Source organism: Klebsiella sp. C360 (assembly GCF_048822415.1).
In the GTDB taxonomy this organism is placed as follows: Bacteria; Pseudomonadota; Gammaproteobacteria; order Enterobacterales; family Enterobacteriaceae; genus Klebsiella; species Klebsiella quasipneumoniae.
In genome coordinates this window covers 1-56,881 of record NZ_JBMEZZ010000010.1, presented here as the reverse complement: position 1 = coordinate 56,881, position 56,881 = coordinate 1, and the positions used below count along the sequence as shown (strand labels likewise).

Genomic DNA, 56,881 nt, shown 5'->3' with positions numbered 1-56,881 from the left:
CTTCTCTTTAAACAGATACGACGTCCCCTGATCGGCGTCGGACTCATCGCGGCACGGCCACATGACGTAGCCAAGCTCACCCATTTTCTCGTAGGTGGCGCCGTAGAAGTCCGGGCACAGATGCCGCAACTCGTCCCAGATCTCCTGGGTGTTGTTATAGTGCATCGGATAACCCATCCGGGTGGCGATTTCGCTGATGATCTGCCAGTCGGTTTTCAGGTCCCACTTCGGCTCTACCGCTTTAAAGAAGCGCTGGAAGCCGCGATCCGCTGCGGTGTACACGCCTTCGTGCTCGCCCCACGAGGTGGACGGCAGGATGACGTCGGCCGCGGAGGCGGTTTTGGTCATGAAAATGTCCTGGACGATAACCAGCTCCAGATCGTCGAACGCTTTGCGCACCGCCGAGAGTTCGGCATCGGTCTGCAGCGGATCTTCACCCATAATGTACGCCGCCCGCACTTCGCCGTGCGCCGCGCGGTGCGGCAGCTCGCTGATGCGATAGCCGGTATGTGCCGGCAGGCTGTCGACGCCCCAGGCTTTGGCGAACTTCTCGCGGTTTTCCGGGAACTTAACGTACTGATAGCCCGGATAGGTATCCGGCAGCGCCCCCATATCGCAGGCGCCCTGGACGTTGTTCTGGCCACGCACCGGGTTGACGCCGACGCTCGGTTTGCCGAGGTTGCCGGTGAGGATCGCCAGGCTGGTCAGCGAACGCACGGTCTCCACGCCCTGGTAGAACTGGGTCACGCCCATGCCCCACAGAATGGCGGCGGATTTGGCGCTGGCGTACATCCGGGCGCAGGCGCGGATCTCCTGGGCGCTGACCCCGGTGATCTCCTCCACCGACTCCGGCGTATAGCCTTCAACGATTTTGCGATACTCCTCGAAGCCTTCGGAACGGCTGGCGACGAAGGATTTATCGTACAGATCCTCTTCAATAATCACGTGGCCAATGGCGTTGAGCAGCGCGATATTCGAGCCGTTCTTCAGCGCAATGTGCATATCGGCGATGCGCGCGGTTTCAATTTTGCGCGGGTCGCAGACGATAATTTTCGCCCCGTTGCGTTTAGCGTTAATGACGTGATTCGCCACGATAGGGTGGGAATCCGCCGGGTTGTAACCGAAGATAAACACCAGATCGGTGTTATCAATCTCCGTGATGGCATTACTCATGGCGCCATTACCGACCGACTGGTGCAGACCTGCAACCGAAGGGCCGTGTCAGACGCGAGCGCAGCAGTCGACGTTATTGGTACCAATAACGGCGCGCGCGAATTTTTGCATCACATAGTTGGTTTCATTACCGGTACCGCGGGAGGAGCCGGTGGTTTGGATCGCATCCGGGCCATATTTGGCTTTAATGGCGCTGAGGCGAGTGGCGACGTAATCCAGCGCCTCATCCCAGGAGACAGCTTCCAGCTTGCCGCCGCGTTGACGACGGATCATGGGGGTTTTCAGGCGCGGCGTCAGGATCTGGGTATCGTTAATAAAGTCCCAGCCATAATAGCCCTTCAGGCACAGGGTTCCCTGGTTGGTTTTCCCCTGCGCCGCTTCAGCCCGAACGATTTTGCCGTTATCGACCACCAGGTTGATTTTGCAACCTGATGCGCAATACGGGCAAACCGTGACGACTTTTTTCATCGGTCTTGCTCCAGTTATTCAATGGGCGCGTTTGCGCTATCGCGCCGTCACTATGCATCTTCTATGCCATATTTTCATTGTGGGTATTCCTTGATGATACGTGGCTTTTTTGGGCGAAATGCTGACGAAAAACAGCCTGTCGACAGATTTGACGTGTCGATACCCTGGAGATGTGACGGCGCTTGAAAAAATGTCACCGGAAGAGGAATTTGTCGGCGCAGCCTTGCAGAATCGATCAGACTGACACTAACTCCCCGCGGGCAGAGGCAAAGATGAAACCGGTCATTTTAGTGGTTGATGACGACATAGCGATGGGCGAGCTGCTCAGCGATGTGCTCGGCGCGCACGCGTTTGAGGTGCTGGTCTGCCAGACCGGCGGCGACGCGCTGGCGACGGTGGCGCAGCGGGCGGACATCGCGCTGGTTTTGCTGGATATGATCCTGCCGGATACCCATGGTTTGCAGGTGCTCCAGCAGCTGCAGCGCACACGGCCTGAGCTGCCGGTGGTGATGCTCTCCGGCCTGGGCAGCGAGTCCGATGTGGTGGTGGGCCTGGAGATGGGCGCCGATGATTACATCGCCAAACCGTTCAGTTCGCGGGTGGTGGTCGCCCGGGTGAAGGCGGTGCTGCGGCGCAGCGGGGCGCTGGCCAGCGAGGCGCCGGGCGGCGTCGCTGGCCTGACGTTCAACGGCTGGCGGCTGGATACCACCCGCTGTGAGCTGTATAACCCACAGCAGCAGGCGATCCCGCTGACCCAGGGAGAATACGGTTTGCTGCTGGCGCTGGCGCAGAACGCCCGCCGGGTGCTGAACCGTGAACAGCTGCTGGCGCTAACCCATACCGAAAGCACCGAGGTGTTCGATCGCACCATCGATGTGCTTATCATGCGCCTGCGGCGCAAAATCGAATTGAACCCGCATCAGCCGACGCTGATTAAAACGCTGCGCGGCCTGGGCTATGTCTTTTCCGCCGACGTGACCCACAGCGAGAAGGCGGCGTAGGGCGGGGGCTGTCTAACCGGCCTGCCCATTGCTGGCGGTGTTAACCCCTCTCACTATTCTGCAACTGAATAAACGCCTGCAGCTCAGAGAGCGTTTTGGCGCCGTCGATCGCATTGGCGGCCTGCAGGCTGGCGCGGGCGCAGGCATGAGCCAGCTGCAGACTGTCGGTTAACGGCCAGCGTTCGTGGCTGCCGTACAGCAGGCCGGCGCAGAAGGCATCTCCGGCGCCGACGCTGCCGACAATCTCCTCCGGCGGCAGCCGCCATGACGGTACCCAGCGCCCGGCTTCGGTACGGGAGACGCCCCATGCCCCCTCCGGACAGTGGATCACCACCCGCTGGCGCACGCCTGCGTCAAGCAATGCGCTGGCGGCGCGGGCGATATGGGCGACGTGCGGCTCGCCGTTGGGTAGACGAATCTCCAGCCCGCTAAACTCGCTGGCTTCCAGCTCATTGATGGTCAGGTAGTCAAGATGCGCCAGCGCCGGCAGGACCAGCGGGCGGTAGCGCGGGTCGCCCTTGCGCGACACCAGATCGAGGGAAACCTCATAGCCTCGCTCGCGCATCTGCGCCAGCAACCGCGCGCTGCGGGTGCCGTACTCTTCGTCGGGGCGATCGAGACTTTCAAGCAGCAGCAGATAGCCGAGATGGAAAATTTTCAGCGGCGCATCCAGCGGCTCAAAGGCCGGAAGGTCAAGCAGGCGGTTGGCGCCGGGAGAGTGAAAGAAGGTGCGCTGGCCTTCGGCGTCGGTCATCACCTGAGTCATCGAGGTGGGGGCGGAGCTGGTGCGCTGCACAAGCTGGCGATTGATATGGTACTGATCGAGCATGGCGGTAATGTAGTCGCCATCGTTATCCTCGCCAATCAGGCCGACCGCCTGCAGCGGCAGTCCGGCGTGCATTTTGGCCAGGGTCAGCAGGACATTCAGCGGCGCGCCGCCGGTGGCGCGTTCGCTGTGAATAATTTCCACCAGCCAGCCGCGCTCCGGCCACTGTCTGATCTGGTGGACATGATCGACCAGCATGTTGCCTGCGGCAATAATCCCTTTACGTTCCATGATCGCTACTCCGCGCCGTCATACTCGTTAAGCGTAGCGCACAATCGGCGGAACGATTGTGCGCCGGGTTGCGCTTATTTCACGGTCCAGCCTTTGTAGGAACTGACGTTGTTTTTGTCGATCATGGTCACCGGGATCAGCACCGGCGCGGTTGGGGCCGGTTTGCCCTGCAGGATGTCGTAGCCAATCTCCACCGCCTTCGCCGCCATCACCTGCGGATCCTGCGCCGGCGTCGCGACGAACAGCGAGTTCTTACGCTTCAGCGCCTCTTCGCCGTCCGGGCTGCCGTCGACGCCGACGATGAAGAACTCGCTGCGCTGCGCCTGTTTCGCCGCCAGATCGGCGCCAATCGCCGTCGGATCGTTGATCGCGAACACGCCGTCAATCTTCGGATTGGCCGCCAGCAGGGAGGTCATCACCTCCAGTCCGCCTTCCCGGCTGCCTTTCGCGTTCTGGTTGGAGGACAAAATTTTAATATCCGGGTGTTTTTTGAACTCCGTTTCGCAGCCTTCGACGCGGTTTTGTACGGCGGAGACCGGCGGCCCGTTGATGATCACCACGTTGCCTTTGTTGTTCAGACGGTCGCTAATGTATTTACAGGCCAGCTCGCCCGCCTGGGTGTTATCGGAGGTGATGGTGGCGTCGGCCCCTTCGGCGGCAACGTCAACCGCCACCACCACGATCCCGGCCTCTTTGGCCCGCTTCACCGCCGGGCCAATGCCTTTCGAATCGGCGGCGTTGAGGATAATCATATCGACCCTGGCGGCGATAAAGTTGTCGATCTGCGCCACCTGCTGGCCCAGGTCGTAGCCGCTGGAGACCAGCGTCACTTTGACGTTATCCCCCGCCAGCTTGCGGGCTTCCAGCTCCGCGCCCTTGGTGATCTGCACAAAAAACGGGTTGGCAAGGTCGCCCACTGTCACGCCTATCGCTTTCAGCTCTTTGGCCGACGCAAAGGGGGAGGCGGCCAGCAGCGCGCCAGCACACAGCGCGGTGACTATCGGTTTTAAACGCATTCGCTTTTCCTCGCAGGTAAGATGGTGTTGTTATGCACTTTGATGGTGTCGGGTACGGTATTTGTCGATCAGCACCGCAATGATGATCACCGCCCCTTTGATCACCAGTTGCCAGAAGTAGGAGACCCCCATCAGGGTCATACCGTTATTGAGGGTGGCGATAATCAGCGCCCCCACCAGCGTACCGGTGATGGTGCCGATGCCGCCGACGAAGCTGGTGCCGCCGAGAATGACCGCGGCGATGGCGTCCAGCTCGTAGCCGATCCCGAGGTTGCCGTTGGCGCTGTACAGCCGGGAGGCGCTCATCACCCCGCCAAGGCCGGAGAGCAGGCCGCTCATGCCATAGACAAACAGCAGCACCAGCCAGACTTTGATGCCGGTCAGCCGCGCCGCCTGCATGTTGCCGCCCACCGCGTAGATATGCACCCCAAGGGTGGTTCGGCGCAGGATAAACCAGCACACCGCGATAACCGCCAGGGCGATGACCACCAGCCACGGTACCGGGCCGAGGTAGTCATTGCCGATCCACTCGAAGCTGATATCGGAGTTGATTACCGTGGTGCCGTCGGCCAGCAGATAGGCGGCGCCGCGCAGCGCCGTATAGGTGCCGAGGGTGACGATAAACGGCGGTAGCCCGGCGAAGGCCACCAGCGCGCCGTTGAACAGCCCAAGCAGCAGGCCGAGCATCAGCGCCGCCGGAATCGACAGCAACGCCAACTCCGGGATCAGCGAGACCACCATTGCCGCCACCGCGGTGGTGCCGAGAATGGAGCCGACGGAGAGGTCAATGCCGCCGGTGAGGATGATGAAGGTCATTCCCGCCGCCAGCACAATGTTGATCGAGGCCTGGCGGGTGATATTCAGCAGATTGCTTTCCGTGAAGAAGTTGGGGGCGATAAAGCCGAAAACGGCGACGATCAGGATGAGGATCGGCAGAATGCCGACGGTCTGCATCAGGTCGCCCATCAGCATTTTTTTCGCCGAAGCGGATGTCGCGACCGGCGCGGAGGTCTCTTTCGGTATGCTCATAGTTGCCCTGCCTTAAGGTGAGAATCGTTCACGCCGGTGGCCAGCGTCATGATCTGTTCCTGGCTGATATCGCCGGACTGCAGCTCGCCGGCGATAGTCCCTTCGCGCATCACATAGACCCGGTCGCTCATGCCCACCACTTCAGGCAGTTCGCTGGAGATCATCAGAATAGCGACGCCCTGGCGCGCCATGTCGTTCATGATGCGGTAAATCTCGCTTTTTGCGCCGACGTCGACGCCGCGGGTGGGTTCATCGAGGATCAGAATGCGTGGGCCAATCGCCACCCAGCGCGAAATTAACAGCTTCTGCTGGTTGCCGCCGGACAATCCGCCGGCGCGCACCTGGGCGTGCGGCACGCGGATGTTCAGCAGCTGGATGGCGTCATCGGAAATAGTTTGCGCCTTACGGCGATTGAGCATCCCCCAGGTCGCGTCGCGCTCCAGCGTCGCCATGGTGATGTTTTCCTGGGCCGCCAGTTCGAGAAACAGGCCCTGCTCTTTGCGATTTTCGGTCAGAAAGCCGATTCCATGGTCGATGGCTTCGCGCGGCGAGTGGATCACCACCGGCTCGCCGTCGATCTCGATCACCCCGCCGGTGGCTTTGCGCACGCCAAAGATCAGCTGCGCCAGCTCGGAGCGTCCGGCGCCGACCAGCCCGGCGAGGCCGACGATTTCGCCAGCATGCACCACCAGGCTGCTGGGCTTAACCTTGCCGCCATCGGTCAGATCCTCGACCCGCAGGCGCGGCTGGCCGCGGGGAATATCGCGCTCTTTATTGAACAGATCGCTGAGCGGACGGCCGACCATCATGCGCACCAGCTCCGGCGCATTGAGCTTGTCGCGCACCAGGCTGCCGACATACTGCCCATCGCGCAGGACGCTGACCCGATCGGAGAGCTCATACACTTCCGCCATACGGTGGCTGATATAGATGATCGCCATGCCCTCGTCACGCAGGCGCAGGATGAGGTCGAACAGGCGCTGGGTTTCCCGCGAGGAGAGGGCGGCGGTGGGTTCATCCATCACCAGAATGCGGCTTTGACGGTGCAGAGCGCGGGCGATCTCCACCTGCTGCTGTTCGGCGATGGTCAGGGTCATCACCCGGTCGCTGGCCTTGAACTGGGCGCCGAGACGGTCGATCACCGCCTGCGCCTGGCTGAGCATCGCTTTGCGCTGCACCAGGCCACCGCGCGCCAGCTCGCTGCCGAGGAAGATGTTTTCCGCGACGGTCAGGTTCGGCGCCAGCTGCATCTCCTGGTAGATCAACGTGATCCCGGCGGCCAGCGCGTCCTTGGGGCCGCGGATCGTTTGCGGTTTCCCGTCGATCAGGATCTCGCCGCTGGTGGCGGTATAGGCGCCGGCGAGGATCTTCATCAGCGTGCTTTTTCCGGCGCCGTTTTCCCCCATCAGGGCATGGATCTCGCCGGGCCAGACCGTCAGGTCGACGCCCTTCAGCGCGTAGAATTTGCCAAAAGCTTTGGCGATATGGCGCATTTCCAGTACCGGGGTGGCGGTCATCACGGCGCTCCTGTCTGCGAGAACAATAGCTGCAGTCCACCACCGGAAAATAAATGCAGGATGTCAGAATCCATTCATATTTGTCATAGTGATAAATAGTTAACCGCGATCACAGTTACGCGGCGTCATTTTCTGCACCGTCACGCTTATCTGCCGACCGTTCCTTCACCGGAGTTGCTATGACCGCTCGCCGACACCCGTTTTTCACCAGCGCCCGTGGCCGCCTGCTCTCCTTTAATCTGCTGATGGTGGTCGTCACCCTGCTGGTGAGCGGCGTGGCGGTGTTCGGCTTTCACCACGCCAGCCAGCTGCAGGAGCAGGTGCAGCGCCAGACCCTCAACGATATGCGCGGCAGTATGGATCTGGCGCGGGACACGGCGAATGTCGCCACGGCGGCGGTGCGCCTGTCGCAGGTGGTGGGCGCGCTGGAGTACAAAAGCGAAGCGGAACGGCTGCTGGCGACGCAGCAGGCGCTGAAGCACTCGCTGGCCCAGCTGGCGGCGGCCCCGCTGGCGCAGCAGGAGCAGGCGCTGGTGGCCAGTATTATTCGCCGCAGCAACGCGCTGCAGCAGAGCGTGGCGGAGATGCTGGAGCGCGGCCAGCGCCGCCATCTGCAGCGCAATGCGCTGCTGAGTTCGCTTTACCAGAATCAGAGCAACCTGCGCCATCTCGCCGATCTTAACGATCGCGGCGGGGAGCGGGCGATCGATCCTCGCCGGCTGGCCGAGATGGACCGGCTGATCGTCGCCTCGATCCATACCGTCACGCCGCGGTCGATCGTCCTGCAGCTCGACCAGCTGCGCGGCGACCTGCCGGCCCATAGCGCCGATCCCGCGCTGGCGTTTGTTCTCCCCGACGTCACCCGGGAGCTGGCGAAGCTGGCCCCGCTGTCGGCCCAGCTGGAGGAGAGCGACCTGACGATCAGCTGGTACATGTACCACATCAAAGCGCTGGTCGCGCTGCTTAACGACGACATCAATCAGTACGTGACCCGGGTGGCGGAAGCCTCCGAACAGCGGGCGGCGCAGAGCCATCGGGAGCTGCGCTCCATCAGCATGTTTATTCTGCTTTCCGCGCTGCTGGCGCTGGCGATCACCGGCTGCGCCGGGTGGTACATCTACCGTAACCTGGGCTCTAACCTGACCGCTATCTCGCGGGCGATGTCGCGGCTGGCTCAGGGAGAGCCGAACGTCTCGGTGCCGGCCCTGCAGCGGCGCGACGAGCTGGGCGAACTGGCGCGCGCCTTTAACGTTTTCGCCCGCAATACGGCGTCGCTGGAGCATACCACCCGGCTGCTGAAAGAGAAGACCACCCAGATGGAGATCGATCGGATTAAGCGCCAGGAGCTGGAGGAGGCGTTGCTGCACAGCCAGAAGATGAAGGCCGTCGGCCAGCTGACCGGAGGCCTGGCGCATGATTTTAACAACCTGCTGGCGGTGATCATCGGCAGCCTTGAGCTGGTGGAGCCGAATGCGCAGGATGCGCCGCGCCTCACCAGGGCGCTGAAGGCGGCGGAACGCGGGGCGCTGCTGACCCAGCGGCTGCTGGCCTTTTCGCGCAAGCAGGCGCTGCATCCCCAGGCGGTGGCGATGGCGCCGCTGCTGGAGAACCTCAGCGAGCTGATGCGCCACTCCCTGCCGGCGACCTTGAGCCTGGAGATTGAGGCGCAGTCGCCGGCATGGCCGGCATGGATAGACGTCGGCCAGCTGGAAAACGCCCTGATCAACCTGGTGATGAACGCCCGCGACGCCATGGCCGGGCGCACGGGCGTCATTAAAATTCGCACCTGGAATCAGCGGGTCACTCGCAGCAGCGGCCAGCGGCAGGATATGGTGGCCCTGGAGGTGATCGATCACGGCAGCGGCATGTCTCAGGCGGTGAAAGCCCGGGTGTTTGAACCCTTCTTCACCACCAAAGCCACCGGCAGCGGCAGCGGCCTGGGGCTGTCGATGGTGTATGGCTTTGTGCGCCAGTCGGGCGGCCGGGTGGCGCTGGAGAGCGCGCCGGGACAGGGGACGACGGTGCGGCTGCAGCTGCCCCGGGCGATGACCGAGGTCGTGAAGGCGGTGGCGCCGGTGGAAGACGAACCCATCCCGGCGGGAGAGCGGCTGGCGCTGGTGCTGGAGGATGAAGAGGATGTTCGCCAGACGCTGTGCGAGCAGCTGCATCAGCTGGGCTGGTTGACGCTGGAAACCGCCAGCGGGGAAGAGGCGCTGCAACTGCTGGAGGCCTCGCCGGATATCGCCCTGTTGATCAGCGATTTGATGCTGCCCGGCGCGCTGAGCGGCGCCGATGTGATCCATACCGCCCGACGCCGCTTTCCGGCGCTGCCGGTACTGCTGATCAGCGGTCAGGATTTGCGCCCGGCGCAGAACCCGGCCCTGCCGGAGGTGGAGTGGCTGCGTAAGCCCTTTACCCGCGCCCAGCTGGCGCAGGCGCTAAGCGCGGCGTACGCGAGGATTTGAGATTCCTCCGCTACCCGGGCGGCATGCCGTTGATTAAGGTAGCGGCAGGACTCTGATGAGATTGGCCCCGATGAAACGTTACGCAACCGCACTGCTCTTTTGCACTCTGTCGCTGACCAGCCTGGCCGCTCGCGCCGATATTATCGATGACGCGATCGGCAATATTCAGCAAGCCATTAACGACGCCTATAACCCGGGCAGTAGCCGTTCCAGTGACGACGACGACAGAGACAACGACAGAGACAACGACGATGGCCGTTATGATGACGGGCGCTATCAAGGGAGCCGCCAGCAGAGTCGTGACAGCCAGCGTCAGTATGACGATCGGCAACGCCAGCTGGACGATCGCCGCCGTCAGCTGGATGAACGCCAGCGCCAGCTCGATCGCGATCGCCGCCAGTTAGAAAGCGATCAGCGTCGTCTGGACGATGACTATTGATCGCCCCGCTGCAGACCGACGCTTAATCCAGTACTATTTCCATCCCGTCATAGCCCGCTTCGAAACCTTCCGGTAGCGGGTTATCCATCATCCAGACGTCAAACTGATGGCTGATATGGGTGAGGATCACCCGCGGACAGCCTATCGCCTGGTTAAGGGCGTGAACGGTAGTGAAATCGTTGTGGTTACGCGGGGTCTGCGCGCGCGGCTCATGGCTGCAGTCGATGATCATCGCCTGCGGGCGATTGTTGAGTAAAAACTTCAGCGTCTTGTCCGGCAGCCCGGCGGTATCCGAGAGCCAGGCCACCCGACTGTGGGCCGACTCCAGCAGATAACCGAAGGTGAGCTTCGAATGGTTGAGCGGCAGGGGCGTCACCCGCAGGCCCTGCAGCTCAAACACCACAAACGGCGTGACGGTATGGCTGAAGTCGAGCAGGCCGGGGTGCTTGAGCAGATCGTCGCAGCCGGCGTCGTCCGGCGGGCCATAGACCGGGATCGGCCCGCCCACGCCCCAGCGCAGCGGAAACAGCCCCTGCACATGATCCAGGTGATAGTGGGTTAGCAGCACTTGCTGAAAGCTGCCGGCGGGATGATGTTCCATCAGATCCGGCCTGCCGGCGTCCAGCAGCGTCACTGCGCTGTTGAACGTCACCACCCCGCTGCAGGGGCGGCGGCGATGGCTTTCCTCACGGCGGGCGCGGCGGCAGGCCGCGCAATCGCAGCCGAAGACCGGCACCAGCTGAGCGCCGCCGGTGCCGGTTAAGCGGAGGGTCAGGCTCATCGTGCCACCTTGTGTTTATACCAGCGGATCCGCTTCGCGCACCGCGTGGCTGCGCAGCAGGCGGAAAAATTCATCGACCGATTGTCGGAGACTGCCGTCGTTATTCAGCGTCAGGCAATCGTCCGGCTTATAGCGCGCGGCGCGGTCCAGACGCTGGGCGATGTCCACCGCATTTTCCCGGCCGCGCTGCTCCAGCCGCTGGCGCAGCACCGGCGGCGAGACGGCGAGACAGATCGGCACCAGCACCTCGCCGTAGCGTTCCCGCGCCAGCGCCAGATGGGCGCGGGAGCCATTGGCCACCACGTCGAAGCCGGCGTGCAGCCAGAGGTCGATCTCCACGCCAATGCCATAGTAAGTATGGTTGGCGTGCCAGCTGAGGGCAAAGAGATGCTGCTCGGCGCGGGTAAAAAATTCATGTTCGCTGAGGGCGATATGGTTTTCGTTACCGGCGTTAAAGGGCCGGGTAATGTAACGATGCGCCACCAGCAGCTGCGGGTGCTCGCGCTGGCGCAGCGCCGCCAGCAGGCTGTCTTTACCGGAGCCGGAGGGCCCCACCAGCCAAATCAGTTTCCCCGGCATTAAAATACCCTCCTTCCCTGGCGCCAGACATGGTCGATGTGGACATGCTCGCCGCGACGGTGCGCCAGCACCAGGTCGGCGCGTTTCCCCTCGGCGATGACGCCGCGATCGTCAAGGCCCAGCGCCTGCGCCGGATGTTTGCTGACCAGACGGATCGCCTGCGCCAGGGTGAAGGCGTTATCCTCGGCGTCGGCGATGCGGAATGCGGCATCCAGCAGGCTGGCGGGGTAGTAGTCGGAAGAGAGAATGTCGAGCAAACCGTGGTTCGCCAGCTGGTGGGCGGCGACGTTGCCGGAGTGGGAACCGCCGCGCACGATATTCGGCGCCCCCATCAGGACGTGCATCCCGTGCTGACGTGAAGCCTGCGCCGCGGCCAGGGTGGTAGGAAACTCGGCGATCACGCTACCCAACTGGTGGGATTCAGCCACATGCGCCTCGGTGGCGTCGTCGTGGCTGGCGAGGGCGATACGGCGGGCGCGGCACATGGCGGCAATGGTCTGGCGATTGGGCTGCGACCAGGTGGCGGCTAGGGCCATCTGCTCGGCTTCAAACCGATCCATCTCGTCATGCGTCAGATGGTACTTTCCCTGATAGTAATCGCGGTACTTGCTGCGATCGGCATACTGGCGCTGGCCCGGGGAGTGATCCATCAGCGAGACCATGCTCACTGACTCGCGGTCAATGAGCTTTTCAAACAGCGGCAGCGTGGTGTGATGCGGCAGCTCGCAGCGCAGGTGCAGGCGGTGCTCGGCGCGGTTAAGACCACGCTTTTGCGTCTCTTCCACCGCATTGACCATCTTCTCCAGATTCTCAAGACGATCGCCGCCATCGCGCACGTCGCCAATCGCCACGGCGTCGAGCACGGTGGTGATGCCGCTGGCGACCATCATTGCATCGTGGCTACTCATCGCCGAGTGGGCTGGCCAGTCCACCTTCGGTCGCGGGGTAAAGAATTTGTCGAGGTTATCGGTATGCAGTTCGATAAGGCCCGGCAGCAGCCAGCCGCCTTCGCCATCCAGCGCCTGCGGCAGCCGGCTCTGGCTTTCCGCGAAGGCGAGAATGCGACCGCCCTGGACTTCCAGCGAACCGTGTACCACGTCGTCGTCGAGAACCAGATTTACGTTATTGATAATCATGCTGTCATTCCCATGGGGTGCAGCCGGTCGGCGACCTGGCGGCGTACCCCTTCGTCATGGAAAATCCCGACGATGGCCGCGCCGCGCGCTTTGGCATCGTGGATCAGGTCGACCACGGCAGCACTGTTTTTGGTATCCAGTGAGGCGGTGGGTTCATCGAGGAGCAGGATCGGATAGTCGACCGCAAAACCGCGGGCGATATTGACCCGCTGCTGTTCGCCGCCGGAAAAGGTCGACGGCGCAAGATGCCACAGACGTTCGGGAACGTTGAGGCGGGTCAGCAGCTGGGCGGCTTTGGCGGCGCTCGCTTCACGCGGCGTCCCGAGGTCGAGCAGCGGCTGCATCACCACCTCCAGCGCCGAAATGCGCGGGATCACCCGCAGAAACTGGCTGACCCAGCCGATGGTGGTTTGACGCACTTCCAGCACCTTGCGCGGCGTGGCGGTGACCAGATCGACCCATTCGTCGCCGTGGCGGATATGAATATGGCCGCTGTCCGGCAGATAGTTGGCGTACAGCGAGCGCAGCAGGGTCGATTTGCCGCTGCCGGAGTGGCCATGGAGCACCACGCACTCCCCGGCGTTAACGGTCAGCGAGGCGTCGGCCAGCACCGGCAGACGCACGCCGTGCTGCTGGTGCAGAACAAAGGTTTTATGAATGTTTTCAACGCGGATCATGTTAGCCCTCACGGGGTTGAGTTGCCGGGTGGCGCTTCGCTGACCCGGCCTACGAATAACGCATCTGCAGGCCGGGTCAGGCGCAGCCGCCGCCCGGCAAAACAGCGTCAGTTCTGCAATACCGACGACACCAACAGCTGGGTATAAGGATGGTGCGGATCGTCGAGCACCCGGTCGGTTAAGCCACTCTCCACCACCTGGCCCTGCTTCATCACCAGCAGTCGGTTCGCCAGCAGGCGGGCGACGCCGAGATCGTGGGTGACAATCACTACCGCCAGATTCAGCTCCACCGCCAGGCCGCGCAGCAGGTCAAGCAGCCGCGCCTGCACGGACACATCCAGCCCGCCGGTGGGTTCATCCATAAACACCAGCTTCGGCTGGGTGACGAGATTGCGGGCGATCTGCAGACGTTGCTGCATGCCGCCGGAAAAGGTGGTGGGCAGGTCGTCGATGCGCGAGGGCGGGATCTCCACTTCCTGCAGCCACTTTTCGGCGGTGGCGCGAATGTTGCCGTAGTGGCGGGCGCCGGTGGCCATCAGCCGTTCGCCGATGTTGCCCCCGGCGGAGACCTGGCGACGCAGGCCGTCCATCGGGTGCTGATGCACCACCCCCCATTCGGTGCGCAGCAGGCGGCGGCGTTCGGCTTCGCTCATGGCGTACAGCGAGCGCTGCTGGTACAGCACCTCGCCCCGCTGCGGCGTCAGGCGGGCGGAAATCGCCTTCAGCAGGGTGGTTTTACCGGATCCGGACTCCCCAACGATGCCTAGCACTTCCCCCGGCCACAGTTCGAAGGAGACGTCGCGGAAGCCTTTATCCGGGGCATAGAGATGGGTCAGGTGATTGACGGCAAGTAACGGCTGGCTCATTTTTTCTGCCCCTCGCTCTGCTGGCGGCAATAGTTGGTATCGGAGCAGACAAACATCCGCTGGCCGCTGTCATCCAGCACCACTTCGTCGAGGTAGCTGTGGCGCGAGCCGCAGATGGCGCAAGGCTCATCCCACTCCTGGACGGTAAACGGATGGTCGTCGAAATCGAGACTTTCCACCGGGGTATAGGGCGGCACGGCGTAGATCCGCTTTTCGCGCCCGGCGCCGAACAGCTGCAGCGCCGGCATCATGTGCATTTTCGGGTTATCGAATTTCGGGATCGGCGAGGGGTCCATCACGTAGCGGCCATTGACCTTCACCGGGTAGGCGTAGGTGGTGGCGATATGGCCGAAGCGGGCGATATCTTCATACAGTTTCACCTGCATCACGCCGTACTCTTCCAGGGCGTGCATAGTGCGGGTTTCGGTTTCGCGCGGCTCGATAAAGCGCAGCGGCTCCGGGATCGGCACCTGATAGATCAGGATCTGATCCTCCACCAGCGGCGTCTCCGGGATGCGGTGGCGGGTCTGGATCAGGGTGGCGTCTTCAGTGCGCTCAGTGGTGGCGACGCCGGTTACGCGCTTAAAGAACTGGCGGATCGACACCGCGTTGGTGGTGTCATCGGCGCCCTGGTCAATCACCTTCAGCACGTCGTTCTCGCCGATGACGCTGGCGGTCAGCTGGATGCCGCCAGTGCCCCAGCCGTAGGGCATGGGCATTTCGCGACCGCCGAACGGCACCTGATAGCCGGGAATGGCTACCGCTTTGAGAATAGCCCGGCGGATCATGCGCTTGGTTTGCTCGTCGAGATAAGCAAAGTTATAGCCAGTCAGTGGGTTAGCCACGTTCGTTCTCCCGTTGCAGGCGTTTCAGCAGCGCCAGTTCGGCCTGGAAATCGACATAGTGCGGTAGCTTTAGATGCGAGACGAAGCCGGCGGCTTCAACGTTATCGGCGTGGGCCAGCACAAACTCTTCATCCTGGGCGGGACCGGCAATCTCTTCGTCATAGTCCGCCGCCTGCAGGGCGCGGTCGACGAGGGCCATGGCCATCGCTTTGCGCTCGCTCATGCCGAAGGTCAGACCGTAGCCGCGGGTGAAGTGCGGCGGTTCATCCTGCGGGGCGACGAAGCCGTTGACCATTTCGCATTCGGTCAGCAGCAGCTCGCCAATATTGACGCTAAAGCCCAGCTCTTCCGGAACAATCTCCACCTGCACGTAGCCGCTGCGGATCTCGCCGGCAAACGGATGGTTGCGGCCATAGCCGCGCTGAGTCGAATAGGCCAGCGCCAGCAGGTAGCCTTCATCGCCTCGCATCAGCTGCTGCAGGCGCGAAGAACGCGAGCAGGGGTAGACCGGCGGGGTGCGGGTGATATCGTCGGGCGGTGTGCCGCGATCTTCCTCGGCCTTCGCCAGCCCCTGCTGCGTGAGCAGGCTGAAAACATGCGGCGAGGTCGGCGCTTCGCTATCGGCTTTCGGCACAGACGGCGCGTCGCCGTTCGCCAGCAGGGTAAAATCGAGCAGGCGGTGGGTGTAGTCGTAGGTAGGGCCCAGCAGCTGACCGCCGGGGATATCTTTGTACACTGCCGAGATGCGGCGTTCGAGACGCATTCCGGCGGTGTCGATCGGTTCGCTAACCGCCAGCCGCGGCAGGGTGGTGCGGTAGGCGCGCAGCAGGAAGATCGCTTCGACGTTATCGCCGCTGGCCTGCTTGAGCGCCAGCGCCGCCAGTTCGCGGTCGGCGATGCCGCCCTCGGTCATCACCCGGTCCACCGCCAGATTGAGCTGGTCGCTTATCTGGTCAACGCTCAGTTCGGGAAGCCGTCCATCGCCCCGTCGTTTCTGTTCCTGTAAGGCGTGAGCGGCGCGGATCGCCTTCTCGCCGCCCTTGACGGCAACGTACATTTAGCAAACCTCCACGTGGGTGGTGCGCGGGATCGCCAGCAGGCGCTCGCCGCAGGTGAGGATCAGGTCAATGCCCAGCGGGAACGGGTGCGGGCGCTCCGTCAGTTCGTCAATGATGCAGTCCGGCAGCTGAGGGGCGATCATTCGCTCTTCGGCAATGCCTGCCCCGGTCAGGCGCAGCATGCGCCCGCCGCTCAGGCTGGCGAGCTGGACGATCAGCGTGACGCCGGTCTCCGGGGCGGTGACGGTGCCCGCGGAGAGGACGTTGAGCTGCTCGGCGCTGATGCCGTCATTGGCGACCGCAAAGACCGCCTGCTGCGGCTGGTCCACCAGCGGCGCGCCGGTATGGAAGCGCAGATTCTGTCCCACCAGATCGTTATGCAGGGCGCTGGCGAGCCAGACCGGCGTTTCGTGATCGGCAAGGGTCAACAGCAGGCTGGTGGAGGCGACGTTCAGCGGCTGCCAGCCGTGCTGCAACTGCTGCAGGGAGACAATCACCCCCGGCTCGCTCATCGCTTTCAGCAGGCGACGAAAACTGTGTTGGGCATCCTGCACAGCCAGGGTAAAAGCGGGTTGTAAGGTCATGCGTTATCTCCGCGAACCAGGGTAAAGAAGTCGACCCGGCTGGCGTTGACTTCGGCGCGTCGGGCTTCAATGCGCGCGCTGCGTAGCGCTTCCAGCGGGGTTATCAGGGTTTCCATTAAATTGTGAAAATGGCGGGGCGACTGCAGCAGGGCGTCGATGGCCGCGCAGCGTTCGGCGTGCGGGCGGTCGCGGCCTAAGATCCAGCTGTAGCCGAGCGTACCATCGGCCAGACGTACCGCCGCCCGGGTGAGCGTGGCGTCGCCGGCGAAGAAACGGTCGCCGATACCGCCCATCCGGGCCTGAAGCTGCACCAGGCCTGTCTCGGGAGAGCGGATCAGCTCATACTCCGGCGCCAGCTGCAGGGCGTGCATGCGTGCCAGAAGATCTTGCGGTTCACTGTGGGCCAGCACGGACATCCAGCGCTGGCGGGTGGCGGTATCGAAGTGCATTCAGTGCTCCATGGTGAATTCAATCATGTCGGCGCGGGTCAGGCTGACGGAGTATTCGGTGACGGCCTGCTCGCCCTGGCGGCTATTGAGGGTGCGCACGCAGAGCAGCGGCGCCATATTGGGGATCTCCAGCAGCTTGCTCTCTTTCGCCTGCGCGCGACGGGCGCTGATTTTGGTGCGCACCCGGGTCAGTTCGACGTCAAGCCGATCGCGGAGCAGGTTGTGCAGCGAGCCGTGGCTGAAGGTCTGCAACACCGGCCAGAAGCGCAGGTCGGCAAAGTAGTGGTCAATCAGGCACAGGGCGACGCCATTGACCCGGCGCAGGGTGCGCAGGTGGATGACATTCTCGCCCTCGCTAATGCCAAAGGCCTCGGCAACGTGCGCGCTGGCGGGGCGCAGTACCGACAGCAGTTTTTCGCTGGTGGGATCGCTGCCTTGTTCCAGCAGGTTCTGGCTGAACCGCGCCTGGGCATTGAGCGGGTAATCGATCGGCCGCATCAGCACCAGCACGCCGACGCCCTGACGGCGTTGTACCCAGCCGCGCTCAACCAGCTGGTCGATAGCCCGACGCAGGGTATGGCGGTTTACATCGAAGCGCGTCGCCAGCTGCTGCTCGGCGGGCAGATAGTCGCCGCAGCGATAGTGGTGGCGCAGCTCCTGCTCAAGCCGGGCGGCGATTTCCTGATAGCGCGTGGGATAACTGGTCGGATGTCTGGACAGGTGCATGGTCATCAAGCCTCACACAGCATAGGCGAGGAGCCTCCTCGCGTTGTGAGCCGATCCTGACCGGTTTATGTTGCAGTTCTGTTAAGTGATGATGACTAAAGGATGAAGAGTTAATGCCAGATGGATGACAGGGCGGCCAGGCCGCCCTGGCGGGGTCAGCCTTGTTTGACCACGTTGATCATCCATGGGACGCCAAAGCGATCGACGACTTTGCCGAAGCCGTGGGCCCAGAAGGTTTCCTGCCAGGCCATCTCAATGCGCCCGCCGACCGCCAGCGCGTCGAACCAGCGCTGGCCTTCAGCGACATCGTTGGGATCGAGGACGAGGGTGAAGCCGGCGTAATGCACATCGGGCCCGAAGGCGCTGTCGCTTAGCATCAGCTCGCCGTTGCCGATGCGCAGGCTGGCGTGGGCGATGGCGTCATCCGCCATCTTCTGGCCAGACGGGCAGCCGTCAGAGGCTTCCTGCGCCGAAGGCGGCATTTCGCCAAAGGTCATTTTAAACATCAGCTCGGCGCCCAGCGTCTGCTGATAGAAGGCGATCGCCTCGGCGCAGTTGCCCGCAAAGGCAAGGTAGGGACTTAAGGACATGGTGAATACCTCAGTGACCGTAACCCGTAAAGCGTAGTCGCCCACAGCGGGATTGAGCCAGACGGCAGCGCGAAAATGGGGCGGGAATAGTGCTGCAGGCGGCAGCGTAAATAGCGGCGGCTGGCGGGATAAATAACCGGATGCGCAGGGAGGCGAAGGGCAGTGAGGATATCGGGAGCGGCGACGGCGATAGGGGAAAATAATCGCGTCGCCTGCCCGGAAATAAATCAGTTCTTTTTGACGAATTCAGATTTCAGCTTCATCGGGCCAAAACCGTCAATTTTGCAGTCAATATTGTGATCGCCTTCGACCAGGCGGATATTCTTCACTTTGGTGCCGATTTTCAGCATCGAAGAGCTGCCTTTAACCTTCAGATCTTTCACTACCGTGACGCTGTCGCCATCGGCCAGTAAATTGCCATTGGCATCTTTAACGATCAGAACGTCGTTTTCTTCCGTGGCTTCGGCAGGGTTCCACTCATGGGCGCATTCCGGGCAGATGTACATGCCGTTGTCTTCATAAGTGTAAGTCGAATCGCATTTTGGGCAGTGTGGCAGTTGCATGACGTTCCTCGTGATGTCGTCGAAAAACAGGACGTTGGTCCTTTAAACAGCGGCTGAGAGCCGAAAGTGGCTATGATTATAGCGCAATCACCCACTTTTGTCGGGTGTTTTTTTGCTAAAAAATAGCCGGGGCGCTATTCCGGGAAGAACCGAATAATTGCTGAAATTAACCGCCGGCGATGGAACAACATCGACGAAATAATTTCCGGGCGATCGGCAGGAAATGAACTTATTTATTTTCTGGGACTCTGTAATTAGGCGGTAAATTTATGTGAAGTTGATCGCAGATATAAACACTGTTAGGGTAAAAAAGGGGAGCAGGTCAATTTCATCAATTATGACGATGAGCCGCTCCATTTATTCACCAGTAGCCACAGCAGGCGTCAACAGGTTCGGTTGTACATTCTGTCAGCAGACAGTGCAGGCAAACCTGCTACGCTTGAAATGAGGAGCACAGCAATTCACCGCTCCTGACGCACGTTGCGAATGGCTTTGCCATTCGGCGAAGAGACGTGCATTCAAGGCGGAGTAGCAGAGGAAAAATATGCTTAAAAGGAAAAAAATAAAGCCCATCACCCTTAAGGATGTGACCATCATCGACGATGGTAAACTGAAAAAGGCGATCACCGCGGCCTCTCTGGGCAACGCGATGGAGTGGTTCGATTTCGGCGTCTACGGCTTTGTGGCCTACGCCTTAGGTAAAGTCTTCTTCCCCGATGCCAACCCAAGTGTGCAGATGATTGCCGCACTCGGTACCTTCTCCGTTCCATTTTTAATTCGTCCGCTGGGCGGCCTGTTCTTCGGGATGCTGGGCGATAAATACGGTCGGCAGAAAATTCTCGCGATAACTATCGTGATCATGTCGATAAGTACTTTCTGTATCGGCCTTATTCCTTCGTATGCCACGATAGGTATCTGGGCGCCGATCCTGCTGCTGCTGTGTAAAATGGCGCAAGGCTTCTCGGTCGGTGGTGAATATACCGGGGCGTCGATCTTCGTCGCGGAATACTCCCCTGACCGTAAACGCGGGTTTATGGGCAGCTGGCTGGACTTTGGCTCCATCGCCGGGTTTGTGATGGGGGCCGGCGTGGTGGTCCTGATCTCCAGCGTGGTGGGGGAACAGAACTTCCTTGAGTGGGGTTGGCGTATCCCGTTCTTCCTGGCGCTGCCGCTAGGCATCATCGGCCTCTATCTGCGCCATGCGCTGGAAGAGACCCCGGCGTTCCAGCAGCATGTGGACACCATGGAGCAGGGCGACCGTGAAGGTCTGCAGGACGGGCCGAAGGTCTCTTTTAAAGAGATTGCCACTAAGCACTGGCGCAGCCTGCTGACCTGTATCGGTCTGGTGATTTCCACCAACGTGACCTACTACATGCTGCTGACCTACATGCCGAGCTACCTGTCGCATAACCTGCACTACTCGGAAGACCATGGGGTGCTGATCATCATCGCTATCATGGTCGGGATGCTGTTTGTACAGCCGGTTATCGGTATGCTTAGCGACCGTTTCGGCCGTCGCCCGTTTATCCTGATTGGTAGCGTGGCGCTGTTTGCCCTGTCGATCCCGGCCTTCATTATGATCAACAGCAACGTGACGAGCCTGATCTTCGCCGGTCTGCTGCTGCTGGCGGTAGTGCTGAACTGCTTTATCGGGGTGATGGCCTCCTCGCTGCCGGCGATGTTCCCGACGCACATCCGCTTCAGCGCCCTGGCCAGCGCCTTTAACATCTCGGTGCTGATTGCCGGTCTGACGCCAACCCTGGCGGCGTGGCTGGTGGAGACCACCCAGAACCTGATGATGCCGGCATACTACCTGATGGTGATCGCGGTGGTGGGTATGGCGACGGGCCTGTCGATGAAAGAGACGGCTAACCGTCCGCTGAAAGGGGCGACCCCGGCGGCGTCGGATATTCAGGAAGCGAAAGAAATCCTTGGCGAGCACTACGATAACATCGAACAAAAAATCGAAGATATCGATCAGGAGATCGCCGATCTGCAGGCAAAACGGTCGCGTCTGGTGCAGCAGCATCCGCGTATCAACGACTAACTGTTTTCACTGCTAATCATGCCGCCTGGGGAAACCCCGGCGGCATTTTTTATGCCTCCGGCAAGGCCAGACCGTGACGACGCTGTTGGCTAAGTTTACGGTACTGCTGCGGCGGCATCCCCACGTAGCGGGTAAAGGTGCTGTAGAAGCGGCTGCTGGAGCGGAAACCGGCGGTGAGGGCGATATCCAGGATGGTCTTGTCGGTATCGCTCAGCAGCGCCCGCACGTGATTGATGCGCATGGCGGTAATGTACTGCTTCATGGTTTGCTGCATCACTCGCTGGAATACCCCCATCGCATAGTTCGGGTTGAGCTTAACGTGCTCGGCGACGGCATTGACGGTCAGCGCCTGGTCGTAGTGGGCGGCGATAAATTCCAGCATCTGGCTGACATAAAACTGCGCATGGCGCGAGACGCTGTTCTTATGAGTGCGCGAGGTTTTGTTGACCAGAATCGGCTGCCAGCCGGCGAGGCTCAGCCGCTTCAGCATCAGGGCGATTTCATCGATCGCCAGCTGGCGAATCTGTTCATTGTCGTGGTTCAGCTCCTGTTGCCAGCGGCGCACCTCGAAGGCGCTCAGCTGCTGGGCGGCGAGGGATTTAATCACCATCCCGTGAGTGACGTGGTTGATCAGCTCCCGGTCCAGCGGCCATGAGAGAAACAGATGCATCGGCAGGTTAAAGATCGCCATCTGCTGGCAATCCCCCGGGCGGGTCAACTGATGCGGCGTACAGGCCCAGAACAGGGTGATATAGCCTTTCTCTATGCGCACCACTTCGTTATTAATCAAATATTCCACGTCGCCATCGAACGGCACGTTGACCTCCACCTGGCCATGCCAGTGGCTGGTAGGCATGGCGTGCGGCGGGCGCAGCTCGATATCCATACGCTGATACTCAGAGTAGAGCGCCAGCGGGCTGCGGCTCTGCTTTTCATCGCTGCTGCACATAAAGGGATCGGGGGGCAGGGAGGTGAAGCGGTATTCCATCGTTAGCGTATTCCTGAATTGTCAGAGTGGCTGCATTTTTCGCCAGAACTGACGACAGCTTAGCGGAAGAATCGGCCCATTTTCTCTCCTTTTTGCGCAATCTGTTCCCGAAAACTCAGATTTTGTGGCGCTTAATGGCCGATCTGAGCTTTCGGGAATGCTCCGGTGGGAACAGGGCAGCGCAACGCTGAACGGCGTGCCACTCTGCAAGGGTTCAATGACCAGATGGAGAGAGCGTAATGACCGCCCCAAAAATTACCTTTATCGGCGCCGGTTCGACGGTGTTCGTTAAAAATATTCTCGGTGATGTTTTCCAGCGCCCGGCGCTGAAATCGGCGCATGTCGCGCTGATGGATATCGATGACACCCGGCTGGAAGAGTCGCATACCGTGGTGCGCAAGCTGATGGATTCCGTCGGCGCGAAGGGCGAAATCAGCTGCCATCGCGATCGCAAAACCGCCCTGCAGGGCGCTGATTTCGTTGTGGTCGCCTTCCAGATTGGCGGCTATGAGCCCTGTACTGTCACCGATTTTGAGGTCTGTAAACGCCATGGCCTGGAGCAGACCATCGCCGATACGCTGGGTCCGGGGGGCATTATGCGCGCCCTGCGTACCATACCTCACCTGTGGGCTATCTGCGACGACATGACCGAGGTCTGCCCGGACGCCACCCTGCTTAACTACGTCAACCCAATGGCAATGAACACCTGGGCCATGTACGCCCGCTACCCGCATATTAAACAGGTTGGCCTGTGCCACTCGGTGCAGGGAACGGCGGAAGAACTGGCGCGCGATCTTGACCTCAACCCGGCGGATTTACGCTACCGCTGCGCCGGGATTAACCATATGGCGTTCTATCTCTCGCTGGAGAAAAAGCTCGCCGACGGCAGCTATGTCAGCCTCTATCCCGACCTGCTGCAGGCCTACGCCGATGGGCGCGCGCCGAAGCCTAACCTGCACGGTAACCCGCGCTGCGAAAATATCGTCCGCTATGAGATGTTCAAAAAGCTCGGCTACTTTGTGACCGAGTCATCGGAGCATTTTGCCGAATACACGCCATGGTTTATCAAGCCGGGCCGCGAGGACCTTATCGCCCGCTATAAAGTGCCGCTGGATGAATACCCGAAACGCTGCGTCGAGCAACTGGCCAACTGGCATCAGGAGCTGGAGAGCTATCAGCGCGGCGAGCGCATCGAGGTGAAGCCATCCCGTGAGTATGCCAGCACCATCATGAACGCCATCTGGACCGGCGAGCCAAGCGTGGTGTATGGCAACGTACGCAATGACGGCCTTATCGACAACCTGCCGCAGGGCTGCTGCGTGGAGGTGGCTTGCCTGGTGGACGCCAACGGCATTCAGCCGACCAAAGTGGGCGCGCTGCCGGCGCATCTGGCGGCGCTGATGCAGACCAACATCAACGTGCAGACGCTGCTCACGGAGGCGATCCTCACCGAAAATCGCGATTACGTCTATTACGCCACGATGATGGATCCGCACACCGCCGCGGTGCTGGGGATCGAAGAGATCTACGCGCTGGTGGACGATCTGATCGCCAGCCACGGCGACTGGCTGCCGTCCTGGCTGCATCGTTAATCTTCTCATGCCGCCGGGGGCAACGACCCTGGCGGCGTCCTGCATGCTCTATCAAACACTGAAGGAGGCGCTGGCGACAGCGACCTGTACCCTATGAGTATTTCAATGACAACAAAGCTCAGCTACGGATTTGGTGCCTTTGGTAAAGATTTCGCTATCGGTATCGTCTACATGTACCTGATGTATTACTACACCGATATTGTTGGACTGTCGGTTGGGGTGGTCGGCACCTTGTTTCTGGTGGCGAGGATCCTCGATGCGATAGCCGATCCGATCATGGGTTGGATCGTCAACTGTACGCGATCGCGATGGGGGAAATTCAAACCGTGGATCTTGATTGGCACGATAACCAACTCGGTGGTGCTGTATATGCTGTTCAGCGCCCATCACTTCTCCGGCGGGGCGCTGCTGGCATGGGTGTGGCTGACCTACCTGCTGTGGGGGTTCACCTACACCATCATGGATGTGCCGTTCTGGTCGCTGGTGCCGACCATTACCCTTGATAAACGCGAACGTGAACAGCTGGTGCCGTATCCACGCTTTTTCGCCAGCCTGGCGGGATTCGTCACTGCCGGCGTCACGCTGCCGTTTGTCAGCGCCGTGGGCGGCGCCGACCGCGGTTTCGGTTTCCAGATGTTCACCTTGGTGTTGATCGCCTTCTTCGTGGTTTCCACCCTCGTCACGCTGCGTAACGTCCACGAGGTTTACTCCTCGGATAGCGGCGTGAGCGAGGATGCCAGCCATCTCTCACTGCGCCAGATGGTGGCGCTGATCTATAAAAACGATCAGCTGGCCTGCCTGTTGGGCATGGCGCTGGCCTATAACACGGCGGCGAATATTATCGCTGGCTTTGCGATTTACTACTTTACCTACGTGATTGGCAGCGCGGAGATGTTCCCGTATTACATGTCCTACGCCGGCGCGGCGAACCTGCTGACGTTGGTGCTGTTTCCGCGGCTGGTGAAAGGGCTGTCGCGGCGCATTCTGTGGGCGGGCGCTTCGATCATGCCGGTGCTGGGCTGCGGCGTGCTGTTGCTGATGGCGCTGAGCGGGGTCTACAACGTCGCGCTGATTTCGCTGGCCGGCGTGCTGTTGAATATCGGCACCGCGCTGTTCTGGGTGCTGCAGGTTATTATGGTGGCCGATACCGTCGACTACGGCGAATATACGATGAACATCCGCTGCGAAAGTATCGCCTATTCGGTGCAGACGCTGGTGGTGAAAGCGGGCTCGGCGTTCGCGGCCTGGTTTATCGCCATCGTGCTCGGTATCATCGGTTATGTGCCGAATGTGGCCCAGTCGTCCCAGACGCTGCTGGGGATGCAGGCGATTATGATTGCGCTGCCGACGCTCTTTTTTGCCCTGACGCTGTTTCTCTATTTCCGCTATTACAAGCTCAACGGCGATATGCTGCGTCGCATTCAGATTCACCTGCTGGATAAATATCGCCGGGTACCGGAAAATGTGGCTGAGCCGGAACGGCCCATTGTGGTACCCAACCAGGTGTAAAAAGCGTTCGAAAACAGCTGACGAAAGAGGGGAGGGATACTCTCTTTTTTGGACAAAAATGAGCGTTGAAAGCGGATGAAAAGAGAAAACGTATTTCTCTAATTTGTCTCAAAATGTTTTCTATCTAGGTTCGTGAAGTTGTTATTTGCTCCAATTGTTCTCAACTAAAACTCGGATTTGTCTCTTTTTCGTGCTCTTGCGCTGCTTTTTAACTCTTGCTACTCTTTTTGGTGTTACATTTTTCTCTTATTTGTCTCAGTGATGGAGCAATGCAATGCGCATTTTTATCGATGATGGTTCAACCAATATCAAAATGCTGTGGGAGCAAGATGGCGAAACTTTCACCCATATCAGCCCCAACAGTTTCAAACGCGGCTGGTCTGCCACCTTCGGTTCCGGGAAGCCCTTTAACTACACCGTGGATGATGAAAAGTACTCATTCGACCTGATCACTCCCGATGCGCTCCCGACCAATAATATTGACTGGCAGTACAGCCCGTTGAACTCCATCGCTGTCCATCACGCGTTGCTGACCAGCGGTCTTGAGCCACAGGACGTCGAAATAGTCGTGACGCTGCCGCTGACTGAATTTTATGACGAGGATGCGCAATATCGCCTCGACAACATTGAGCGTAAGAAAAAGAGCCTGCTGCGCGAAGTTAAGCTGAATAAAGGCGTGGTGTTCAACATCACCAAAGTCACCGTGCGCCCGGAATCGATTCCGGCGGGCATTAGCCTGTGCGATGAACTCAAGCCCTCCCATTCGGTGCTGATTATCGACCTCGGCGGCACCACGCTCGATATTTCGATGGTCGCCGGGCAGATGACCTCGGTTTCGCGCATCTACGGCGACCCGAAGCTGGGCGTATCGCTGGTGACCGACGCCGTTAAGCTGGCGCTGGCGCGGGCGAATACCGATACCTCAAGCTATAACGTCGACCAGATCATTATCAATCGCCATGACGAAGCGTACCTGACCGATAACATCAACGATCCGGATGCGGTTTCTGAGGTGAAAAAGGTGATCACTAACAGCATCGAACGTCTGACCACCCGCGTCCTGACGGCTATCGATAGCTTTAAAGGCTACTCGCATGCCATCGTGATTGGCGGCGGCGCGCCGCTGGTTGCCGATGCCATTCGTGAACGTATGGGCCTGCGTGAGGACCGTTTCGTGGTGGCTGAAGAGCCGCAGTTCGCCCTGGTGCGTGGTCTGAAAATTATTGGCTAAGGAGCGTCTATGACTCTGGAACGCAGAAAAGTGCTGATTTACCTGCGCCCGGATATCAGCGCCAGCGAGCGCTTCGCGGACGCAAAAATTGAGGCCCACCATCGCGGCGACCGCGGCGATATGTCGCGCACGGCGCTGCTGGCGGGGCTGGCGTTAGGGGAAGTCGATAGCCGCTTGCCGTCGATGCTGGCGGCGCTGCTGGCGGAAGACACGAAACCGGAAACGCTGCGCAAGATGCTGGCCTCGTTCCTTGAGATCCAGCCGGCCTCTTCCGCCCCGACAGCCGCACCAGCGGCCGCCCCGGCTAAGGCGCCGGAGCCGCCCGCGCCGGTCAGCGAGAGCGTTTCGGCGCGCAACCTCGCCGGTTCGCTGCCGGACTAAGCGCTATTCGCGGTTTGCGCTATCCGGGAAACTCCCCGGCTTGCGCTGCGCTTAGCCGGGCTACTGTTTACACTGTCCGGTAGCCCGGGTAAGGCGGAACGCCGCGACCTGGGAAATTCCCCGGCTTGCGCTGTGCTTAGTTTGTAGGCCGGGTAAGGCGTAGCCGCCACCCGGCATACAGGCGGCTCCCTGGCTGTGGCCATGCCCGGCGGCGCTACGCTTGCGCGGGCCTACGGATCCAGTGCAATGGTGGACCTGGTCCGGTAGCCCGGGTAAGGCGGAACGCCGCGACCCGGGAAATTCCCCGGCTTGCGCTGTGCTTAGTTTGTAGGCCGGGTAAGGCGTAGCCGCCACCCGGCATACAGGCGGCTCCCTGGCTGTGGCCATGCCCGGCGGCGCTACGCTTGCGCGGGCCTACGGATCCAGTGCAATGGTGGGCCTGGTCCGGTAGCCCGGGTAAGGCGGAACGCCGCGACCCGGGAAATTCCCCGGCTTGCGCTGTGCTTAGTTTGTAGGCCGGATAAGGCGTAGCCGCCATCCGGCACGAAGGCGGTACGCCGCCACCCGGGATGTCGCCCTATCCGTGGGCGAGAAAGCGGGCCAGGCGCTGCTGCAGCAGGCGATTTTCGCGGGTCAGCCGCGCGTTCTCATCCAGCAGCGTCAGCGCCACCGCAATCCCCGGCCAGTCCAGCTCCAGCTCGTTACGCAGGCGCACCGCGCGATGGACAATCGTCACCGCGCTGTCGTCGAACAGCCAGGCGTCCGCCTGCGGCTGGTGCGGTTCAATCATGCCTAAGCCGACAATCTCCGTCAGCTCCTCTTCCGACACCCCGGTACGCAGGCACAATTCGGTAATGGTAAACGTCACTGTTACTGTAGCCATCAGGCTTTCCCCCATGTCTTACGCGGATCGAAGCTGGCTTCGGCGGTGGCCAGCTGTTGCCAGAGCTCACGCGCTTTTTCATCTGGTTTTGGCGGCATCACAATTTTAATAACGGCGAACAAATCGCCGGTGTGGGTTTTGCTCACCAGCCCTTTGCCCTTGATACGCAGGCGCTGCCCTGCCTGGCTACCCGGCGGCACCGTCAGCAGAATGCTCTCTTTCAGGGTGGGCACCGTGACTTTGGCGCCCAGCGCGGCCTCCCACGGCGCCAGCGGCAGGACGATCTCCAGGTTATGTCCCACGATGTCGAACAGCGGGTGCGGGGCGATGTGGATCACCAGCCACAGATCGCCGTTCGGCCCGCCGTTTTCGCCCGGCGTCCCCTGGCCTTTCAGGCGGATGCGCTGTCCATCGGCCACCCCGGCGGGGATCTTCACATTCAGCGTTTTCGGCGTCTCGCTTTCGATCATGCCGAACACGTTATACACCGGCAGGTTATAGCTGATGGTGCGGGTCTGCTCAGCCAGCGTCTCTTCAAGGAACACCGCGACCTCGATCTCCAGGTCGTGGCCGCGCGACGCGTGCTGACGGCGACGCTGATGCGCCTGCTGGCCAAACATGGAGGAGAAGATGTCGTCGAAATCCTGCTGGCTGTAGCTCTGCTCGTGGGTCTGCTGCTGGCGACCGAACCCGGGATCGTTGCGATGCTGCCAGAGCTGATCGTATTCCGCGCGCCGTTGCTCATCTTTCAGGACTTCCCAGGCTTCGGCGAGATCCTTAAATTTGGCTTCGGCATCGTTTTCTTTACTGACGTCGGGGTGGTACTTGCGCGCCAGGCGGCGGTAGGCGGTCTTGATGGTTTTCAGATCGTCGGTTGGTTGCACCCCGAGAATGGCATAATAATCCTTCAATTCCATGCTGTTATCTCATCTATGCTCAGTGCGGTGGTTACATATTCCCTGGATCAGGCGTCTGTATAAAGCGTAGGGCAAATGCGCCCTGAAGGGGAAGAAAAGTGGCGGAAACTTGACGCCGTCGGGGTCAACGGCGTCGTGGGCGCAGCTAGTCTTTCACCTGCGGCCGCGGACGACGGCGCCAGCCTGCGAACAGCACCAGTAGCGCGCCGATGGCGCCGGCCAGGCGCGCAATGCCGTCGCCGGCGGTGGGAAACAGCTGGCGAAGGGTAGGGTCGCTGACCAGCATTGACCCGGCAATCCAACCGATGAGCATCCCGCCCAGCAGCACCACCGCGGGAAAGCGAGTGAGCAGGGCCAGCACCAGCTTGCTGCCGGCGACGATAACCGGAATGCTGATCGCCACGCCGAGGGCGACCAGCGCAATGTGCCCTTTGCCTGCGGCGGCTACCGCCAGCACGTTATCCAGCGACATGATCACATCGGCGACGGTGATGGTGACTGCGGTGCGCCACAGGCTGCCGGAGCTGGCAACCTCGCTCTCGTCCTCCTCATTACTGACCAGCCTGATGCCAATCCACAGCAGGAGCAGCGCGCCGACTATTTTCAGCCACGGCAGCGACAGGAGATACAGGGCGATCGCCAGCAGCAGGATGCGCGCCAGGATGGCGCCTACGGTGCCGATGACGATCGCTTTGGTGCGTTTTTGTGGCGGCAGTTTGCGACAGGCCATGGCGATCACCACGGCGTTGTCGCCGCCCAGCAGTAAGTCGATGGCAACAATCTGCAGCATAATCACCGCCATGTCCCATTGTTGAAGAAACGCATACATATCGAGAGAAACCACCTGAAATAAATACCACGAAAAGCCGTTGCGCCGGGGGCTCCGCCCGGGGAGCGTTGACCACTGGCGCCGGTCCGCGCCGTCGCGCGGGAAACCTGAGCCTGAAAAATAAAGTTACGAATCAACGCGTCGTCGGGCAAGGCTTCGGCGAAAAAGGGTGATATTTTGTCATACAGACTCACCTGCTGTTCACTTATCGCAAGGATCCCCACTATGTCTGGCCACAAGAAATACCTCTCTGTCGCCCTGCTGAGCGCTGTCTTACTGCCGGCGATGGCTTCTGCCGCTGACGCGCCGGCGACTTTCACCGCGGAACAGGAGGCGCAAATCGGCAAAATTGCCGCCGATTACCTGGTCGCCCACCCGGAAGTTCTCCTGCAGGCAAGCCAGAAACTGCAGCAAATTCAGGCTGAGCAGCAGGCCAGCGCGGCCACCCAGGCGGTGTTGAAGAATGCCGCCTTGCTGACTCAGGATAAAAATACCCCGACCTACGGCCCGGCCAACGGCAAAGTCACGGTGATTGAGTTCTTTGACTACCAGTGCGTCTACTGCAGCCGGCTGGCGCCGGTGATGGAGCAGGTGATTAAAGCGCATCCGCAGACCCGCTTCGCTTTTAAAGAGTGGCCTATCTTCGGCGGCCGCTGGGAAAGCTCGCTGGAAGCAGCGAAAACCGGCCTGCAGATCTATCAGCAGAAAGGGGCGGATGCCTATCTGGCCTACCATAACGGGATCTACGCCACCGGACATAACGAAGGCAAGCTGACGACGGCGGATATCCAGCAGCAGGCGAAGAAAGCCGGCTTTGATGCGAAGAAGGCCACCGACGTCGAACCGGTGCTGCAGAGCATTAACGACCTGGCGCAGGAGATTGGTCTCAGCGGCACGCCGGGCGTGATCGTGATGCCGACTACTGGCGCCACGGAAGCCAGCATCACCGTCTTCCCAGGGCTGGCGGATAAAGCCTCGCTCGAAGCCGCCATTAAAAAGGCCGGCGGCTGATCGGCGGCGTCGTTACCCAGTCAGGGCCGCCGGGGGCGGCCCTGCTATCATTCCTGATCCCTCTCCTCGGGCGGCGGCAGCGCGTGGCTTTTTAAATCAATAATCTGGCCAATGTGATCGTGGTAAACGGTCAGCAAATTATAGCGACTCATTTCGGAGATGATCTGTGGGGCGACGTTAAAGCTGCTGGCCAGCTCCTCATCTCGCAGGGTAAGCACCGCGGTGTGACGCCGGGTATGGGCGCGGCGTCGGTTATAGTGGTACCAGAGGATCAGCAACCAGCCGTTCAGCGCGGCAATCAATAAATACACCAGCGCCGTATTCAGGGAGTCCATCAACGATGACCAGCGCGGGGAGGGCGGCGCGATGAACTGCATCAGCAAATTGGCGTAGAGAAAGAACAGAAAACCGAGCCAGGCCAGCAGCGTTAAGCCGGCGTCCACCAGCCGGGGCAGCACGCGGTGTTCGGTTAAGATGAGCGTATTTTCATTCATCGCAGGCTTCCTTTTCCCCGGTCCGGGCTCACCCAGCGCGCGCGGGAACGTTGACGTTTCAACATCACTTTCGGAAAAGCGACCAGCGTGGTCAGCAGGCCGATCATCCAGTAAACCATCGGGAACCAGATCACCCAGAACAGGGATTTGGCGACCTTTTTCTCATAGCGCCGTTCGATATACAGGCTGGCGACGAACTGCAGCAGGCACATCAGGCCGAGCAGCATGCCGGTGAACTCAGGCGGAAACAGGCTGTGCACTGTCAGGTTGTCCGGCAATGGCATCAGGCGGCTGAGGATAAACAGCAGGATGGTGACCGCGTAGGCAAAGGCCCACAGCGTGGAGCAGGCATACTCCAGAAACAGCGGCCACATCCGATGATGCTGCCAGTGAAACAGGCGGCGCAGGTTGACCAGAAAGACTTCGGCTCCCCCCTGGGCCCAGCGCAGACGCTGCTTCCATAACCCTTTGAGGGTCTCAGGCATCAGGATCCAGCACAGCGCCCGCGGCTCGAAAAAGATGTCCCAGTGGCGGAGCTGAAGCTTCCAGCTGATATCAATATCTTCAGTGATCATATCCGGGCTCCAGTAGCCGACGTCCGCCAGAGCCTGACGCCGGAAGGCGGCGATCACGCCGGAGACAGTAAAGACCCGGCCATAGATCCGCTGCGTCCGCTTGATAAGGCCAATGATCGACGAGAACTCCCCTACCTGAATGCGGCCGATCAGCGTGGATCGGGTGCGGATCCGCGGATTGCCGGTGACCGCCCCGACGTGCGGGTAGTGGATCAGCGGGGCGACCAGCCAGGCCGCGGTATCCCGGTCCAGCAGGGCGTCGCCATCGATGCAGACCAGCAGATCGCCGCGCGCGGCGGCGGCGCCCGCTTTGAGCGCCACCGCTTTTCCCTGATTGGCGGCCAGGTGGATCACCCGCAGCCTTGGCTCCTCCTGCGCCAATTGCTGCAGCACCTGGGCGGTGTTGTCCGAAGAGCCGTCGTTAATCGCGATCACTTCGAGGTTGGCGTAACGCTGGGCCAGCGCCGCGCTGATGGTCTCCCGGGCGTTTTTCTCCTCGTTAAAGCAGGGGATCAGGATCGAGATCAGCGGATTGCCCGGTAGCGACGGCGGCGGGGTATCCTCCCCCCACGGCCAGTGGCGCTCCAGCTGGAACCAGAAGTACAAACCCCCGGTTATCCATAGCACCGACATAAACAGCGGCCAGAAAAAGACAAAGTCGAGGATAAGCTCGCCGGTAAACGCCGCTGCGACGCCTAACGGCAGCCCGAAAACGAGGCATAAAATGCACAATGCGATAATGCGATCAGTCATGGTCAGGGTACCACCAGGAAGAAAATTGCGGTCTGATACGGGAGATATCTGGCTGATTGTTAATGAAATCGTCTGGGTAGTAGCCGTAATTTTTGACGCCGTTTAGCCGCAGCAAATGCATCCAGTCCGCCAGCTGTTGGTCGGGAATGGCGTTGTGTTGGCGTCGGTTCCAGTCTCTGGCCTGTAGCTCAAAGATGGTTTTCTTCAGCGCGCCCGGGCGGCGGGCGACGGCCTGCACCAGCCGCGTCAGCCAGGCCTGGCTGGCGTCAATCGGCACGGACTCCATCAGCGGCATCGCCATGGGGACCGTCCAGTCATAGGCGGCAAGGAAGTCATCCAGATTTTGCGCAAACCAGGCTTCGCTCTGCGGCTCAAGGATCGGCAGGGCGAAGAGATTACGCGCCGTTTTTACCTGCGGGCCGCGGATGGCCTGCACCGACTGGCGCAGCTGCAGAGTGAAGCGGGTCAGGGTTTGGCTTTTGAAACGCATCCATGCCTGGCGCTCTTGCGGACTTTGGGGCACCGGGCCGGCATCGTGCGCCAGGCCACTCTGCCGCCAGGCGGCGACCCCCTCCGGGCTCACGTCTTCAAAATCGGTCAGCACGGCGTCGTCGTGGAACAGAATCCCGCTGAAGCTGGCGTGTCGGGCCAGATCCTCATAGATGTCGGTGATCTGCTGGCGAACCCGGGGATCCCAGGGCGACAGGCGGACATAGGGCTGACGGGCAAGTAACGCCTTCCCGGTTTGCGGATCCCAGCGCTGAACGCGCGGCAGATCGGACGAGAGATCGAAGGCCAGCACCGGCATCCAGGCATAAACCTTCACCCCGCCGCGGGTCTGTAGCTGCCAGGAGACGAAGTTAAACAGGTCGGCGCGCATCGGCAGCCAGCGGTTGGGGAAATAGAGCGACTTGACCGTGCCGTCACCCTGCGGGTCGGAGAAGGCCTGCAGAAAGACGTGACTGATTTTCATGTCATAGACGCGCTGCACCAGCTTATCGATATTCTTTGCCTGCTGGACGGGATTGGGGTCATAGACATAGTCCAGATCCACATGCATCACCCGAACAGGATCGGCTTCCTGAATCTGCGCCACTGCGTTGGCAAAGGCCTTGATCGACGGGTTACCGGCGATCAGCATGCGCGGAATATTATCCAGATCCTTTACGTTGCCCAGGCCGTCGTTCAGCGTAAACGCCAGCTGATACCCCTGCTGTTTGGCGATAGCCAGGGTGCTGCCGCTGGCGGCGCCGTAGGGCCACACCCAGGCGCGCGGCGCTTTCCCGGCGACGTCGTGGATTTTCGCCGTCACTTTCTGCACGTCATCGGCCATTCGCCGGGTAAACTGCGCGTCGCTTTCATAGCGGCCGGTGGTTTTGTCCCAGCCGCGGTTAGCGGCGGCGGGCTCGCGGCTGCCCTGCGGATTGGCCGGCAGGCCGTAGTGCGAGGCCCAGGTGTGCGCGCCGATCTCCACCAGCGGCGAGCGACTAAGCTCGCGCACCATCTCCCAGGTGGCGAAGCGATCGCGCTGCGTCATCAGGCCGCCAAAATTAACGGGCTGGTTGGCGGGGGTGTCCACCCAGCTGCCCACCGGCGCCCACAGCGCCGGAACGTTCCAGGCTTTAAGCAGCGGCCAGACGCGAGTGTAAAAACTGCTATAGCCATCGTCGAAGCTGAGAAGAAAAGCCTTAGGCGGCAGCGGCTTAAGGCCATGATGCGCGTCCAGAATGTCCTGAACGCTCACGGCATGGTAGCCGTGATGCAGCAGCCAGGCGATCTGCTCATTAAGCGCGCTGGTACGCACCGAAAGATAACGTTGGTCGGCGGCGTCGTCTTCGACGTCATGATAGGCCAGCACCAGAAAGCGATCCGCCGGCCAGGGGTTATTGGCCTCCAGCTGGGGTCGTTGCTGCGGGGCGAGGAAGGGGACCTCCTCAGCACGCACGCTGAAGATAAGGCACAGCCAGCCGAGAAGCATCAGGCCGTTGCGCAGGGTCGTGTTCAGCATGGTCATCCTTAAAACCGTATGTTTGCATCAACAGTGATAGCGAGGTTGTTTTCACGTTTACCGTCGTAGGGGCGTTTGTCCCAGTTCAGCATCACCCCGGCGTCGACGAGGTTGTTCCAGCGCAGACGCTGCCCGTAGCCCAGCGTCGTTATCGCGCCGGCGGCGTGATTTTTTTGCCAGTAGCTGCCGCCGCCGGCGAGCAGCTGCTGACTCCAGACGGTGTCATACCGCTGGTAAAGCGTGTGATCGACCGCCAGCGCCGCGGTGGCCGCGAGGTCGCGGGCCGGACTGTAATACGCGGTGTCGGTGCGGCTATTGGCGCTGGCCGACAGACCGGGCTGCAGATCCAGCGTTAGCCACGGGGTCTGCCAGAGGCGCTCTTTACCAGAGAGGGTGTACTCCTGACGACGGTTGTGGTCGGTAAAGCGGCTGGCGGCCGCGCTGACGCGGTACTCCCGACGCTCGTTTTGATACCAGCGCAGCCAGCCTTCGCCGCGGTTGGCGCTGACGCCGTTGCGTAACGCGCGCAGCGGCGTCTGCTGCGAAATCCGCTCAAGCTCGCCGCCCAGCTGCCAGCGATCGTTGACGTCGTGCGCGGCGGAAAGGCGGACGCCGGGCTTATTCTCGCCGTGAAAATTGACGCTGGAGAGTTCAAGTTCTCCCCAGGCGTCGCGCGGACGCCATTCAATACCGGCGAACAGCTGGCGACGGCTGCCTTTCCCCTCTTCAAAATTGCCTTGGGCAAAGCGGTGGCCGCCGAACAATCGCCAGCTGTCGGCTATCGGCGGGCTGTAGATCGCCGTCTCAAAACTGAGGTCGTGGGTACCGCTCACCGGGTTGTCGGAATGCAGCCCTTTGCCGACGCTCAGGCGCAGCTCGGAGAAATGATGGATGTCGCGGGCTCTGGCCAGGCGCTGGGTATTCAGATCCCGTGGCGAACGGGCGATAACGTCGTCGGTCAGCAGATCCATCTGCCGCCACTCCTGCAGATCGAGGGCGACCCAGGCCTGCTGGCGCTCCAGCTGCAGGCTGGCGGGCTCCAGGGCTTCCGCCGCTTTCAGCTGGCGTTCGGCTGCCCGCGGCAGCCCTCTGTCCTGCAGCAGGGCGGCATAGTCGATCTGCAGCCCCTGGTTGCCGGGGGCCGTCGCCGCCAGGCGCTGCATGCGGGCTTCGGCCTGCGGCAGGGCGTTGGTGGCGGAGAGATAGTGCACGTTAAGCGACTGCGCGGTGAGCCAGTCGTCGTTCGGCTGGGGCGTCGGCGAGCCGTAGAGATGACGGATATAGGGCGCATTCCGGGTGAGTCGGGCGACATACCGCTGCGCCGCCGGGTACTGAGCGGTGTCCAGCAGGGCGTAGAAAAGCTCATGTTCTTCATTCTGTTGGCTCGTCAGCCACGAGGGATGCTGATGAATAAGCGCCAACGCGGGCTCAATCTGCTTAAGCGCGATATAAGAGGAGATAACCCAGCCGATGGCCCAGTCGGGAACCGCCTGCTGCTGCGCCATCAGGCTTTGGTATTCGCGGATAACCTGCGCGTAGTCTGCGTTGGCGTACAGCGCGCCCAGACGGTCAATGCGCGCCCGGATGATGTCCGGGGCGGCCTGTGGGTCGGGACGCCAGGCGGCGATCATCGCGTCGTATTGCGCCAGCGCCGTGCGGGCCAGCGCGTAACGCGCATTTTCTTCACGGGAAGGCGTATCGGCAAGGCGCACCAGTTCGGCGGCGGCGTTCAGCTGCAGGTTGCGCTTTTCCGCGGGCGTCAGTTCGACGCTATTCGCGAGGCCGAGGGCGGGGGAGTCGATCCGGTTGCGGGTCAGGGTCGCCATCAGGCTCGCCAGCGCGGCTTTATTCTGCGGTTCGCGATCGAGGATCTGCGTGTCCACCAGCAGCTGGTCCCAGCTCTTGCCAAGCCGCAGGTAGACATAAGAGAGGGTCTGCAGGTGGGCAATGCTCGCCTGCTCCGCCACCAGGCGACGCGCTTCTCTGAGCGCCTCGCCGTCCTTGCGGGCATCGGCCAGCGTCTTGATATAGCCGATACGATAGTCGTCACTGTCGGGGGCCTGGCTGAGAGCCTGCTGCCAGAGGAGGAGCGAGGCTTGCCACTGTTTCTGGTTGCGCGTTGCCTGCGCCGCGGCGGCGGTGCCCCGTGCGGGAAGCGGCATATAGACCTGATAGCGTCGCCAGACTTTCACCACCTCGTCGTCCTGGCCGGCCCAGAGGGCTACCTGCAGCCAGTCTGCAACCTGAGAAGGGGTTAAGGCATGCCGCAGCTGGTATTGCTGAAGATATGAGAGAAAGGGGGCGTACTGGCCTTGACGCGCTTGCAGGATCTGCTGGTCATAGAGCGAGTCCGCTCCCTGAACCAGCGTCGGGAAGAGCAAAAGCACACCGATTGACAGCGAGAGTTTCGTGTTGCGATTAAACAATAACGTATTTGAATAAGGTGATCTTTCCATTTCTATTTGCCATATGTTCATCAAGAATCCATTGCACAACACGACCGTCCTTTGACGGTGAGTTAAAGGATGAGGATGGTCCCATTTAGCTGACTGGCACTGCGGGTGAATGACTTATTGCAAAGTAATAAACATATCTCCTGTGGATAATTGAATGGATAATTTATACCCGATACCGCAGCGGATAAATATGCTTAAATGACGAACTGCGTTTTAAGATAAATCTGTAAAAATGGTTTAATTCGAATCGCCATGTTGAAGCGATTTCCTTTAACTTACTGAAATAAATAAAAAATGGAGTTGGCTGAAATTTTGTTTTAATTTTGTTGGGTGGCTTATATTGCAGTGAAGAGAAAGGTTTTTCATGGATATTTAAGATGATTTCTGACAAAAATTCTCAATAGCAAAAAAAGCATCTTTTCTGTGGGATTTTTTTATTTATAATTAATCCGTTTATTTTCTGTCCGCACCCAGGGAGGTTTTTCACAGCCAGATTCAGATGCCGCGCTAATGATAAATCACAGATCTCGTTATTTTTACCGCCATGCGGAGCGTTCCCCAGGGGCAAGGAAAACGTCTGGTTGACGAGAATTTGTTGATTAAATGTTAAAGGGAAGACTTGTGGCAAATTCAATGATATTAGTTACCCAGGATCACTATCTTTTTCAAGGAGTTAAGAATTTCTTTCCTGATATCATTCAGTTAGATTCTAGCGGAAAAGCGATTTTAGATAATGAGGTTGATGAACTCTCTCTGCTGGTTGATAGCCGTTCGCCGCTTTGTCATTACGATTATCTGGTCATGGAGGCGGCACAATCCAGAAAGCGAATATGCTGTATTGTCCTCGATATGCGCCATCGGGAAGAGCATTTACTCAGTCTGAAATCGTTTTTAAACATGTCATTATCACCCGCCGATATGGCGACCTTATTTGGGCTTTTTCTGGAGATGAAGAGCAAGCGGCTGACCAAAGAGTGGTTCGACAATCTGCGCTTAAGTATGACAGAGCAGCTGATGCTGCGTTTTCTTGGGGCGGGGATGACAATGGAGGAGGTGGCGGTGAATCTGAATACTTCGCTAAAAGGCCTTTACCGCAAGCGGACCGCGCTTTATGAGCGACTGGGGTTAGATAATTTTAATGAAGCCTGCTTATTTATCTTCAAAAATAAACTGCTGGACCAGTCCGGTCGATCGCCATAAGGCGTGGTTGTACAGGGAACAGGTGATATCGCAAGGTATGTGACGATGGAAATGTAATAAATTAAATAGATATTGATAGGTACAACCGTCGATACCAGTCGGTATCCAGGGCGGCGCCCGGCATATAATTCCGGAGCTCTTTGGAAGTAATTACCGCCATGGCGGTTTGCTATGCACAGCGATTATTATAATGATTATATTCCTTGCGCCGCAGAGGAATAGTTTTGTCATAAATTAACTCTACCATGGTATTCCGACTCACGCGTCGGAATACCATGAGATATCGTGAAAGCATCAGAGGAGCGAGGTGGATGAGAATAAGGGACAGTATTGCGGAGCGGTTAGAAGCCTGTGGGTTCTACCGTCGGGCGGCATCCAGATGGATTGAGGTGATGCAGCGTTGCCTGGACGATGAGGACCGAGAGTGGATCCGTCATCATCGCAATCAGTGTCTGAAAAAGGCGCAACGTCCGCCGGCGCCGAAAGAGGAGTTCGCTGATCTCCACCAGGCGGCAAAGGAGACGCAGTATCGCATGGGCATTGCGAAGCCCTATGGCGAAGCGTTCAGGCTGCCCGGCAAAGGAAAAACCGCCGCCGAGTAATACCTTTCTTCACTGCGTTTGCGCAGACGTTTCATTGACCCCCAGGCCCGCGCAAGCGCAGCGTCGCCGGGCGATATACATCAGACGCCGTACCCGCGGTTATGCCGGATGGCGGCATCAATGCCTTATCCGGCCTACGGGTCCTCCCGCGGGCTCAAACAGCGCAGGCCCGCGCAAGCGTAGCGCCGCCGGGCGATATACATCAGACGCCGTACCCGCGGTTATGCCGGATGGCGGCATCAATGCCTTATCCGGCCTACGGGTCCTCCCGCAGGCTCAAACAGCGCAGGCCCGCGCAAGCGCAGCGCCGCCGGGCGATATACATCAGACGCCGTACCCGCGGTTGTGCCGGATGGCGGCATAAATGCCTTATCCGGCCTACGGGTCCTCCCGCAGGCTCCAACAGCGTAGGCCCGCGCAAGCGCAGCGCCGCCGGGCAGGGGATCATAGAGTGGAGTTCGATGAAAAAGTCCGGATGTAGAAAAGCAAAAACCCAGCCATAGGCTGGGTTCTCTGAATAAGTGGTGCCCGGACTCGGACTAACGCCGCAGGCGTTGAACAGCGCGCGTGTCGCGCTGGCCCCGAAGGGGTGAGCCGCTGTGCGGCGAATAATCGAACGCAGTTCGATGAAGAGTCCGGATGTAGAAAAGCAAAAACCCAGCCATAGGCTGGGTTCTCTGAATAAGTGGTGCCCGGACTCGGAATCGAACCAAGGACACGGGGATTTTCAATCCCCTGCTCTACCGACTGAGCTATCCGGGCAACGGGGCGCATTAAACCGTAATCCGCCCACCCCGTCAACCAAATTTCTTAAATTACTTGTCGATTGCTTATCTTTGCGGCAATTCCGCGTTCAAAGGCGCATTTTGACTCAATATCACTGCATGCCGTTATCGCCTTCACGGCTTTTCCAGCCGCTGGTGACGGAGATAACGTGGCGCAACCCGGAGATCAGGTAATCACCAATGACCTCTTCATCTTCCCGCGGCGAGCTCAGCGTAATTTCCGCATCCACGCCGTGACGATAGGCGCCATGATGGCTGAAAATAGTGCCGATATAACATTTTCCGTTCAGCCAGACCGGAATATAGGCCACCGTCTCATAGATATAGTTAACGGCAACGCCGCTGTAATAGTTGTCCGCCTCGTCGGCGGAGGCGCCGGGCGGAATGGGGCAGATCGGCGCATCGTTGTCGCTGGCGGGTTTGTCTTTCAGCAGGTTGCCCTGCATCACCTCCAGCGAGCGCAGCAGATCCGCTTTATCGCCGTCGCTCAGGCTGGGGGTCAACGGTTGGTCTTTCTCCGGGGAGCGGATGCTGTTCAGCGTATAGCGATAGCGAACCGTCACCGCGGGCGTCTGGCTGGCGGTGCTGAACGGGCGCAGCAGATAGAGATTATCTTCGCCAAACTGGCCGTTGTACCACAGGGCATACACCTGGCCGTTGATTTTGACCCAGTGGTTCCATTGGTTAGCCCCGCGGCCATTGATCGAAAAGAGGGCGCCGGGCACCCCGGCATCGAAATCATCGCCGTTATCACTGTCGCTATCGTTGACGGCGGCAAAATCATCATCGCCGCGCCGGAGCACCCCGGTGTAGCTGAAGAGCCCGGTGCCGCCCACGTAGCTGTCGATGATCAGATCGCGTTTGCCGTCGCCGTCGAGGTCGATAAGCGTAAAGCTGACTTTACCGTTTTCTGAATCTGCGCTAATTGCGGAGCGCAGAAACGCCTGCCACTCGTCATCGCTGATATCCGGGGACGGTTTGCTGGTCGTCACCAGGCTGTCATCGGCGTAAGTGAGCGTGAAGTCGGTAATATGGCCGGTTAACGGAAACTGCTCGGCGACCCGGTTTAGCGCCAGTTCCGGATCGCTTTTTTGCGCTTTCAGCACCGCGTAATACAGCGTTCGCAGGGCCAAGTTATCCGCTTCTTTCTGCTGCTTCGGGATCACCTGGCTGACAAAGGTCGGCAGCATCCAGGTGCCGCCCGGGGTGATTTCCCGGCACATACCGGTGCTGTACTTCAGGCTGGGAACGAAGGTTTTACCCTCCCAGACGCGCGTCTCGCCGGTTACGCAGTCGGCCATGCCCCGCTCTTTGTGCAGGAAGACCAGCGTGCCGTTGGCGTAGCTGGAGGCCTCGGTAGTGAGCAGCCGCGGTTTGCTCAACTGGGCGTTATCGACCAGCCACAGGGCATAGCCATCGTTATAGGGCGCTCGCCAGCAGAGCGCCTGCGCCAGCGAATGGGTTTTATCCAGCGCGGTGAGGGTGATCTGGCGCTCTGCCGCCGGAATGGCCGGGTTCTGCCAGTCTTCACAGCGCTGGTTCAGCAGCGGCGTCAGGGCGGGCAACAGCTTCTGGCGCTGGAGCATGCTCAGCGGTACAGGTTGCGCGTTGTGGATCACCGGCGCGGCGATGATTTCCGGGGCGGGGGCAGCGGGCAAAATGGCATCGTCGCCCGCGTCGCCTTTATCCAGCAGCGCGTCGGCGGTGCCGGTTCGTCGCTGAAACGCATCCATTTTACTCAGCACCTCGCGGCTGCCGGCGCTGGAAAGCGGCAGGTGCTGGCCGTTAAGCGTGAATTCGATTTTGCGCTGGTTCGCCAGGGCCTGCAGCACGGCGGAGGTCTGATCGCTGTCCAGACGGAAGTGGCTGTCATCCACGGCATCCAGCGAGCCGAGGTCCCGGTCGTCGATCAGCAGGCTGGCGGTGGAGTCGGCGGGGATATCGTGTTCGATCCGCGCGAAGGTGACCGTGGCGGTGAGGTGCTGTTCGCTGCCGGCGTTGCGGGTCAACAGCACGCTGACCTCGCCCATGCGGACGCCGTAACCCGCCGCCCGGCAGGTGCCAGTGTTATCGCAGGCGAGCTCCCAGTCTTTTTGCGCAAAGGAAAAACCTTGCAGGGGCGCCGCCAGCAGAGGTGTGGAGCACAGCCCCAGCCAGGCAGCCCAGAAGAACGCGCGCATATCAATCCCTGTCAGCAATCAGTGAGGGGGAAATTATAGGCGCGACGTGGCGGTTAGGATATCAGAATCAGGTTAATGCCCCGCCCATACGGCACTGGGCGAAGCGCAGAATATCTTCTGCCAGCCGCCGCGCCGTATCGACATCCGTCTGGCTACGCTTGATCAGCAGACGGCTCAGACAGCCCTCGACAATCAGCTCCATCTGCTTGGCGACCATTTCCGGATCATCCACCTCCAACTGGGTCAGCAGCTCATGGGTGTAGGCCAGCGAAGCCTGCTTCTGCTGTTCCGCCAGCTGGTGGATCGGGTGCTGGGCATCCGGATAGAAGGTGCAGGCGGCGATAAATAAACAGCCGGGGTAGCGCTGGTTGCTGACGCAGGTGGTAAGCGCGCTATAGCGCGCCAGCAGCTTTTGCTCTGCGCTTAAGGTGTCGTCCAGCAGCAGCTGACGGCGCCAGGCATCCACCTGGTGGCTCAGATAGCGAAGCGCGTCGTAGAGCAGCGCTTCGCGATCGGGCCAGAAGCGTTTCAGGTCGCTCGTCGGACAGGACACGCGCTCAGCGACCATCTCCAGCGACGTGTTGGCGATACCTTCAATTTCAAGAATTTTAATGGCTTCTGCCAGGACGTCTTCACGTAGCACGGTGTTCTCCTCCATCTTTCCTCCTAAAGTGTCGCTCACGCTTGCCAATCGCGCAAATGGGCGCTGAATGCCGCAGCATCCATAAAGCCGGTGACCCGCCGGTCGGGTTGTTCCTGGCCCTGCGCGTTGAAGAACAGGATCGTCGGCAGACCGAGCACCTGCAGGCGCTTCAGCAGCGCGGCGTCTTGCGGACTGTTTTTTGTCACATCAACCTGTAATAACACGACGCCTTTCAGCGCCTGCTGCACGTCAGGTGAACGAAAGGTGTATTTTTCAAACTCTTTGCAGGCTACACACCAGTCGGCGTAGAGATCGAGCATCACCGGCTGGCCTTTTGCCTGCGCCAGCGCCCGATCAAGCTCGGTTACCGAGCTGACGCGGGTGAAGGCCAGATGCGCCTGCTGCTCGAGCGCCGGGGCGCCAAACGCCCAGTCCTGCAGCGGACGGGCGCTGACCAGCGCGGCGGCAAGAAGAATGATTTGCGCCAGTCGCATCCACGGCCGGGTCGCGCCCAGCGAGGTGATAAACGCCCAGCTGAAGAAGGCGACGCCAAGCATTGACCACAGACGTAATCCCCACTGGTCGCCAAGGATGCGCTCCAGCAGGAAAATGGGCAGAGCCAGGATCACGAATCCGAAGGCGGTCTTCACATGGCTCATCCACGGGCCGCTCTTCGGCAGCAGACGGTTGCCAAACACGGTGACGAGAATCAACGGCAGGCCCATGCCCAGCGCGTAGAGGTACAGCGTGCCGCCGCCCAGCCACAGATTACCGCTCTGGGCGATATATAACAGGATGGCGCTCAGCGGCGCAGTGGTGCAGGGGGAGCAGATCAGCCCGGCAATAGCGCCCATCGCAAAGACTCCGCCGGGCGAGCCGCCCTGGCGCTTATTGCTGAGCAGCGCCAGCCGCGTCTGCAGCGAGGAGGGCAGCTGTAGCGTGAACAGGCCGAACATGGAGAGCGCCAGCAGTATAAAGACTGCCGACAGACCCACCAGCACATATGGGTGCTGCAGGGCCGCCTGGAACTGCAGCCCGGCGGCGGCTACCACCAGCCCCAGCGCGGTATAGGTTAAGGCCATCCCCTGGACATAAATAAAGGCCAGCAGCAGGGCGCGCGCGGTGGAAAGCCGCTGTTTGCCGCCCAGCACGATGCCGGAAATCAGCGGATACATCGGCAGCACGCAGGGGGTGAAGGCGATACCAATGCCTATCAGCAGCGCCCACAGGGCGGTGAAAGGCAGGCGGGCGGGGGCGTCAGCGGGCGGCGCTGAGGCAGGCGCAGGTGAAGTGGCGACCTCCGGGACCGGACGCGGCTCAACCGGCAGCGGCGGGTTGAACGCCGGACGGCTGCTCGCCGGCGGCGCAGGGGCAATGGTGGTCGCCCGGCCATCTGCCGAAGCCGCCAGCACGGCGCTCAGCGGGATCACTTTGGTCTCCGGCGGATAACAGAATCCGGCATCGGCGCAGCCCTGCCAGGTGACGGTGAGGGTGGCGTCTTTGTCCGCCTGCTTCACCGTGACCGGGACAGTCAGGCGCTGACGAAAGATCTCGCTTTTGCCGTAAAACTCATCCTCATGCCACTCGCCCGCCGGCAGCGCCGGTTCGGCGATCGTCGCCCCGGCGGCGCGGAAGGTAAACTGTTGACGATAAAGATAGTAACCATCCTTGATTTGCCAGCTCAGGTTGAGGTCATGCTGTTGCTGCTGAAAGTCAAAGGCGAAGGCCTGGTCAGCAGGCACGAAGTTCGAGCGCCCCGGCGCGTCGAATAACCCGGCGGTGGCTGACGCGCTGCACAGCAGCAGGATCAGCGTAAAGATGCGGTAAGCCATGAGAGGTAATCGTTGTCTCCATACGTGACGGGCAGAACCAGCAGTTCAGGGGTTTGATACGGGTGGTGAGACTTCAGGCAGTCCAGCAGCGCCTGCTGATGGGCAAGATCGGTTTTGAGCAGCATCTGAACTTCATACTCCTGCTCCAGCTTCCCTTCCCAGTAATAGAGCGAGGTGGCGCCCGGCAGGAGCGTGGCGCAGGCGGCCAGCTTTTCGGCCAGCGCTTTTGCCGCCAGATCCTGGGCGGTCGCTTCATCCGGCGCGGTACAGAGCACAACAACAGCATCAGGCGTAGTCATCATGAACCTCGTATCAGCGAAAAGAGGCACTATAGCACGCAAGGTGGGGAGGATTAACGAAACGGGCCAGGATCTGGCCCGAATTTGAAGAGATTTACAGCATGATGCCGCCAAAAATAAACCCGAGGATCACGCACAGCGTAATGGCGATGACGCCGGGGATCAGGAAGGCGTGGTTGAAGACGTATTTACCGATGCGGGTGGAGCCGGTGTCATCCATTTCGACCGCCGCCAGCAGGGTGGGGTAGGTCGGGAGAACGAAAAGGGCGGAGACGGCGGCAAACGAGGCGATGGCAGTGAGAGGGCTCACGCCCAGCATCAGCGCGGCGGGCATCAGCGCTTTGGTGGTGGCCGCCTGCGAGTAGAGCAGCGTGGCGGCAAAGAACAGCACCACCGCCAGCAGCCACGGGTAGTTATGCAGCAGGTCGCCGGCCACGGCCTGGATATCGCTGATATGCGCTTTAACGAAGGTATCCCCCAGCCAGGCGACGCCGAGCACGCAGACGCAGGCGCTCATGCCGGACTTAAAGGTGCTGGCATTGAGCACTTCGCCGGTGTCGATTTTGCAGGTGATGCTGATCAGCGTGGCGATGGTCAGCATAAACACCACGATCGCCTCGTTACGCGGTAGTACCGGGTTTTTGATCAGACCGACGGTATCGCTGATGGCCGTGGCGTAGAACATCACCGCCACGATGCCGATCAGAAACAGCAGAACGGAACGTTTGGCGTGCGGCTTCAGCTCAAACACCTGGCTGCCGCGCAGTCTGACCTCACCCTTGGCCAGCCGCTCCTGGTAAACCGGGTCGTCTTTCAGTTCGCAGCCGAGGAAATTGCAGACGATAGCGGTGAGCATCACCGCCAGCAGGGTGACCGGAATACAGATGGCCAGCAGCATCAGGTAGCTAACGCCCAGCGGCTCCAGGATCCCGGCAAAGAACACCACCGCGGCGGAGATGGGCGAAGCGGTGATCGCTATCTGGGAGGCCACCACCGCAATCGACAGCGGACGGGACGGACGGATGCCTTGCTCTTTGGCCACTTCGGTGATCACCGGCAGCGTGGAGAAGGCGGTATGGCCGGTGCCGGCGAGCACGGTCATAAACCAGGTCACCAGCGGGGCAAGGAAGGTAATATATTTCGGGTGGCGACGCAGCATCCGTTCGGCGAGGCTGACCAGGTAATCCATTCCGCCTGCGACCTGCATGGCGGCGATAGCGGCAATCACCGCCATAATGATTTCAATAACGTCGAAGGGGATCGCACCCGGTTTAATTTGAAAAATAAGCGTCAGGACAAGGACGCCAAGGCCACCGGCAAAGCCGATACCGATGCCGCCGAGCCGGGCGCCGAGATAAATCGCCAGCAGGACAATAACCAGTTCTGCACCAAACATATATGCCTTCCTTGTTTTTTAACAAGTTGATATTGGATTGTTGTATTTTAGTAAAACTAAAAAGCAAAAAGGCATGTCATCGCTGACATGCCTTTGAATGACTATCCGGAAAGATTACTGTTCGCTTTCATCGGTATAACGCTTCGCTTTATAAGCGGGATGCATCAGGTTTTGCGCGGAGAAAATGTCATCCAGCTCCGCCGCCGTCAGCAGCCCACGCTCCAGCACCACTTCCCGCACGCTCTTCCCGGTTTCGGCGCAGATCTTGCCGACGATATCGCCATTGTGGTGGCCGATAAACGGGTTGAGGTAGGTGACGATGCCGATGGAGTTATAGACGTAACCTTCGCACACCGCTTTGTTGGCGGTAATGCCGTTGACGCATTTCTCCAGCAGGTTGTAGCAGGCGTTGGTCAGAATGTGGATAGACTCGAACATCGCCTGGCCGATCACCGGTTCCATCACGTTCAGCTGCAGCTGCCCGGCTTCTGAGGCCATGGTCACCGTGGTGTCGTTGCCGATCACTTTAAAGCAGACCTGGTTGACCACCTCCGGCACCACCGGGTTAACCTTCGCCGGCATAATAGAAGAGCCAGCCTGCAGCTCAGGCAGGTTAATTTCGTTGAGGCCCGCGCGCGGTCCGGAAGAGAGCAGGCGCAGGTCGTTACAGATCTTGGACAGTTTCACCGCCAGGCGTTTCAGCGAGCTGTGAACCATGACGTACGCCCCGCAGTCCGAGGTGGCTTCAATCAGATCTTCCGCCGGAACGACCGGTAAGTTGCTCACTTCCGCCAGCTTCTGCACCGCCAGCTGTTGATAACCGTCCGGGGTGTTGAGGCGTGTGCCGATGGCGGTTGCGCCAAGGTTCACTTCCAGCAGCAGCTCCGCAGTGCGCAGAATGCTTTTGGTCTCTTCATTGAGCAGCACATTGAAGGCATGGAACTCCTGACCGAGGGTCATCGGCACCGCGTCCTGCAGCTGGGTGCGGCCCATCTTGAGGATGTCCTGGAACTCCTCGGCTTTCGCCTGGAAACCTTCGCCCAGCTGCTTAATCGCATCGATTAACTTGAGGATAGAGGCATACACCGCAATGCGGAACCCGGTCGGGTAGGCATCGTTGGTGGACTGGCATTTGTTGACGTGATCGTTTGGGTTCAGGTACTGGTATTCGCCTTTCTGGTGGCCCATCAGCTCGAGGCCGATGTTTGCCAGGACTTCGTTGGTGTTCATGTTTACGGAGGTGCCGGCCCCGCCCTGGAAGACATCGACCGGAAACTGGTCCATGCATTTGCCGTTATTCAGGACTTCGTCACAGGCGGCGATAATCGCATTTGCCGCGCTTTTGGGAATGGTCTGCAGCTCCTTGTTCGCCAGCGCGGCGGCTTTCTTCACCATCACCATGCCGCGCACGAATTCTGGTATGTCGCTGATTTTGCTGTTGCTAATGTAGAAGTTTTCAATCGCTCGCAGAGTATGAACGCCGTAGTAAGCGTCCGCGGGAACTTCCCTGGTGCCCAACAGATCTTCTTCGATACGAATGTTGTTTAACATGTGAACCTTCTTTTCAAGCTGCCAATGAATTCACCAAATACACAGAATATCCAGGATTCAGTATATTTTCTGGCCGACGATTATTTCCTTAACCGGCCCGGTGCCCAAGATCATATGCTGATGATAGCGAATATCAGTAAGCTTGATCACTTATTACATCGCGGGTGTGAGAAGATTTATTAATCTGTGAAATGGGTCACCGCTTTCCTATTCTTGGAAAAAATAAGCATTTCCGCTGATTGAAAAGCCGCTCAGCATCCCCATCTTAGTGGGATGCGATCAGCAAATTGATGACTACGGGGGCCGAATTCGGCGCCTGTCGATGAAGGAGACGCCGGTGCGTTGGATTCCGTTTATTGCCTTTTTTCTTTACGTTTACATTGAGATATCGATCTTTATCCAGGTCGCGCACGTGCTGGGCGTCTTTATGACGCTGATCCTGGTGATCTTTAGCTCGGTGGTGGGGATGTCGCTGGTGCGCAACCAGGGCTTCAAAAACTTCCTGCTGATGCAGCAGAAGATGGCCGCAGGCGAGAGCCCGGCGGCGGAGATGATCAAGAGCGTCTCGCTGATTATCGCTGGCCTGCTGTTGTTGATCCCGGGGTTCTTTACCGACTTCCTCGGCCTGCTGCTGCTTTTGCCCCCGGTGCAGAAGCACCTGACGATGAAGCTGATGCCGCATTTGCGCTTCAGCCGGATGCCGGGCGGCGGCTTTAGCGCCGGGACTGGCGGCGGAGAGACCTTCGAAGGGGAATACCAGCGCAAGGATGAACAGCGCGACCGTCTGGACCACAAGGACGATCGCCGCGATTAACGTTTATCGGCCCGGTCTGCAGACGCGACCGGGCCGCTTTCTTTTTGCGCCTATACGCTTCCTGTCGCCAGCTTACGTCTCGGTAAAAACAACCACAGCACCGCCAGCATCACCAGCGCGTACAGACTCTTCCAGCCGACCATCGTCAGCAGCAGCAGACAGAGAATGCTGCCCACCGCCGCCAGCAGCCGATAGCGCCCGCGCAGCAAACGACAGCCTGCCAGCATGCACAGCAGATAGATCATGATGAAAATGCCGTTGGCATAGACGATCAGCGCGTCCAGATTGATATCGAGAAAATAGATACACAAGGTGCTGACCACGCAGGAGCCCAGCACGGCGTTGAGGGCGTTGCGCGGGATCTGCCGCGGCGACAGCCTCGCGAGGTAGCTCTGTGGCTTATGCTGCGCCTGCGACCAGACCAGGCGGGCGAAGCTCTGAATATAGATGTTGAGGCTGGCGAAACAGGCGAGGTAACCGATGACGCAGGCCACCCACAGCGCTTCGACGCCGAACAGGCGGACCACGATATTCGGTAATGACGCCGCCGCCGCCATCTCCACGCCAAAGGCGTGGAAGTGCAACACCAGCACGGTGCAGGCCCAGTAGACCGAACCGGCAAGCAGCAGGCCTATCATCAGCGCGCGGGGAAAATCGCGCTCGGGGTGTTTAAACTCCGAGGCGAGGTGGGCAAAGGCTTCCAGGCCGACAAAGCACCAGAACATCACCGACAGCGCAGAGAAGAGCTGGCCGCGGTCGATCTCCGCCGGGGCGGGGAAGGGGATCTGCGCCGGACTTATCCCGCCGCGCCACCAGACGGCGACGATCAGCGCCACGATCAGCACGGCAACCAGCGTCTGCAGGTTGGCGCTGGAGCTGGCGCCACGTGAACCGACCCACCAGACGATGGCCAGGGTACCCAGCTCCGCCAGCAGCAGCTGCGCATCATGCCAGCCGAACAGCGCCTGGCCGAAGCCGGTGGCGATGTGCAGGGCGGCAGGGAGTCCGACCGGGATAACCGATAAAAACAGCCAGCCGGTGACGCTGGCCAGACGTGGGCCAAAGGCCATATCGACAAAGTGGGCCACGCCGCCCGCGCTGGGGAAATGGCGGCCCAGCAGGGCGAAGACGATGGCAATCGGAAAAACAAGGAGGATAAGCAACGGCCATGCCCACAGGCTGTTATCGCCAGCGACCAGCGCCGCCAGCGCCGGAACGGCGAAAACGCCGGTACCCAGCAGTGAGGTGGAAAGCAACCCGACTCCCTGTCCCAGCCCTAACTCCTGTTTTAAACCACTCATGATTCCATCCTGCGCCAGTGAAAAGAAAGAGAGTATCACAATCGCTTTTCCTTATGACCGGCTGTCCGGTGGCGCCGCTTTTTGCGCGCCAGCGCAAAGGTAAAAATTTTTTTTAATTTTGCCCTTGAAGCGGGAAATGGCCATCCCCATCTCTCTCTGCACTAGCCGGTAAACCGCGTTCGGCCCGGCGTCACCCATAACTGATAATGACTTTCTCGAAGGAGAGCTATCAATGAGTATTCGTCCGTTACATGATCGTGTGATCGTCAAACGTAAAGAAGTTGAAACCAAATCTGCGGGCGGCATCGTTCTGACCGGTTCTGCAGCAGCTAAGTCAACGCGTGGCGAAATCATCGCTGTCGGTAAAGGCCGCATCCTGGAAAACGGGACCGTGCAGCCGCTGGACGTTAAAGTTGGTGACATCGTGATTTTCAACGATGGCTACGGCGTGAAGACTGAGAAGATTGACAACGAAGAAGTGCTGATCATGTCCGAAAGCGACATCCTGGCAATTGTTGAAGCTTAATTCGCACGACCCTGAACGAATTTGAGGAATAAAAGAAATGGCAGCAAAAGACGTAAAATTCGGTAACGACGCTCGTGTAAAAATGCTGCGCGGCGTAAACGTACTGGCAGATGCAGTTAAAGTAACCCTGGGCCCGAAAGGCCGTAACGTGGTTCTGGATAAGTCCTTCGGTGCGCCGACCATCACCAAAGATGGTGTTTCCGTTGCACGTGAAATCGAACTGGAAGACAAGTTCGAAAACATGGGCGCGCAGATGGTGAAAGAAGTTGCCTCTAAAGCGAACGACGCGGCAGGCGACGGTACCACCACCGCAACCGTACTGGCTCAGGCTATCGTGAACGAAGGCCTGAAAGCGGTTGCTGCGGGCATGAACCCGATGGATCTGAAACGTGGTATCGACAAAGCTGTCGTTGCTGCTGTTGAAGAACTGAAAGCGCTGTCCGTACCGTGCTCCGACTCTAAAGCGATTGCTCAGGTTGGTACTATCTCCGCTAACTCCGACGAAACCGTCGGTAAACTGATCGCGGAAGCGATGGATAAAGTTGGTAAAGAAGGCGTGATCACCGTTGAAGACGGTACTGGTCTGGAAGACGAACTGGACGTAGTTGAAGGTATGCAGTTCGACCGTGGCTACCTGTCTCCGTACTTCATCAACAAGCCGGACACCGGTGCCGTTGAGCTGGAAAGCCCGTTCATCCTGCTGGCTGACAAAAAAATCTCCAACATCCGCGAAATGCTGCCGGTTCTGGAAGCCGTAGCGAAAGCGGGCAAACCGCTGGTTATCATCGCTGAAGACGTTGAAGGCGAAGCGCTGGCGACCCTGGTGGTTAACACCATGCGCGGCATCGTTAAAGTGGCTGCGGTGAAAGCACCGGGCTTCGGCGACCGTCGTAAAGCTATGCTGCAGGATATCGCCACTCTGACTGGCGGTACCGTTATCTCTGAAGAGATCGGTATGGAGCTGGAAAAAGCGACTCTGGAAGACCTGGGCCAGGCGAAACGCGTGGTTATCAACAAAGACACCACCACCATCATCGATGGCGTTGGCGAAGAATCCGCAATCCAGGGCCGCGTTGCTCAGATCCGTAAGCAGATCGAAGAAGCAACCTCCGACTACGACCGTGAAAAACTGCAGGAACGTGTCGCTAAACTGGCTGGCGGCGTTGCCGTAATCAAAGTCGGCGCGGCAACCGAAGTTGAAATGAAAGAGAAAAAAGCACGCGTCGACGATGCCCTGCACGCCACTCGTGCTGCGGTTGAAGAAGGCGTGGTGGCTGGCGGCGGCGTAGCGCTGGTTCGCGTTGCAGCGAAACTCGCTGGCCTGACCGGTCAGAACGAAGATCAGAACGTCGGTATCAAAGTTGCGCTGCGCGCAATGGAAGCGCCGCTGCGTCAGATCGTGTCCAACGCCGGTGAAGAGCCGTCTGTTGTGGCGAACAACGTGAAAGCCGGCGACGGTAACTACGGTTATAACGCGGCAACTGAAGAATACGGCAACATGATCGACTTCGGTATCCTGGACCCAACCAAAGTCACCCGTTCTGCACTGCAGTACGCGGCTTCCGTGGCTGGCCTGATGATCACCACCGAGTGCATGGTGACCGACCTGCCGAAAGGCGATGCGCCTGATTTAGGTGCTGCTGGCGGTATGGGCGGCATGGGCGGTATGGGCGGCATGATGTAATCGTGCGCTCTACGGCATAAAAAAGCAGAAACCCCTGGCCAGTAATGGCTGGGGGTTTTTCTTTTGGCGCGCTTTTTAGTATAAGGCTTATACATAAAAATCATTTAAGCTGCATCAGAGCGGCAAGCACCTCCGTATCGGAAGCGACTAACTAGCGCGACCGGCTAAGGAATGAAAGCGGCTCATGCCGACGCAGTTTGAAGGATGACAGGTTTACATCCGGGCCAGTGCGTCCAGCTCATCGATCATGGGGATTAACATGCAGGTAAAATATTTAGCAGGGATTGTCGGCGCAGCCTTACTGTTGGCAGGTTGCAGTTCCAGCAATGAATTAACCTCTGCCGGCCAGAATGTGCGCTTCGTGCAGGATAAGCCGGGCGCAGAGTGTCAGCTGTTAGGGACCGCGACGGGTAAACAGAGCAACTGGCTCTCCGGCCAGAATGGCGATGAGGGTGGCTCCATGCGCGGTGCGGCGAACGCTCTGCGTAACCAGGCAGCAGCCATGGGTGGCAACGTGATTTACGGTGTCAGCAGCCCGACGCAGAATCTGCTGTCGAGCTTTGTACCTACCGACAGCGAAATGAACGGCCAGGTTTATAAGTGCCCGAACTGATGATATATAAATGATGAAATATCCCTCTGGTAAGAAGAGGGATATTTCTGATACAAAATTATTTTAGATTCCGCTATGAATTTAGGTTTTCTTGTGTTTCAAGACAGAACCCATGTAAAGCTCTGAGGCATTGGTCCCTAGTTAAATTCTTCATTCCCTCAGATGGAATTGTTCGTCTGAAAGTTTGGCAATTCTTGTACTTATCCTGTAATGCTTTTATTGATGGTGTCAGCATGGCTAAGCGCTGGATAATACTATCAGCTTCAGGTGAAGACTGGCTTACATTGGTTTTAATAACCGAACCTAAAAGCACTTTTTTTCCTAGCTCTGTTTCGAAACAAAATAGAACAGAAAGATTCTCAGAGAATAACTCTTTTTTCCATGGTTCATGATTTATCTCTTTATATTGAAGATTGTCAATATTAGATAAATCCACAAGATAAAGAACAATAAAGTCCAGAAGTGCTCCCAGAGTTTGTAGGGTTTCCTGATCATCGATCACTTTTATAGCTTGAAAAACCGCCATTAGTATAAATTCTGACTGTAAATCGTCTATTTCCAGGGCGACGATGTGTTCGTTATTTAGAGCCATAACCAAAGAAAAACCATCATCACTCATTTTTGGAGCCATAGACATAACCATAAGACCTGGGTCTGGCTGAGTGACTTCTGCCTGAGTAATTTCAGGAATATTTTTAACTAGTGATTCGTTGGCCGTAATACATTTATTTTTAAAATCATCACCTTGTTGTGCAATACGTTGTCCAACAAGCGTAATCCGTGAACGAAGAATAATTAGAAAGTCAATTAACGTTTTTATCTGCATTAAAAGCATACGATCATTATTATCTTTATCACGAATCTTAAATGCCATAAGAAGAAGGCAATCGTTCTGAACAAGAGATGCGGTATTAATGCCGTAAATTTCCATTAATAAAATCCTTTTCTGTTATTAAATGGATTGCTGTTTGTTACAATAACTTGACAAATCAATAATGCGATCGGCTGATGCAATGGTTGATGGCCGATGCGCAACTATTACCCTAGTAATACTTAACTTCGAAATAGCTTGGTTAATATACGATTCATTATTAAGATCGAGGTGGCTTGTGGCTTCGTCCATAAATAAAATGTTAGGTTTGCGATAAAGAGCACGTGCGATTAGCAAACGCTGTTTTTGCCCACCAGATATTCCTAAACCTAGTTCCCCCACCAATGTTTCATAACCCATTGGCATTCTCATTATTTCATCATGAATATTACTGTTACGGGCACACTCTTCAATGAATTTCTGATCTGCATTATCTTCGAAGCAGCTTATATTTTCTGAAATAGACCCGGAAAATAGGCGATCTTCCTGTAAAACACAGGCGGTACTTAGTCGATAGTTGTTGAGACCTATCTTATTAATATCCAAATTGTTAGCTAAAACATCACCTGTAGTAGGGGAAAGAAGGCCACACATAACCTTAAGTAAAGTGGTCTTACCAACTCCAGATGGGCCAACCAAGGCTATTGACTCTCCAGGAGCAATGGTGAGATTAAGATTAGAGAATATTGGCTGTGAAAACAGATCGTATTGATAGCTCAGGTTTTTTAACTCTATTTTGACAGTCGAGTTCTCTTCGAATATACGGCGAACTGGCATCTCAGGTTCAGGTTCATTAAATACAATCTCGGAAAGCCTCTCGTTATGTAAGGATAACATTCTAACTTTCATAAAGAGATCAATAAGATTTGAAGCTCTTTGAGAAAATTGACCTCGGTAGGCATTGAATGCCATGAACATACCAAGGGTCATGTTATTATCAATAACCATTATTGCACCTAACCATAAAATTGCTACTTGATCTAAAGAAGAAATAACGGTATTAACGCCACCAAAAAGCATATCAAATCTTGTCTGTTTTATACCTGCATTACATGCGTCGATATTGATATTCAACCAATATCTTGAACGCCTATCTTTTAAATTAAGTGCCTTAATCGTTGCGATTCCATAAAGCGTTTCCATAAAGTGTGAGTTAGAACGAGCGCCTTTTATTACTTGCTCTTCTGAAACACGACGATAGAACCGATAGGTTGCCAGACGCATAAGAGCATAACACGCAGTAAAACCGATAACTATCCATACCAGCCAACCACCATACAGGGTCAGCATAATTAATAAGCCAATAGTCATTATTGAATCAATAATACCTGATACAATACTGTTGGTAAATATGGAGCGTATAGTGTCTAATGATGAGAAACGTGACTGAATATCACCCAAATGTCGCTTTTCAAAAAATGATAATGGTAAGCTAACCAAATGATCAAATAGCGTTGTTTTCCACTGTATATCTGTCAACGTGTTCAGAGTTAAAGATGTCCACGCTCGTAGCATACTGATGAATGCACGAAATAATGTGAAGGAAACCAGTCCAATACAAATAACAGAGAGCAAACTTTGATCTTGGGCCATGATAACATGATCCGTGACCAACTGGGTTCCAATCGGTAATAATAAACCAATTGCCTCAATAACGACGGAAAAAGCAAATATCTTGATTAATGCACTTTTTAGACCAATAATATTTTGCATCAAATCTAGCAGGCGTAAGCGTGTTTTATCTTTTTCCTGTTTGAAATTTTTGTCAGGCCAAAGCTCTAGAGCAACACCAGTAAAATGATTAGACATTTCTTGAATGCCAATTACACGTTTACCTAATGCAGGATCATGAATAATATAATCGGTTCTGCGTACTTTAGTTAATACAACATAGTGGTTCATTCCCCAATGAATGATGCAGGGCAATTTAAGCTGATTAAGTTCATCGATATCAAGAGAGAGAGCACGATTTTTCAGATTGGCCCGTTCTGCGGTATGGCTCAATGATAAAAGGGTAACACCTTGAGAAGAGCTCCCAAAACGCTCACGGAAAGTGAACAGATCTGTGTCCAGTCCGTAAAAACTGGCGACCATCGCAAGGCAGGCAATACCGCATTCGGATGCCTCTGACTGTAGAATAACTGGCGTAGTATTTCTTATCGAAAAATTTAATTTGTCAGTAATATATTTAAACAGTTTCTTATTCATCGCTGGGTCCACTAACGCTCTGAGCTATTTTGTACAAAGGCGTAAACATCCACATATAAAGTGGTCTCTCTTCAAGAAAAACTATAGCCTGTGCCTTTAGTCCATTAGACAATTCAAGCTTTTTACCATTATAATAAAATTTATCACTTTTTATTTTTATTATTGCTTTATAAAGCGCTAACTCTTGCTGATTAGACCCATTGGAAACGTTAGTATATTCACTCATTTCTTGTCTGGATGCTGGCAAAGAAGATATGGATACAATTTTTCCTGGAAATTGACCAAATTTGTCTGAAGGAAATGCATCATAGCGAATATTGACTGTATCCCCCACCTTTACGTACGGAATACTATTGTTAGGTAGCCATAAAATCAAAAAGTATTCAATATTCCCTATCGGCTTTATCTGGGCAAGGCTACTTCCTTTATCAACCATTTGCCCAACCGTGACCGCAACTGATTCAATTTTACCTGACGTAGTGGCATTAATGATAGAGTTTCCATTAGCGCTCGATTCAACCGCTTGATTTTTATAATCATTAATTTGATTTTTTTGATTAGAAATTTGGTTATCAAAATCTGAGGCTTTGACGATAATATCACTCTTAAGTTGTGTTAGCTGAGATTGAATCTGCATTTTTTGACTAACAAGTGACTGATAGGTACTTTGTTGTTGGAAGTAAAGGGAGTGTTGATAATTATATTGGTCTTTGGTGATAAGCCCTTGTTTAAGGTACAAGTCGTAATTGGATAAACTATCCTTCATTTTTTTTAGGCCGTTGCTCGAATTTGTAAGCATAGCTTCCGTCTCTTTTAGAGAATCCGTGTATTGTCTCACTTGGATTTCAAGGGCATCAATTGTCTCCTTTTTATTAGTTAAAATTTTATTAATAATCTCTTCGGCATTAGATATTTTTTGTGAAATAACAGCATTCATTGTATCGGTCACATTGCCATCTACTGTTGAACGAGAAACATCAAGTTCATAAAGTGGTGTTCCTTTTTCAACAAGATCACCAATCTCAACATATTTTTTGACAACAAAACCTTGCTGCGGTGAAAAGACATTTACAGAGTGTGGCAGGGTTATAACTTCTCCTCGTACATCAATCCGTTGCGTATAAGTACAAAATTTAAGCGTTAAAATAAGAATGACCAGAAAAGCAAGCGATAATAAACTTATTAACCAAGCTGGCATTCCAGCTAATAACAATGCTTTGCCTTTCCAATGATTCTTTTTGTATTGAATCGCTTCCTTGCGAAATAATTTATTACTCATATGGAATGTATATATTAATTCAGACGTGAGTCATAGAGTGAGCAATATATTAATGAATATTGATCTCAATATTATATGGATATTTAGACCAGACAAATAAATGAAATATTTGCCTGGTCAATGTAACGACTTAATTGCTAAAGCCGCAGGATCTTTTTATTATGCAACCCATGATCCAGATGTTGCGGCATCAATTATCTGAAGAACAATTTCATTCATCTTGTCAACACCATAAAAAGAACCGTAAACGCCGCCAGCAATGGCGCCCAGGACTAAGCCTGCACCCCAACCAACGATGGTTCCGAACACGCCAACACCCAGCAGACCACCGCCGCTTGAGCCACCGTAATAACCACCTAGTACACTGCCTGCTGGTGCACCAAGAGATACACCTAAAATAGCGC

The 56,881-nt window shown here is 57.9% G+C and carries 50 protein-coding genes, 1 tRNA gene and 1 pseudogene (1 of these 52 cut by a window edge); 15 read left to right on the top strand and 37 right to left on the bottom strand.

Annotation, left to right across the window (positions count from 1 at the left end; all coding sequences use genetic code 11):
* Positions 1-1,641 carry the 5' portion of a formate dehydrogenase subunit alpha gene (gene fdhF, locus ACOI7D_RS21625; RefSeq protein ID WP_077598907.1) on the bottom strand. Its footprint begins 507 nt before the window's first position, so only the first 1,641 of its 2,148 coding nucleotides appear in the window; it begins with the start codon at positions 1,639-1,641; its stop codon lies beyond the left edge, outside the window.
* 272 nt (positions 1,642-1,913) lie between these two features.
* Here fdhF and ACOI7D_RS21620 point away from each other — a divergent pair, with 272 nt between their 5' ends.
* The gene (locus ACOI7D_RS21620; protein WP_044525150.1) at positions 1,914-2,642 is read left to right on the top strand and encodes a response regulator; all 729 of its coding nucleotides are present in this window, start codon (positions 1,914-1,916) and stop codon (positions 2,640-2,642) included.
* A 40-nt stretch (positions 2,643-2,682) separates the two neighbouring features.
* Here ACOI7D_RS21620 and ACOI7D_RS21615 read toward each other — a convergent pair whose 3' ends face one another.
* The 4 genes from ACOI7D_RS21615 to ACOI7D_RS21600 all read right to left on the bottom strand — a co-directional run bounded on the left by ACOI7D_RS21615 (position 2,683) and on the right by ACOI7D_RS21600 (position 7,261).
* Positions 2,683-3,699 (bottom strand): carbohydrate kinase family protein, encoded by a 1,017-nt coding sequence (locus ACOI7D_RS21615; protein WP_032454581.1) that lies wholly within the window; start codon positions 3,697-3,699, stop codon positions 2,683-2,685.
* Positions 3,700-3,773: 74 nt separating this feature from the next.
* Positions 3,774-4,715 (bottom strand): ABC transporter substrate-binding protein, encoded by a 942-nt coding sequence (locus ACOI7D_RS21610; protein WP_023291657.1) that lies wholly within the window; start codon positions 4,713-4,715, stop codon positions 3,774-3,776.
* A gap of 30 nt (positions 4,716-4,745) precedes the next feature.
* Complete coding sequence (locus tag ACOI7D_RS21605; RefSeq protein ID WP_109546740.1) at positions 4,746-5,744, bottom strand: ABC transporter permease subunit; 999 nt, start codon at positions 5,742-5,744, stop codon at positions 4,746-4,748.
* Positions 5,741-7,261, bottom strand: coding sequence for a sugar ABC transporter ATP-binding protein (locus tag ACOI7D_RS21600; protein WP_048296446.1), 1,521 nt, complete (start codon positions 7,259-7,261; stop codon positions 5,741-5,743). Before ACOI7D_RS21600 ends, ACOI7D_RS21605 begins: the two co-directional genes overlap by 4 nt.
* A gap of 179 nt (positions 7,262-7,440) precedes the next feature.
* Here ACOI7D_RS21600 and ACOI7D_RS21595 point away from each other — a divergent pair, with 179 nt between their 5' ends.
* Together ACOI7D_RS21595 and ACOI7D_RS21590 are read left to right on the top strand one after the other, a co-directional pair.
* Positions 7,441-9,726, top strand: a complete 2,286-nt coding sequence (locus ACOI7D_RS21595) for an ATP-binding protein (protein WP_109546739.1) — start codon at positions 7,441-7,443, stop codon at positions 9,724-9,726.
* A 70-nt stretch (positions 9,727-9,796) separates the two neighbouring features.
* Positions 9,797-10,165: a hypothetical protein gene (locus ACOI7D_RS21590; protein ID WP_060589934.1), complete on the top strand. Its 369-nt coding sequence runs from the start codon at positions 9,797-9,799 to the stop codon at positions 10,163-10,165.
* A gap of 22 nt (positions 10,166-10,187) precedes the next feature.
* On the opposite strand, the gene phnP is transcribed toward ACOI7D_RS21590, so the two are convergent.
* The 12 genes from phnP to ACOI7D_RS21530 form a co-directional block, all read right to left on the bottom strand.
* Entirely contained in the window at positions 10,188-10,946 is a 759-nt protein-coding gene (phnP, locus tag ACOI7D_RS21585; RefSeq protein ID WP_109546738.1) for a phosphonate metabolism protein PhnP, read from the bottom strand.
* Positions 10,947-10,961: 15 nt separating this feature from the next.
* Positions 10,962-11,525: a ribose 1,5-bisphosphokinase gene (gene phnN, locus ACOI7D_RS21580; RefSeq protein ID WP_004206368.1), complete on the bottom strand. Its 564-nt coding sequence runs from the start codon at positions 11,523-11,525 to the stop codon at positions 10,962-10,964.
* Positions 11,525-12,661 (bottom strand): alpha-D-ribose 1-methylphosphonate 5-triphosphate diphosphatase, encoded by a 1,137-nt coding sequence (gene phnM / locus ACOI7D_RS21575; RefSeq protein ID WP_044525153.1) that lies wholly within the window; start codon positions 12,659-12,661, stop codon positions 11,525-11,527. The genes phnN and phnM overlap by 1 nt, the downstream gene beginning before the upstream one ends.
* Positions 12,658-13,338, bottom strand: a complete 681-nt coding sequence (gene phnL / locus ACOI7D_RS21570; RefSeq protein WP_060589936.1) for a phosphonate C-P lyase system protein PhnL — start codon at positions 13,336-13,338, stop codon at positions 12,658-12,660. Before phnL ends, phnM begins: the two co-directional genes overlap by 4 nt.
* A gap of 107 nt (positions 13,339-13,445) precedes the next feature.
* Positions 13,446-14,204: a phosphonate C-P lyase system protein PhnK gene (gene phnK / locus ACOI7D_RS21565; protein WP_023291666.1), complete on the bottom strand. Its 759-nt coding sequence runs from the start codon at positions 14,202-14,204 to the stop codon at positions 13,446-13,448.
* Positions 14,201-15,049 (bottom strand): alpha-D-ribose 1-methylphosphonate 5-phosphate C-P-lyase PhnJ, encoded by an 849-nt coding sequence (locus ACOI7D_RS21560; RefSeq protein WP_064146156.1) that lies wholly within the window; start codon positions 15,047-15,049, stop codon positions 14,201-14,203. The genes phnK and ACOI7D_RS21560 overlap by 4 nt, the downstream gene beginning before the upstream one ends.
* Positions 15,042-16,106, bottom strand: coding sequence for a carbon-phosphorus lyase complex subunit PhnI (locus tag ACOI7D_RS21555; RefSeq protein WP_023291667.1), 1,065 nt, complete (start codon positions 16,104-16,106; stop codon positions 15,042-15,044). Before ACOI7D_RS21555 ends, ACOI7D_RS21560 begins: the two co-directional genes overlap by 8 nt.
* Entirely contained in the window at positions 16,107-16,691 is a 585-nt protein-coding gene (phnH, locus tag ACOI7D_RS21550; RefSeq protein ID WP_008807244.1) for a phosphonate C-P lyase system protein PhnH, read from the bottom strand. It lies immediately after the preceding gene.
* Positions 16,688-17,140: a phosphonate C-P lyase system protein PhnG gene (gene phnG, locus ACOI7D_RS21545; RefSeq protein WP_032454588.1), complete on the bottom strand. Its 453-nt coding sequence runs from the start codon at positions 17,138-17,140 to the stop codon at positions 16,688-16,690. The genes phnH and phnG overlap by 4 nt, the downstream gene beginning before the upstream one ends.
* A complete protein-coding gene (gene phnF, locus ACOI7D_RS21540; protein ID WP_023291670.1) occupies positions 17,141-17,866 on the bottom strand; it encodes a phosphonate metabolism transcriptional regulator PhnF in 726 nt (241 codons plus the stop codon).
* Between the two features lie 155 nt (positions 17,867-18,021).
* Positions 18,022-18,456: a VOC family metalloprotein YjdN gene (yjdN, locus tag ACOI7D_RS21535; protein ID WP_023291671.1), complete on the bottom strand. Its 435-nt coding sequence runs from the start codon at positions 18,454-18,456 to the stop codon at positions 18,022-18,024.
* 227 nt (positions 18,457-18,683) lie between these two features.
* Complete coding sequence (locus ACOI7D_RS21530) at positions 18,684-19,019, bottom strand: zinc ribbon domain-containing protein YjdM (RefSeq protein ID WP_023291672.1); 336 nt, start codon at positions 19,017-19,019, stop codon at positions 18,684-18,686.
* Between the two features lie 544 nt (positions 19,020-19,563).
* Between ACOI7D_RS21530 and proP the strand changes: the two genes are divergently transcribed.
* Positions 19,564-21,066, top strand: a complete 1,503-nt coding sequence (gene proP / locus ACOI7D_RS21525; RefSeq protein ID WP_023291673.1) for a glycine betaine/L-proline transporter ProP — start codon at positions 19,564-19,566, stop codon at positions 21,064-21,066.
* 49 nt (positions 21,067-21,115) lie between these two features.
* Here proP and melR read toward each other — a convergent pair whose 3' ends face one another.
* Positions 21,116-22,054, bottom strand: coding sequence for a transcriptional regulator MelR (melR, locus tag ACOI7D_RS21520; RefSeq protein ID WP_004206385.1), 939 nt, complete (start codon positions 22,052-22,054; stop codon positions 21,116-21,118).
* A gap of 239 nt (positions 22,055-22,293) precedes the next feature.
* Between melR and ACOI7D_RS21515 the strand changes: the two genes are divergently transcribed.
* From ACOI7D_RS21515 to ACOI7D_RS21500, 4 genes are all read left to right on the top strand, one after another.
* A complete protein-coding gene (locus tag ACOI7D_RS21515) occupies positions 22,294-23,646 on the top strand; it encodes an alpha-glucosidase/alpha-galactosidase (RefSeq protein WP_023291675.1) in 1,353 nt (450 codons plus the stop codon).
* Positions 23,647-23,739: 93 nt separating this feature from the next.
* On the top strand, positions 23,740-25,155 hold the full coding sequence (melB, locus tag ACOI7D_RS21510; protein WP_044525156.1) for a melibiose:sodium transporter MelB: 1,416 nt from the start codon (positions 23,740-23,742) through the stop codon (positions 25,153-25,155).
* Between the two features lie 274 nt (positions 25,156-25,429).
* Entirely contained in the window at positions 25,430-26,386 is a 957-nt protein-coding gene (gene parM, locus ACOI7D_RS21505; protein WP_032454592.1) for a plasmid segregation protein ParM domain-containing protein, read from the top strand.
* A gap of 9 nt (positions 26,387-26,395) precedes the next feature.
* Positions 26,396-26,767 (top strand): plasmid partitioning/stability family protein, encoded by a 372-nt coding sequence (locus tag ACOI7D_RS21500; protein WP_017900087.1) that lies wholly within the window; start codon positions 26,396-26,398, stop codon positions 26,765-26,767.
* A gap of 577 nt (positions 26,768-27,344) precedes the next feature.
* Here the strand turns inward: ACOI7D_RS21500 and cbpM are convergent.
* From cbpM to ACOI7D_RS21485, 3 genes are all read right to left on the bottom strand, one after another.
* On the bottom strand, positions 27,345-27,650 hold the full coding sequence (cbpM, locus tag ACOI7D_RS21495) for a chaperone modulator CbpM (RefSeq protein WP_020481009.1): 306 nt from the start codon (positions 27,648-27,650) through the stop codon (positions 27,345-27,347).
* Positions 27,650-28,567 (bottom strand): curved DNA-binding protein, encoded by a 918-nt coding sequence (gene cbpA / locus ACOI7D_RS21490; RefSeq protein ID WP_023291678.1) that lies wholly within the window; start codon positions 28,565-28,567, stop codon positions 27,650-27,652. The genes cbpM and cbpA overlap by 1 nt, the downstream gene beginning before the upstream one ends.
* A gap of 145 nt (positions 28,568-28,712) precedes the next feature.
* Entirely contained in the window at positions 28,713-29,396 is a 684-nt protein-coding gene (locus tag ACOI7D_RS21485; protein ID WP_064155498.1) for a TerC family protein, read from the bottom strand.
* Positions 29,397-29,621: 225 nt separating this feature from the next.
* Between ACOI7D_RS21485 and ACOI7D_RS21480 the strand changes: the two genes are divergently transcribed.
* The gene (locus ACOI7D_RS21480) at positions 29,622-30,407 is read left to right on the top strand and encodes a DsbA family protein (RefSeq protein ID WP_023291680.1); all 786 of its coding nucleotides are present in this window, start codon (positions 29,622-29,624) and stop codon (positions 30,405-30,407) included.
* A gap of 47 nt (positions 30,408-30,454) precedes the next feature.
* Here ACOI7D_RS21480 and pgaD read toward each other — a convergent pair whose 3' ends face one another.
* Genes pgaD through pgaA form a run of 4 tightly spaced genes read right to left on the bottom strand, consistent with a single transcriptional unit; the run spans position 30,455 to position 36,693 of the window.
* A complete protein-coding gene (gene pgaD, locus ACOI7D_RS21475; RefSeq protein ID WP_023291681.1) occupies positions 30,455-30,901 on the bottom strand; it encodes a poly-beta-1,6-N-acetyl-D-glucosamine biosynthesis protein PgaD in 447 nt (148 codons plus the stop codon).
* Positions 30,898-32,229, bottom strand: coding sequence for a poly-beta-1,6-N-acetyl-D-glucosamine synthase (gene pgaC / locus ACOI7D_RS21470; protein WP_004206396.1), 1,332 nt, complete (start codon positions 32,227-32,229; stop codon positions 30,898-30,900). Before pgaC ends, pgaD begins: the two co-directional genes overlap by 4 nt.
* Positions 32,222-34,237 (bottom strand): poly-beta-1,6-N-acetyl-D-glucosamine N-deacetylase PgaB, encoded by a 2,016-nt coding sequence (gene pgaB, locus ACOI7D_RS21465; RefSeq protein WP_109547575.1) that lies wholly within the window; start codon positions 34,235-34,237, stop codon positions 32,222-32,224. Before pgaB ends, pgaC begins: the two co-directional genes overlap by 8 nt.
* 8 nt (positions 34,238-34,245) lie before the next feature.
* Positions 34,246-36,693, bottom strand: a complete 2,448-nt coding sequence (gene pgaA / locus ACOI7D_RS21460; protein ID WP_162543100.1) for a poly-beta-1,6 N-acetyl-D-glucosamine export porin PgaA — start codon at positions 36,691-36,693, stop codon at positions 34,246-34,248.
* Positions 36,694-37,326: 633 nt separating this feature from the next.
* Here pgaA and ACOI7D_RS21455 point away from each other — a divergent pair.
* Both ACOI7D_RS21455 and ACOI7D_RS21450 read left to right on the top strand, forming a co-directional pair.
* The gene (locus ACOI7D_RS21455) at positions 37,327-37,893 is read left to right on the top strand and encodes a helix-turn-helix transcriptional regulator (protein WP_023291685.1); all 567 of its coding nucleotides are present in this window, start codon (positions 37,327-37,329) and stop codon (positions 37,891-37,893) included.
* Positions 37,894-38,138: 245 nt separating this feature from the next.
* Complete coding sequence (locus ACOI7D_RS21450) at positions 38,139-38,495, top strand: PerC family transcriptional regulator (protein WP_306282833.1); 357 nt, start codon at positions 38,139-38,141, stop codon at positions 38,493-38,495.
* A gap of 686 nt (positions 38,496-39,181) precedes the next feature.
* Here ACOI7D_RS21450 and ACOI7D_RS21445 read toward each other — a convergent pair.
* The 7 genes from ACOI7D_RS21445 to aspA form a co-directional block, all read right to left on the bottom strand.
* Positions 39,182-39,257 (bottom strand) — tRNA-Phe (locus tag ACOI7D_RS21445).
* A 115-nt stretch (positions 39,258-39,372) separates the two neighbouring features.
* Positions 39,373-41,460 carry a DUF1176 domain-containing protein gene (locus ACOI7D_RS21440; protein WP_109546735.1) on the bottom strand — a complete coding sequence of 696 codons (2,088 nt, stop codon included), beginning with the start codon at positions 41,458-41,460 and terminating at the stop codon, positions 39,373-39,375.
* Between the two features lie 67 nt (positions 41,461-41,527).
* The gene (locus ACOI7D_RS21435; RefSeq protein WP_032429251.1) at positions 41,528-42,103 is read right to left on the bottom strand and encodes a transcriptional regulator; all 576 of its coding nucleotides are present in this window, start codon (positions 42,101-42,103) and stop codon (positions 41,528-41,530) included.
* A 35-nt stretch (positions 42,104-42,138) separates the two neighbouring features.
* Positions 42,139-43,935 (bottom strand): protein-disulfide reductase DsbD, encoded by a 1,797-nt coding sequence (locus ACOI7D_RS21430; RefSeq protein WP_109546734.1) that lies wholly within the window; start codon positions 43,933-43,935, stop codon positions 42,139-42,141.
* Positions 43,911-44,234: a divalent cation tolerance protein CutA gene (gene cutA, locus ACOI7D_RS21425; protein WP_004206404.1), complete on the bottom strand. Its 324-nt coding sequence runs from the start codon at positions 44,232-44,234 to the stop codon at positions 43,911-43,913. Before cutA ends, ACOI7D_RS21430 begins: the two co-directional genes overlap by 25 nt.
* Before the next feature lie 94 nt (positions 44,235-44,328).
* Positions 44,329-45,630, bottom strand: a complete 1,302-nt coding sequence (locus ACOI7D_RS21420; RefSeq protein ID WP_023291690.1) for an anaerobic C4-dicarboxylate transporter — start codon at positions 45,628-45,630, stop codon at positions 44,329-44,331.
* A gap of 114 nt (positions 45,631-45,744) precedes the next feature.
* The gene (gene aspA / locus ACOI7D_RS21415) at positions 45,745-47,181 is read right to left on the bottom strand and encodes an aspartate ammonia-lyase (RefSeq protein ID WP_004177762.1); all 1,437 of its coding nucleotides are present in this window, start codon (positions 47,179-47,181) and stop codon (positions 45,745-45,747) included.
* 337 nt (positions 47,182-47,518) lie between these two features.
* Between aspA and ACOI7D_RS21410 the strand changes: the two genes are divergently transcribed.
* Entirely contained in the window at positions 47,519-47,995 is a 477-nt protein-coding gene (locus ACOI7D_RS21410) for an FxsA family protein (RefSeq protein WP_023291691.1), read from the top strand.
* A gap of 50 nt (positions 47,996-48,045) precedes the next feature.
* Here the strand turns inward: ACOI7D_RS21410 and yjeH are convergent, their stop codons facing one another.
* A complete protein-coding gene (yjeH, locus tag ACOI7D_RS21405) occupies positions 48,046-49,296 on the bottom strand; it encodes an L-methionine/branched-chain amino acid transporter (RefSeq protein WP_109546733.1) in 1,251 nt (416 codons plus the stop codon).
* A 232-nt stretch (positions 49,297-49,528) separates the two neighbouring features.
* Here yjeH and ACOI7D_RS21400 point away from each other — a divergent pair, with 232 nt between their 5' ends.
* The 3 genes from ACOI7D_RS21400 (at position 49,529) to ACOI7D_RS21390 (ending at position 52,119) form a co-directional block, all read left to right on the top strand.
* Positions 49,529-49,822, top strand: a complete 294-nt coding sequence (locus ACOI7D_RS21400) for a co-chaperone GroES (protein WP_004152420.1) — start codon at positions 49,529-49,531, stop codon at positions 49,820-49,822.
* 37 nt (positions 49,823-49,859) lie between these two features.
* Entirely contained in the window at positions 49,860-51,506 is a 1,647-nt protein-coding gene (groL, locus tag ACOI7D_RS21395; protein WP_023291693.1) for a chaperonin GroEL, read from the top strand.
* A 259-nt stretch (positions 51,507-51,765) separates the two neighbouring features.
* Entirely contained in the window at positions 51,766-52,119 is a 354-nt protein-coding gene (locus ACOI7D_RS21390; RefSeq protein WP_044525174.1) for a DUF4156 domain-containing protein, read from the top strand.
* A 73-nt stretch (positions 52,120-52,192) separates the two neighbouring features.
* On the opposite strand, the gene yjeJ is transcribed toward ACOI7D_RS21390, so the two are convergent.
* The 4 genes and pseudogenes from yjeJ to ACOI7D_RS21370 form a co-directional block, all read right to left on the bottom strand.
* A complete protein-coding gene (gene yjeJ / locus ACOI7D_RS21385) occupies positions 52,193-53,050 on the bottom strand; it encodes a YjeJ family protein (protein ID WP_109546732.1) in 858 nt (285 codons plus the stop codon).
* Between the two features lie 21 nt (positions 53,051-53,071).
* Positions 53,072-55,198 (bottom strand): peptidase domain-containing ABC transporter, encoded by a 2,127-nt coding sequence (locus ACOI7D_RS21380; RefSeq protein WP_101976660.1) that lies wholly within the window; start codon positions 55,196-55,198, stop codon positions 53,072-53,074.
* The gene (locus ACOI7D_RS21375; protein WP_109546731.1) at positions 55,191-56,477 is read right to left on the bottom strand and encodes an HlyD family secretion protein; all 1,287 of its coding nucleotides are present in this window, start codon (positions 56,475-56,477) and stop codon (positions 55,191-55,193) included. The genes ACOI7D_RS21380 and ACOI7D_RS21375 overlap by 8 nt, the downstream gene beginning before the upstream one ends.
* A gap of 159 nt (positions 56,478-56,636) precedes the next feature.
* A pseudogene (locus ACOI7D_RS21370) lies at positions 56,637-56,881 on the bottom strand (hypothetical protein); the annotation flags it as partial.

Bases quoted from the DNA above. Each gene is read 5' to 3' on its own strand.
- ACOI7D_RS21620 (WP_044525150.1), top strand. From the start codon at position 1,914: ATGAAACCGGTCATTTTAGTGGTTGATGACGACATAGCGATGGGCGAG.
- ACOI7D_RS21615 (WP_032454581.1), bottom strand. From the start codon at position 3,699: ATGGAACGTAAAGGGATTATTGCCGCAGGCAACATGCTGGTCGATCAT.
- ACOI7D_RS21610 (WP_023291657.1), bottom strand. From the start codon at position 4,715: ATGCGTTTAAAACCGATAGTCACCGCGCTGTGTGCTGGCGCGCTGCTG.
- ACOI7D_RS21605 (WP_109546740.1), bottom strand. From the start codon at position 5,744: ATGAGCATACCGAAAGAGACCTCCGCGCCGGTCGCGACATCCGCTTCG.
- ACOI7D_RS21600 (WP_048296446.1), bottom strand. From the start codon at position 7,261: ATGACCGCCACCCCGGTACTGGAAATGCGCCATATCGCCAAAGCTTTT.
- ACOI7D_RS21595 (WP_109546739.1), top strand. From the start codon at position 7,441: ATGACCGCTCGCCGACACCCGTTTTTCACCAGCGCCCGTGGCCGCCTG.
- ACOI7D_RS21590 (WP_060589934.1), top strand. From the start codon at position 9,797: ATGAAACGTTACGCAACCGCACTGCTCTTTTGCACTCTGTCGCTGACC.
- phnP (WP_109546738.1), bottom strand. From the start codon at position 10,946: ATGAGCCTGACCCTCCGCTTAACCGGCACCGGCGGCGCTCAGCTGGTG.
- phnN (WP_004206368.1), bottom strand. From the start codon at position 11,525: ATGCCGGGGAAACTGATTTGGCTGGTGGGGCCCTCCGGCTCCGGTAAA.
- phnM (WP_044525153.1), bottom strand. From the start codon at position 12,661: ATGATTATCAATAACGTAAATCTGGTTCTCGACGACGACGTGGTACAC.
- phnL (WP_060589936.1), bottom strand. From the start codon at position 13,338: ATGATCCGCGTTGAAAACATTCATAAAACCTTTGTTCTGCACCAGCAG.
- phnK (WP_023291666.1), bottom strand. From the start codon at position 14,204: ATGAGCCAGCCGTTACTTGCCGTCAATCACCTGACCCATCTCTATGCC.
- ACOI7D_RS21555 (WP_023291667.1), bottom strand. From the start codon at position 16,106: ATGTACGTTGCCGTCAAGGGCGGCGAGAAGGCGATCCGCGCCGCTCAC.
- phnH (WP_008807244.1), bottom strand. From the start codon at position 16,691: ATGACCTTACAACCCGCTTTTACCCTGGCTGTGCAGGATGCCCAACAC.
- phnG (WP_032454588.1), bottom strand. From the start codon at position 17,140: ATGCACTTCGATACCGCCACCCGCCAGCGCTGGATGTCCGTGCTGGCC.
- phnF (WP_023291670.1), bottom strand. From the start codon at position 17,866: ATGCACCTGTCCAGACATCCGACCAGTTATCCCACGCGCTATCAGGAA.
- yjdN (WP_023291671.1), bottom strand. From the start codon at position 18,456: ATGTCCTTAAGTCCCTACCTTGCCTTTGCGGGCAACTGCGCCGAGGCG.
- ACOI7D_RS21530 (WP_023291672.1), bottom strand. From the start codon at position 19,019: ATGCAACTGCCACACTGCCCAAAATGCGATTCGACTTACACTTATGAA.
- proP (WP_023291673.1), top strand. From the start codon at position 19,564: ATGCTTAAAAGGAAAAAAATAAAGCCCATCACCCTTAAGGATGTGACC.
- melR (WP_004206385.1), bottom strand. From the start codon at position 22,054: ATGGAATACCGCTTCACCTCCCTGCCCCCCGATCCCTTTATGTGCAGC.
- ACOI7D_RS21515 (WP_023291675.1), top strand. From the start codon at position 22,294: ATGACCGCCCCAAAAATTACCTTTATCGGCGCCGGTTCGACGGTGTTC.
- melB (WP_044525156.1), top strand. From the start codon at position 23,740: ATGAGTATTTCAATGACAACAAAGCTCAGCTACGGATTTGGTGCCTTT.
- parM (WP_032454592.1), top strand. From the start codon at position 25,430: ATGCGCATTTTTATCGATGATGGTTCAACCAATATCAAAATGCTGTGG.
- ACOI7D_RS21500 (WP_017900087.1), top strand. From the start codon at position 26,396: ATGACTCTGGAACGCAGAAAAGTGCTGATTTACCTGCGCCCGGATATC.
- cbpM (WP_020481009.1), bottom strand. From the start codon at position 27,650: ATGGCTACAGTAACAGTGACGTTTACCATTACCGAATTGTGCCTGCGT.
- cbpA (WP_023291678.1), bottom strand. From the start codon at position 28,567: ATGGAATTGAAGGATTATTATGCCATTCTCGGGGTGCAACCAACCGAC.
- ACOI7D_RS21485 (WP_064155498.1), bottom strand. From the start codon at position 29,396: ATGTATGCGTTTCTTCAACAATGGGACATGGCGGTGATTATGCTGCAG.
- ACOI7D_RS21480 (WP_023291680.1), top strand. From the start codon at position 29,622: ATGTCTGGCCACAAGAAATACCTCTCTGTCGCCCTGCTGAGCGCTGTC.
- pgaD (WP_023291681.1), bottom strand. From the start codon at position 30,901: ATGAATGAAAATACGCTCATCTTAACCGAACACCGCGTGCTGCCCCGG.
- pgaC (WP_004206396.1), bottom strand. From the start codon at position 32,229: ATGACTGATCGCATTATCGCATTGTGCATTTTATGCCTCGTTTTCGGG.
- pgaB (WP_109547575.1), bottom strand. From the start codon at position 34,237: ATGCTGAACACGACCCTGCGCAACGGCCTGATGCTTCTCGGCTGGCTG.
- pgaA (WP_162543100.1), bottom strand. From the start codon at position 36,693: ATGGAAAGATCACCTTATTCAAATACGTTATTGTTTAATCGCAACACG.
- ACOI7D_RS21455 (WP_023291685.1), top strand. From the start codon at position 37,327: ATGATATTAGTTACCCAGGATCACTATCTTTTTCAAGGAGTTAAGAAT.
- ACOI7D_RS21450 (WP_306282833.1), top strand. From the start codon at position 38,139: ATGGTATTCCGACTCACGCGTCGGAATACCATGAGATATCGTGAAAGC.
- ACOI7D_RS21440 (WP_109546735.1), bottom strand. From the start codon at position 41,460: ATGCGCGCGTTCTTCTGGGCTGCCTGGCTGGGGCTGTGCTCCACACCT.
- ACOI7D_RS21430 (WP_109546734.1), bottom strand. From the start codon at position 43,935: ATGGCTTACCGCATCTTTACGCTGATCCTGCTGCTGTGCAGCGCGTCA.
- cutA (WP_004206404.1), bottom strand. From the start codon at position 44,234: ATGACTACGCCTGATGCTGTTGTTGTGCTCTGTACCGCGCCGGATGAA.
- ACOI7D_RS21420 (WP_023291690.1), bottom strand. From the start codon at position 45,630: ATGTTTGGTGCAGAACTGGTTATTGTCCTGCTGGCGATTTATCTCGGC.
- aspA (WP_004177762.1), bottom strand. From the start codon at position 47,181: ATGTTAAACAACATTCGTATCGAAGAAGATCTGTTGGGCACCAGGGAA.
- yjeH (WP_109546733.1), bottom strand. From the start codon at position 49,296: ATGAGTGGTTTAAAACAGGAGTTAGGGCTGGGACAGGGAGTCGGGTTG.
- ACOI7D_RS21400 (WP_004152420.1), top strand. From the start codon at position 49,529: ATGAGTATTCGTCCGTTACATGATCGTGTGATCGTCAAACGTAAAGAA.
- groL (WP_023291693.1), top strand. From the start codon at position 49,860: ATGGCAGCAAAAGACGTAAAATTCGGTAACGACGCTCGTGTAAAAATG.
- ACOI7D_RS21390 (WP_044525174.1), top strand. From the start codon at position 51,766: ATGCAGGTAAAATATTTAGCAGGGATTGTCGGCGCAGCCTTACTGTTG.
- yjeJ (WP_109546732.1), bottom strand. From the start codon at position 53,050: ATGGAAATTTACGGCATTAATACCGCATCTCTTGTTCAGAACGATTGC.
- ACOI7D_RS21380 (WP_101976660.1), bottom strand. From the start codon at position 55,198: ATGAATAAGAAACTGTTTAAATATATTACTGACAAATTAAATTTTTCG.
- ACOI7D_RS21375 (WP_109546731.1), bottom strand. From the start codon at position 56,477: ATGAGTAATAAATTATTTCGCAAGGAAGCGATTCAATACAAAAAGAAT.